The organism is uncultured Dietzia sp. (assembly GCF_937873725.1).
GTDB lineage: Bacteria > Actinomycetota > Actinomycetes > Mycobacteriales > Mycobacteriaceae > Dietzia.
Genome location: NZ_CALMYY010000072.1, coordinates 1 through 52,894, shown reverse-complemented (window position 1 = coordinate 52,894; position 52,894 = coordinate 1). Strand labels below are relative to the sequence as shown.

Below are 52,894 nucleotides of genomic sequence, written 5' to 3'. Positions count from 1 at the left end.
GAACAAGAAATCCGCCACCTCCTCGACGAACTCCTCGACCCCCCACCCTTCTGAGAAGCGCAGCCGGGCCGATGCAGAACATATTGACGATTGTCGATGCAATCAATAGGGTTGTGCCCATGAGTACACAGGCCTCGGCCCCCGCCGGTCCCGGCGCCACCACCGATCCCGGCGCGCCCGTGGCCGCCCAGATGTCCTTCCTCGACCGCTACCTCGCCGTGTGGATTCTCGTCGCCATGGCGACGGGGCTCCTGCTGGGTCGCTTCGTCCCCGGCATCGCCGACGCCCTCGACACCGTGAAGGTGGCCGACGTCTCCCTGCCGATCGCCTTCGGCCTGCTGGTCATGATGTACCCGGTCCTGGCCAAGGTCCGCTACGACGAGACCCACCGCGTCACGAGCGATCGCAGGCTCCTCGCGCTGTCGCTGCTCCTCAACTGGATCATCGGGCCGGCCCTGATGTTCACGCTGGCCTGGCTCATGCTTCCCGACCTGCCCGAATACCGGACCGGCCTCGTCGTGGTGGGGCTCGCCCGCTGCATCGCCATGGTCTTCATCTGGAACGACCTCGCCTGCGGGGACCGCGAGGCCGCGGCGGTGCTCGTCGCGATCAACTCGGTCTTCCAGGTGATCGCCTTCGCCGGCCTCGGATGGTTCTACCTCCAGGTCCTGCCGGGGTGGCTGGGGTTGGAGACCACGAGCGCTGACTTCTCCGTGTGGGCGATCGCGCTGAGCGTCCTGGTGTTCCTCGGCATCCCCCTGCTGGCGGGGTTCCTCACCCGGCACTTCGGCGAGAAGGCCAAGGGGCGCGAGTGGTACGAGGAGACGTTCCTGCCGAAGATCGGGCCGTGGGCCCTCTACGGACTGCTGTTCACGATCGTCGTGCTCTTCGCGTTCCAGGGCGACGCGATCATCGAGCGCCCCCTCGATGTGGCCCGGATCGCGCTTCCCCTGCTGGCCTACTTCGTCATCATGTTCGGCGGGAGCCTGCTCGCCGCGCGGGCGAGCGGTCTGAACTACGCCAAGTCCACCGCGGTCGCGTTCACCGCCGCGGGCAACAACTTCGAGCTGGCCATCGCGGTGAGCATCGGCACCTGGGGCGTCGCGTCCGGACAGGCCCTCGCCGGGGTCGTCGGGCCGCTCATCGAGGTCCCGGTGCTCATCGCCCTCGTCTACGTCAGCCTGTGGGCGGGAAAGCGACTCTTCAGGGGTGACCCCACGGTCCCCGGCGCGATCCACCAGGACACGTCCGCCGCGGCCCGCGCGGCAGGAGCCGAGCACCGATGATGCCGGACCCCGAGGCGCCCCGCGCGACCGTCCTGTTCGTGTGCAAGTCCAATCGCGGGAAGTCCCAGATGGCGGATGCGCTGCTCCGGGCCGTGGCGGGAGACGGGGCCGTGGAAGTCCATTCCGCCGGCACGCAGCCGGCGCTGGGGAAGGGGCCGAACTCCGAGTCGGTGGCGTCGCTGGCCGAGATCGGGGTCGACATGGCCGGTGGCGTGGCCACTCCGGTCGACGACGACGTGATGCGGCGGGCCGACGTCGTCGTCGTCCTCGGTACGGCGGCCCGGCTCGAGCCCGTGGACGGGATGCGCGCACCCATCGAGGTGTGGGAGACCGTCGAGCCGAGTGAGCAGGGGATCGAGGGGCCCGAGCGGATGGCACTCATCCGCGACGACATCGCGGCCCGCGTGCGCGAACTGTGGGCCCGGCTGTCGGCGGAGCCGGGCGGTCGCGCTCAGTACCCCGTGTAGCGCTCGGGCTCCTCGCCGAAGGTGAAGCCCCGGCCGGAGATCCGCTCCGGGGTGATCTCGACGAAGTTGTACTTGAGGGTCGGGATCCACGGCTTGAGGTTCAGTTCCTCGGCCTGGTTGATCTCCTCGAAGCCGTCGAGGCGGCGGGCCTGCCCCCGGATGACGATCGACCAGGCGTCGCCGCCCCGGATGTGATCGACCTGGAACACGACGTCCGGGTGGACGGTGATCCCCGCCAGTTTGGTCCCCTCCGCGGTGCGGAAGTACAGCTTGCCCTCGGGGGACACGGCGTAGTTCACGGGGAAGATGTCGGCCCGCCCCCCGGTAACGGTGACGAGACGGCCGAGGGACTCGGTGGCGAGCAATTCCAGGGAGCGGGACTCGTCGAATTCGGTGATCGGGTTGGCGTCCATACACGGATTCTGCCACTTGCCGGCCGCCCCCGGGAGGGATGGCGGCGTCAGCCCCCCGACCGCGCCGGGTGATGCACCTCACTCGGGCGGAGCCACCTGCGGACTCGTCGCGGATCGAGCGCGGGATCGTCGAAGGCGGATGCATCAACGGTCCGTTCTCTCTACGGTGGAATCTGACTATGACCCCAGGAGAACGAGAAACACCCCGTACCCCTGATTCGTCCGACGCGGTTTTCCGCCGGCCCACGGCGGCTGATGGCACCCGCATGTGGGAGATCGCCCGCGACAGCGGCGTCCTCGATCTCAACTCCCCCTACGCCTACGTGCTGTGGGGGGCGGAGTTCTCGGAGAGTTCCGTGGTGGTGGAGGTCGGGGACCGGGTCGTCGGCTTTGTCACCGGCTTCCTCCGCCCCTCCGAGCCGGACACGATCTTCGTGTGGCAGGTGGGCGTCGACGCAGACCAGCGCGGCAAGGGACTCGCCGCCCGGTTGCTGCACAGCCTGATGGACCGTCTCGCCGCGCGCGGCGTGGTCCGGCTGCGGACCACCATCAGCCCCGACAACGAGGCGTCGCAGCGCACCTTCGGCGCCGTGGCCCGAGACCGAGGCATGGCGCTGTCGAGCGAGGACTACCTCGGATCCGAGTTGCTCGGAGAAGGACACGAGCCGGAACACCTGTACACGATTTCCTGAAGGGCCCGCGACCCGCCGCGCGTCGAGCGCCGCGCCCGATCCAATGGAGTGATCTCAAGAGATGACCGAATCCACACAAGCCGCCAACCTGGACACCTCGATCTTCGCCGATCGCGAGTCGGAGGTCCGGAGCTACTCGCGGAACTGGCCGGTGGTGTTCGACACCGCCAAGGGCACCACGCTCACCACCGTCGACGGCGACGAGTACCTCGACTTCTTCGGCGGTGCCGGCGCGCTGAACTACGGACACAACGACGACGACATGAAGGCCGCGCTGCTCGAGTACATCCAGCGCGACGGCGTCACCCACTCGTTGGACAAGTACACCGTGGCCAAGCGGGCGTTCCTGGAGACGTTCTCCTCGAACGTCCTCGAGCCACGGGGGCTGGACTACAAGGTGATGTTCCCCGGGCCGACGGGTACCAACGCGGTCGAATCGGCGCTCAAGCTGGCCCGCAAGGTCACCGGCCGCGAGGCGATCATCAACTTCACCAACTCGTTCCACGGCATGACCCTCGGCTCACTGTCGGTGACGGGCAACTCGATGAAGCGCGCCGGCGCCGGCATCCCGCTGGTCCACGCCACGCCGATGCCGTACGACAACTACTTCGGCGGCGTCACCGAGGACTTCCAGTGGATGGAGCGCGTGCTGGTCGACTCCGGCTCGGGCATGAACCGCCCGGCGGCCGTGATCGTCGAGTGCGTCCAGGGCGAGGGCGGCATCAACGCCGCCCGCGCCGAGTGGCTCCGGGCGCTCAACGACCTGTGCGTCCGCCACGACATCCTGCTCATCGTGGACGACGTGCAGATGGGCTGCGGCCGCACCGGCGAGTTCTTCTCGTTCGAGTTCGCCGGCATCAAGCCCGACATCGTCACGCTCTCCAAGTCGATCGGCGGCTACGGCCTGCCGTTGGCGCTGACGCTGTTCCGTCGCGACCTGGACGAATGGACCCCGGGCGAGCACAACGGCACGTTCCGCGGGAACAACATGGCGTTCGTCACCGCCGAGGTGGCGCTGCGCAAGTACTGGTCCGACGACACGCTGCAGAACCGCACCCTGGAGAACGGCCGAATCCTGCGCGAGCGCTTCTCGCCGCTGGTCTACAAGTACCAGGACAAGCTCGAGCTGCGCGGCCGCGGCATGGCGTTCGGCATCGCCTTCCTCGAGAAGCCGGAGCTGGCCGGAGAGGTCATGGCCCGCTGCTTCGACAACAAGATGCTGGTGGAGACCGCCGGCCCGAGCGACGAGGTGGTCAAGTTCCTGGCCCCGCTCACGCTGTCCGACGACGAGCGCGACCGCGGCATCGAGATCTGCTACGAGGCCGTGGACCACGTCATGGCCAAGCAGTACGCCTGACGCGCGCCCGATACCTGCAGAAGGAGCATCCATGATCGTTCGCACCACCGCCGAGATCACCGACACCGACCGCCACGTCAGGGGCAACAACGGCAACTGGGAGTCCAAGCGCATCGTCCTGGCGGGTGACCGCGTCGGCTTCTCGTTCCACGAGACCACCATCGCCGCCGGCACGGTCAACGACTTCCACTACGCCAACCACGTCGAGGCCGTCTGGCTCACCCGCGGCAAGGGCACGCTGCGCGACCTCACCAACGGCGAGGAGTACCCGCTCGCGGCGGGCTCGATGTACCTGCTCGACGGCCACGAGAAGCACCAGGTGGTCGTAGAGGAGGAGATGCAGATGCTCTGCGTCTTCAACCCGCCGGTCGTGGGTGACGAGAACCACGACGAGGACGGCATCTACCCGCTCCTGCGCCTGCAGGACGACGGCACGGTCATCCGCGAGAAGTAGCGGCGGCGCCCCCCTGGTGGCCTGAACCTGCCCCTCCCCCCGGCTTGCGCTGCCGCTCCCCCCGGCTTGCGCTGCCCCTCTGACCGCTTTTCCTGGGCTCACGCTGCGGGATCGGACCATTCTCGCAGCGCACCCCGCCCGGGTCGGCGGGGGACCGGCCGGGAAGGCAGACTGACCGGGTGTCCACGATCGTGTTTCTCCACGCACACCCAGACGACGAGACCTCCCAGACCGCCGGGATGATGGCGCTCGCCGCGCGGGGCGGTCACCGGGTCGTCACGGTCTTCGCGACCGACGGCGACCACGGCGAGCGCCCCGACGATCTGGGGCCCGAGGGTGACCTGGTCGAGCACCGCCGCGAGGAGGCCCGCGCGGCGGCGGCGGTGCTGGGCGTGGCCCGGATCGACTGGCTGGGCTACCGCGACTCCGGCATGACCGGGTGGGACCAGAACGACGACCCGCTGTGCCTGCATCGGGCGGACGTCGACGAGGCGGCGGGCAGGCTCGTCCGGATCCTGGATCGCGAGGACGCCGACGTTCTGGTGGGTTACGACCACCACGGCAACTACGGCCACCCCGACCACATAGCGGTGCACCGGATAGCCCGGCGCGCCGTGGAGACGGCGGCCCGGCGACCTCGGCTGGTGGAGGCCACGACCAACCGGGATGCTCAGCTGGAGATGCTCGACAGCCCCGAGGCCGCGGAGTTCCTGCGGTCGCTCGCGGCCGGCGGGATGGACCTGGACCTGGATCGGATTCGCCAGGCGATCCTCACCGGGGACGACGGCCTGCCGATCGGGGTCGCGGAATCCGAGATCACGTGGGCGATTGACCTTCCCCCGGATGTGGTCGAGCTCAAGCGCCGCGCGATGGCCTGCCATGCCAGCCAGACCAGCGACATCGGCATGATGTTGGCCTTCCCCCCGGACATCTACGCGGTGGCGTTCGGCACGGAGTACCTCATCGAACCGGGAGGGGACGGGCCGATGCGCCACGGGTGGCCGTTCGGCTGATCCGGCCCGCCGTCCTGCCCGCCCTGCAGGCCCGCCGCGCCGCCCGACCTGCCGCCCCGCCGCCCCGCCGCCCCGCCCGGGTGTGCTGGCGGACAGGACCGAACCCGCAGCGTGAGCCCCGCGAATCCGGGCACAGGGGCAGCGCAAGCCGGAGGGGCAGCGCAAGCCGGAGGGACAGCGCAAGCCGGAGGGACAGCGCAAGCCGGAGGGACAGCGCAAGCCGGAGGGGTCGGGGGCGCCGGGAGATCACTCGGGGTCGAGCGCGCGGACCCAGTCTCCGTGGCCGTGGGCCGTGGCCAGCGGCCGGCCGTTGACGGCGACGACGAAGATGCCCTTGTGGCGCCGGATCGACTCGGGGACCTGCTCGGCGACGTCCGGCAGGAGGGTCACCCCCTCCACCGAGATCCACACGCAGCCCAGCCGGGCGACCCGGCGGACGAACTCCGCGCGTGCCGGCGGCTCGAGGTAGCCGAGCACCGCCGTGTGGAACACTACTGGCGTAGAGCCCTGGGGGCACGCGGCCACGGCGTCCGAGACCCTCTCCACGAGGTCGCCGGCGAGGATCCGAGGAGGATCGGCGGCGGCGATGTCGAGCGCGGCGTCCAGGCGCGGCACGCGCTCGGCCTGCTGTCCGGGCCAGATCAGGCTGCGCAGCCAGGCCCGCGACTCGGCGTCCGCCGGGTCGATCGGGGACAGATCCACGCCACCGCGATGGACCACCTCCGGCAGGGTGCGCGGCGTCGGCACGCCGTCGCGGAGGGCGCAGTCCAGGACCGGGGTGCGGTCGTCGGCGCCGTCGGGTCGCAGTTCGCGGGTCACTCCTCCGTCGAGCGTGTACCGATAGGCGTACCTGTCCGGATAGAGACACAGACCGGCGGAGGCGCCCATCTCGACCAGCGAGAGCGGTTTGGGCAGCAGGGACAGGAACGGCAGGAGCACCGCGCACCGCTTGGCCTCGTTGGTCTGCGTGGCGTGGGAGAGCGCGATGCGCTCGATCTCGGGCCAGTGGGCGTGGACGAAGTCGCGGAACCGGGCGTAGTCCTCCGTCTCGGGTGCGCCGGCGTGCCGGGCGGAGGCGAAGACCAGTGCGGGTTGCCGCTTGATCCGGGGCAGGCTCCCGATGAGCGCGCACGTCTCCGGGTCCAGGGAGACGCCGCGGGCCCAGGCCAGGTAGACGGGGGTCCGGCCGCGGACCTCGAACTCGGCGAAGTCGGCGTAGCGGGTGGGGACGTCGTCGACATGCGCGGAGTCCATGAGCCAAGGGTGGCACATCGAAAGGACGCGATACGGCGGAAGTGGTGGCGGGAGTCCCGGGGACCGGGTATGTTTGGTGATATATCAACCAAGTGGCGCGCCGACGACCCCAGGAGACACCCATGGCAGACACCGATTTCATCGCGGCCAAGAACGCGTCGACGGACGGCGAGTTCGTCCGGGACGCCACCTACATCAACGACCGTGTGGTGGCGGAGCTCCCGGCGGGCTCGGACCCGGTGGGCGGGACGATCGGCGAGATGCGCTGGCCCGTCGAGGCCGGCCGCTACCGTCTCATGGCCGCCCGCGCCTGCCCGTGGGCCAGCCGCACGATCATCGTCCGCCGCCTCATGGGCCTTGAGGACGCCATCTCGATGGGCCTGGCCGGCCCGACCCACGACATCAACTCCTGGACCTTCGACCTCGATCCGGACGGCCGCGACCCGGTCACCGGCCTGCAGCGCCTCCAGGAGGCCTACTTCAACCGGATCCCCGACTACCCGAGGGGCATCACGGTCCCCGCGCTCGTGGACCTGCCCACGAGGTCGGTCGTGACCAACGCCTACCAGAAGCTCAACTTCGACCTGCTGACCGAGTGGTCCGCCTTCCACCGCGACGGCGCGCCGGACCTGTACCCGGACGAGCACCGCGCCGAGATCGACGAGCTGGACTCGTGGATCTACCCCACGGTCAACAACGGGGTGTACCGCTGTGGGTTCGCCGCCGACCAGGGCGCCTACGAGAAGGCCTACGACGAGCTGTGGGCGTCGCTGGACAGGCTGGAGGAGCGGCTGACCACCCGTCGCTACCTCGTCGGCGACACGATCACCGCCGCGGACATCCGCCTGTTCACCACGCTCGTGCGGTTCGACCCCGTGTACCACGGCCACTTCAAGGCCAACCGCAGCAAGATCACCGAGATGCCCGCGCTGTGGGGTTACCTGCGCGACCTGTTCCAGACGCCCGGCTTCGGGGACACCTGCGACTTCCCGCAGATCAAGGAGCACTACTACGCCGTCCACCGGGACGTCAACCCGACCGGGGTCGTGCCCAAGGGCCCGGCGATGGGCAACCTCCTCTCCCCGCATCACCGCGAGGAACTGGGAGGCAGGCCGTTCGGTGACGGCACCGCGCCGGGCCCCATCGCCAACCCCGCCGAGCGCGTCCCTGCGGGTCACGGAGCGGACTAGCCCTAGACTGGTTCGTTGTGAACCCGGCCCCCAGCGAACCCGGTCGCTACCGCAACAGCGCCCGACAGTTCGTCATGTTCGGCATCGTCGGCGGTTCCGGGATGATCGTCAACATGATCGTCACGGTCCTGATGAACAAGGCCAACGGCGGCACCCAGAACGGGCAGGACATCCTGTTCCCGATCGGCGGGACTCAGTTCAACTTCCGCTTCACCACCCTGGTCTGGATCGTCGCGTTCCTGGTGGCCAACGTCTACAACTTCATGCTCAACCGGCACTGGACGTTCGGCAAGGGGCACAAGGCACCGTTCTGGCACGAGTTCTGGCCGTTCCTCGTGGTGGGCTCGGTGGCCGCGGCGGCGGGCATCTTCATCAAGCTGGCCTTCACCAACCCCACCTCCCCGCTCTACCTGCCGGAGCCGTGGTGGCACGAGGACGCGGGGGTCCACTCCCGCGAGTACTGGAGTCAGCTTCTGACGATCGTGCTGACGATGCCGATCAACTTCGTCATCAACAAGCTCTGGACGTTCCGCGCGGTCCGGCGCCGCCACCACGCGCGCTCCACCGCGGGCGCGGCGGTCTAGGGGGCCGGGCGTGGAGTCGACGCCGACCCTGCTGCTGGTCCTCGACCTCATCGGCGTGTTCTTCTTCGCCGTGTCGGGGAACCTGCTGGCCGCCCGCAAGGACATCGACATCACCGGCGGTCTCGTGCTGGGGCTGCTCGCGGGCCTGGGCGGGGGGATCATCCGGGACGTCCTGCTCGGGGTGACGCCGCTCGCGCTGTCCGAGCCGATCTACCTGGTCCCGCCGTTCCTCGCCGCCGCCGCGGTCTACCTGCTCGGCAGCCTGGTCCACCGGGTGCGGCTCTTCATCGTCGTCTTCGACGCCGCCGGCCTCGGCCTGTTCTGCACCTTCGGTACCGTCCGCGCGCTCAACCACGGGATGCCGATCGTGTCCGCGCTGCTGCTCGGGGTGACGACGGCCGTCGGCGGCGGCCTGCTGCGCGACGTGGTGGCCAACGAGATCCCGGCGGTGTTCAACGGCTCCGATCTATACGTCATCCCGGCCACCACCGGGGCGGCCCTCACCGCACTGGCGGTGGGCACGGGGCTGTGGGGCCCGGCGGCGTCGATCCTCATCCCCACGTTCGTGTTCGCGTTCAGGATGCTCGCCTGGCGGATGCAGTGGCGGGTCCCGGCTCCCATGCGGGGGTGGACCGTGCGCGGTATCGACGTGCGCCGGCGACGGGAGGACTCCGTCTTCGGCCGACCGGGTAGGGGAGACGACGACGACGAGGGCGGCGGCGGCGACGGCGGCGCCCCGGGTTCGCGCCGGTAGGGTTGGCCGACGTGCAGTATTACCTGAGCCTGCTGGGATTCGCGGCGATCGATTCGGTGAACCTCCTGGCGTTCGCCGTGATCGCGGGGCTGTGGCTCACCTCCGCAGGCCGCGGGGGAGGGTTCACCCCCCGCTCCGCCCGCTTCACCGGCGGTGCGTTCTGCGGGATCATCCTGCTGTCCCTGGTGTCGGTGTGGGTGATCGGCAACAACCAGGAGTTCATCCGAGGCCTGTTCCACAGCCTCTGGGCGATGGTCGTCCTCGGGGCGGTCGGCGCGGTCATCACGGTGATGGGACTGCGCACCCCGGCCGAGGCCAGGGAGGAGAACGTCGAGGCGCCCCTGACGCAGAGCGTGCTGCAGAAGTTCGGCATCGCGGCCACCGGCGTCTCGATGGGCGTGATCCAGTCGGCAACCTCGGCGCCGTTCGCCGCGGGCATGGTGCTCATCTCGTTCGCACAGACGCCCTGGTGGTCGAAGCTGCTGCAGATCCTGTTCTTCGCGATCATCGCCATCCTGCCCAGTGTCGGACTGATCGTCGCGCTGACCCGGGTCGACTCCTCCGGGATCGTCGCCGCGACCCGCAGGATCGACCGGTTCCTCGCCTACGGGAAGGTGGCCGGGCGGGTGCTCACCCTCGTGGTGGGGGTGGCGCTCGTCGTCCTGGCGGCCGTGCGGATCGCGCAGCTCACCGGGGTGATGTCGTAGCGCGCACCTAGGGTGACGGCGTCCACCGGGGACCGGGTGGACGGACGGACTCGAGGGGGAGAGATGGCGGAGAACCAGCCGGATCGGCTCGGCGGCGCGGTGCTGTGCGAGGACGGGGTGAGGCGACCGCCCTGGGCGGCGCGGGACCCGCTGCTGAGGGAGTACTACGACACGGAATGGGGGATGCCGGTCCGCGAGGAGTCCGGGATCTTCGAGAGGCTGGCGCTGGAGGGTTTCCAGTCGGGCCTGAGCTGGCTGACGATCCTGCGGAAGCGCCCGGCGTTCCGCGAGGCGTTCTCCGGCTTCTCCCCGGACGCGGTCGCGGGTTTCGGCGACACGGACGTCGACCGGCTCATGGCCGACGCCCGCATCGTGCGCAACCGGCGCAAGATCGACGCGACCATCGCCAACGCCCGCGCGACCGTGGCGCTGCGGGACGAGGGCGGGCTCGCGGAGTTGGTCTGGTCCTATCGGCCCGAGCGGACCCCGGAGCCGCGGACCATGGACGAGGTGCCGAGCCGTTCCCCGGAGTCGGAGGCGCTGGCCGCGGACCTCAAGCGTCGAGGTTTCGGCTTTGTCGGGCCCGTGACCGTGTTCGCCCTGATGGAGGCCATCGGGGTGGTGGACACGCACCTGATGGACTCGCATCGACGCGGGAGTTCGGGGTTGGGGGGGGGGGGGGGGGGGCGCGGCCCCCCCCCCCCCGGCCCCACCCCCGCCCCCGCCCCGACTCAGGCCGGCGGGCGGGGCAGCGGGGGGAGCCCGGGGCGCGGCGGGAGGGCGGGGGACGGAGCGGCCAGCGCCCCCGCCCCCGGGACCTGCCCGGGGGACGGCACGCTCAGGCACCCCGGGATCCCGCGCAGGGTCGCCACCCGGGCGAGCGACCGGTCCAGGTCCGCCCTGCTCAGAGCGCCGTCGGCGAGGGCGCGCTCGACGGCGTCGAGGGCCTGGGGGATGCCGGCGGTGGTGATCCACAGCGGCGAGTCCGCCCCGGCGATGAGCGACTCCGCCACCGCCTGCGGCAGGGGGAAGTTGTCGGTCACCGCGCGCATCCCGGACAGGTCGTCGGTGAAGATCACCCCGGTGAACGGAGGGGCGCCGTATCCGCGTCCCTCACGCAGCAGGCGGTACGCGGCGGGGGACAGGGACGCGGGCCGGTCGACCCCGGTGAGGCCGGGCACCTGCTGGTGCCCCAGCATCATCCCGGCGCCGGGGGTCAGGGCGAGTTCGGCGAACGGCCTCAGGTCGTGCGGAACCAGTTGGTCGAGCGGGGGAACCGTCACCGACTGGTGGTGGCTGTCACCGGACGAGCGGCCGTGGCCGGGGAAGTGCTTGAAGACGGGGGTCACCCCGGCGTCCAGCAGCCCGGAGGCGAACGCGCGGGCGTAGCTGGCGACGCGGACGGGGTCGGGGGAGAAGGAGCGGTCGCCGATCACCGCCCCGTCGGGCTGGTCGGACACGTCGACGGACGGGGCGAAGTCCACGGTCACGCCCATCCCGCGGAGGAACTCCCCGCGGGTTCGTGCGGCCGAGCGGACCTCGTCGGGGCTCATGGTGGCGGCCATGACGCGGGCGGACGGGAGGGGCCCCGCGAAGGGCGAGATGCGGGACACGCGCCCGCCCTCCTCGTCGATCGCCACGAGCAAGGGCAGGGGGGAGTCCTCCTTCAGGCGCGACAGTCCGTCGCCGGAGACCGCCTCGCCCACCACGGCGCCGCCGAGGAAGATCCCGCCGATCCTGAACTCCTCGACCGCACGTCGGGCGTCGGCCATCGAGGCCACCCCGACGGTGAACAACTGCGCGATCCGCTCTCGCTGGGTGAGGGAGTCCAGCGGCGACTCGCACGGTAGCGCCGGGGCGGCCGGGGCCTCGGGGGCCGCGGGGGCGGCGGCCTCCGTGGCGTCTCCCCCGTCGTCGACACCGCACCCCGCCAGCACGAGCACGGCGGCCAGGACGGAGACCGTCAGGCGGCGCCGGAGGGGAGGGGACACGGGGTCAAATGTAGCCCGGCGCATCGCGGAGACCGCGGACGGAGTTCGCCGACCGTTCACCCGCTCGGGGCGATCCCACCCGGGAGTACCGTCTCAGCCATGATCGACCGTGTGCTCCCGTCTCGCCTGCGCCGACCCGTGATCGGGGCACCGATGGCCGGCGGACCCACGACCCCGGCGCTCATCGCCGCGGTCGGCGAGGCGGGCGGAATGGGGATGATCGGCTCGGGGTACCTCGACGCCGACGCCACCCGCGAGGAGATCGCCCGGGTCCGCGCGGTCACCGGGGCGCCCTTCGGGGTGAACGTCTTCCTCCTGGATCCCGCGGATTCCGCGGCGGCGCTCGCCGCGGCGGGCGGGGTGGCCGCCCTCGATCGCTACTCCGCCGCGATCGCCCCGGTCGCCGACAGGCTCGGGATCGCGTTGGCAGAGGCTCCGGCGTTCACGGACTTCGACCAGGCCGCGACCCTCGCCGCGCTGGTCCAGGACCCGGTCCCGGTGGTGTCGTTCACCTTCGGGATCCCCGGGGCAGGGGTGGTCCGGGCGCTGCAGGAGGTGGGGTCGGCGGTGGTCGTCACCGTGGCCGGGGTGGGGGATGCCCGCCGGGCGATGGAGGCGGGGGCCGACTGGCTCTCGGTGCAGAGCGCCGAGGCCGGCGGGCACCGCTCGACCACCACGGTCGCCGAGCGGCCCGACGAGATCGGCACCGTGGAGCTCGTCCGGGCGGTCCGGGCGGCGCTGCCGGACGCGCAGTTCGTGGCCGCCGGCGGGATCAGCACCCCGGCCGATGTCGCCGCGGTCCTCGCCGCGGGGGCGGACGGGATCCAGCTCGGCACGGTCCTGCTCCGGACCCCCGAGGCCGGAACGAGCGCCCTGCACCGGGCGGCGCTCGCCGATCCCCGCTTCACCGAGTCGCGGCCGACGAGGTGCTACACCGGCCGCTACGCGCGCGCCCTGGTCAACGGGTTCGTCGCGGAGTTCGACCCTCTCGCGCCGCCGGCCTACCCCCACCTGCACATTCTCACCGGGCCGATGCGTGGGGCCGCCTCGCGGGCGGGTGACGTGGAGGTCCCGCCGCTGTGGGCCGGATCGGGGTGGCGCGAGTCGGACGCGTACGCGGGGCGCCCGGCAGGGGAGATCGTGGCCGAGCTGTGGGACCGCGGCAGCCGATCCGCTACCCGGGCGCGCCCGTCGCTACCCGGATCCGGGTAGCGGAGTCCCGGACGCGGTAGCGGATTCGGGCGGGGTCGGGCGGTCGGGCGGGGTCGGGCGGACGGGCGGGGTCAGGCGGGGTCAGGCGGGGTCAGGCGGACGCGCGGCGCTCGGCCTCCGCCGCGATGTCCGCCAGGTCCCGCTCCATGGTCTTGCGGGTCGACCTCTCGGCCACGCCACCCATCAGCGCCATGACGACGCGCGAGATCGCCGGCGCGTGGGCGGTCTCGGCGCCGAAGTGCATCCGTAGCGTCGACCCGGGGCCGTCGGCGTCCGGGGTCACGGTGAAGACGGTCCGGTACTCGGTCCCGCCGTTCTCGGCGACGATCGTGGTGGAGTGCGGCGGCTCGGCGGCCAGCACCATCATCTCCTCGGTCGCCTTCATCCCGAACATCTTCCGCGTCTCGCGCCAGCGCAGTCCGGGCAGGTAAGGGCCGGGAGTGAGGATCTCGACCGCGAGGACGCCGCCCAGGGTGAGGGGCGCGGCGGGGATGTCGGTCAGGACCGACCACACGGTGTCCGGGTCGGCGCCGACGTGCCGGGAGAGCTCGAGCTGCATGACACGAGGGTACCGGCACGCGGCGCGGGTCACGCGCGTCCGTGGACCCGCCCGCAGACGCGGACACCGGCCCCCGCGAAGGCGGAGGCCGGTGTCGATGCGCACCCGGGTCGACCGGAGTCGAGACCGGGCGGTGCGCCGTGAGGCGCGTCGGCTCAGACGTTGGAGCTGATGCCGCTGATCAGGCTGGAGAGGATGCTGATGATCTGGGCCGGCAGGGCCTGGAACACGTCGCCCGCAGCCGAGCCCGCGCCGAGCGCGGCGGTGCCGGCGGTCGAGCCGAGGTCGATGAGGGCGTTGGTGGCGTTGACGGAGCCAAGAGCGATGTCGGTGATGGAACCCATGAGGGGACCCCTTTCGTTGCGGGCGGCGCCGGGGTGCGCCGCCTCTCGTATGGCAGTCCGTGATGGACTCGTGATGTACATCCCGGACTGGACACCCGACGTTACGGCGGGGATCCGACACGGGCACCCCCGAGCGGGCAGGACCGGGGGCGGATCACCGGGGGGCGGGCTTATCTCCCCAGGTGGGCGGCGCGGGCACTTCTCAGCTGTGAAGACGCTCACCCTCGGGTGCCGGGTGCGCTCCACCGCGCCCCGGCGCTCGGGGACAATGGACGCCATGAGCGCCCTCCGTGACCGTGCAGCCGAACCGACCCCCCTGCCCGCGGGCTTCCGGGCCCACGCGGGGGCCGCGGGCCTCCGGGACTCGGGCGACGACCTCTTTGTCGTCGTCAACGACGGTCCCTCCCCGGCCTCGTCCGCGGTGTTCACCCGGTCCCTCTTCGCCGGGCCGTCGGTCGTGCTCAGCCGCGCCAACGCGGCGTCCGGGCGGGCGCGCGGCGTGGTGGTGGTGGCGAAGAACGCCAACGTCGCCACCGGCGAGCAGGGACTGGCCGACGCCCGCGAGGTGCTCGAGCGCGCGGCCGGGGCCGTGGGCGCGGCGCCGCAGGACATGCTCATCGCGTCCACCGGCGTGATCGGTCGGCGCTACCCCATGCCGGTGCTGCGCGCGCACCTCGACGGGTTGGCGGGCGCCCGGTTCGACGCCGACGCGGTCGCGCTGGCGGCGGCGATGATGACCACGGACACCCACCCCAAGACCGCCCAGGTGGAGGTGACGACGACGACGGGGGGCACCGCCCGGGTCGTGGGCATGGCCAAGGGGGTCGGGATGATCGAACCGGACATGGCCACGATGATCGCCGTGCTGCTCACCGACGCCGCCGTGGAGCCGGAGGTGCTGGACGCGGCGTTCAGGGCCGCGGTGGACCGGACCTTCAACTGCCTCTCCGTCGACACGGACACCTCGACCTCGGACACCGCGATCGCGCTGGCCAGCGGGTCGGGCGACCCGGTCGGTGAGGTCGAACTCCGCGAGGCGTTGGAGGCGGTCTGCCTGGACCTGACCCGCCAGCTCGCGCGCGACGGCGAGGGCGCGACCAAGCTCCTCAGCGTCGAGGTGACCGGGGCGCGCGACCGGGCGCAGGCCAAGCGGGTGGCCAAGGCGATCCTCAACTCCCCACTGGTCAAGACCGCCGTGCACGGCGCCGATCCCAACTGGGGCCGGGTGGCCATGGCGATCGGCAAGTGCCACGAGGACACCGACATCGACCCGGAGCGGGTGCGGATCGTCTTCGGCGACCTCGAGACCTACCCCGCGTTCCCGGGCGAGGCCGAGCTCGAGCGGCTCACCGAGATCATGCGGGCGGAGGAGGTCACCATCGCGGTGGACCTCGGCGTGGAGGGCGGTGCCGCCGACGGGGCCTGCACGGTCTACGGCTGCGACCTCTCGCGCGAGTACATCTCGATCAACGCGGATTACACGACGTGAGCGCGGCCGACCCGGCGGCCGATCTCGAGGCGATCCGCGCGGTCTTCGCCCGCCGCCTGCACGTGATGGACACCAGGCGGTGGGACGCCTACGGGCCGTGCCACACCGAGGACGTGGTCAGCGAGTCCTGGGCGGGCGTCGGCGGCCCGGCCGAGGTGCGTGGCCGGGAGGCGCTCACCGCCGCGATCCGCGAGACGCTCGACGGCGCGAACCCGGTGACGAGCGTCCACCACGGACACACCCCGTTGCTGGAGCTGACGGGCCCGGACCCGACCACCGGCGAGCCCACCGCCACCGGGATCTGGGCGATGGAGGACCGACTGTGGTGGACGGTCGACGGCCGCGAGAGGTGGCTCCACGGCTGGGGGCACTACCACGAGCGCTACCGCCGGGTGGACGGTCGGTGGCTGATCTCGTACCGGCGCCTCGAGCGCATCCGGGTGGACACCGGCCGGACCTAGCCCGCCGGGTTGGGGCTGCGGCGGGCCATGGTCAGGAGGGTGTCGCGGGTCCGGTGCCACACCTGCCCGGAGATATCGCCCCACGGGTCGTGGCCGCCGGGGACCAGGGAGACGCGCGCCGGGTCGCCGGCCCGGCGCGCGGCGCGGACGTAGGCCTCGGACTGCTCGGGAAGCACCACCGTGTCGTCGCGGCCGTGGATGCACACCACCGGGACGCCGGTGGGCAGGTGCGAGACGGGGGAGGCGTCGAGGTAGCGCTGGCGGCGCGTGTCGGGGCGTCCGCCGAGGAGGTCCGCCACGTAGCGGTCCCCCGCGCGCTCGGCCATGATCAGGTCGGCGACCCCGGCCAGGGACACGCACCCGGACACGGGGACCACCGGGCGGGCGCCCGGCTGCGAGGACGGTAGCCGCGCGCGGCCGGCGACCCACAGGGCCAGGTGGCCGCCGGCGGAGTGCCCGGCCACCACCACCCGCCGCAGGTCGAGTCGACCCCCGAGCTGTGCGGAGACCTCGGCGAGGTGGTCGACGGCCGCGCAGACGTCCGCGACGGTGGTGGGCCAGCCGCCGCCGGAGTCGACCCTGCGGTACTCGACGTTCCACACCGCCACGTCGAACGAGGCGAGGTCGCGCGCCTGGTTCTCCATGTAGGTCAGGCCGAGCGAGTCCCTCCACCCGCCGCCGTGGATCAGCACCACCACCGGCAGGGCCGGGTTGGCGGAGTCGGGCACGTACAGGTCGCCGAAGGTCTGCCCGTCGGTGTCGCCCGGCTCGTCGTAGAAGAGCCGGCGGGGTTCACGCACCCGGACCGCGCCCTCCGGCGGGACGTACGGTCGCGGTGCGACCGACTCCTCGTCCTGGCCCGCGTGGGGGGTGGTCCCGTCGTGGCCGCGACCCAGTACCGAGGTCAGCGCCCAGCCGGCCGCGCCACCGACTCCCGCGGAGAGCCCGACGAGGACCGAGCGGCGGGTGAGGTCGGAACGGGGACGGGCCGCGCGACGGCTGGGCATGCGGCGGCTCACCTCCTCCGGGGGCTGCCGACTGCGGGCTCAGGCCTTCCCGGCCACGACGTCGGTCTCGGCGCCATCGTAGAACGGGATGTAGCCCTTCTCCGAGGACAACACGTAGAGCGGGTCGTCGAACGTCGACGTGTCGAACGCCTGCTCCCTCAGTTCGGTCTTGCGACTCTTGTAGGTGGAGGTCTGCTCGAGCTCCTTGGACAGCCGGATGAACAGCGGGACCGCGTAGGACGGCAGCGACCGCCGGAGGTGCTCCGCGAGCGCCTGCCCGTCGAAGTCGGAGCGGTCGTGCAGCCGCACGGCGGCCATGCCGGCCTTGCCGTCGGCCCCCGGCACCGGGACGCCGTAGACCACGGCCTGGTCGACCTCGGGGCGCGCGGCGACCGCGGACTCGACCTCGGTGGTGGCGACGTTCTCCCCCTTCCACCGGAAGGTGTCGCCGAGCCGGTCGACAAAGGAGGCGTGCTTGAGGCCCTGGTCCAGCATGAGGTCGCCCGAGACGAACCAGGCGTCGCCGTCGGTGAAGGCGTCGCGGATGATCTTCTTCTCCGTGGCCTCGGGGTCGGTGTAGCCGTCGAACGGCTGGGAGTCGGAGATGCCGCTGATGAGCAGGCCGATCTTGCCCTTGCCCACCTTGGTCAGCCGCCCGTTCCGGCCGCGTCGGGGCTCGCCGGTGTCGGGGTCGTAGTCGACGATCGCGAAGTCCATGGGGCAGTACCCGGTGGTCTTGGGGACGTTGAAGGCGTTGACGAACGCGATGTTGCATTCGCTGGCGGCGTAGAACTCGCAGATCCGGTCGAGGCCGAAGCGCTGCTGGAACTCGGTCCAGATCTCCGGGCGGAGTCCGTTGCCCGTCATCACGCGGACGGAGTGGTCGCGGTCGCCCGGGGTGGGATCCTGGTTGAGCAGGTAGCGGCAGATCTCGCCGATGTAGACGGCGGCGGTCGCGCCCGCCGCGCGGGCCTGGTCCCAGAACCTCGAGGCCGAGAAGTGCTCCTCGATCGCCAGGCACGCGCCGGAGGCCAGCACGCAGCCGAGGCCGACCGTGAGCGCGTTGTTGTGGTACATCGGCAGCGGGCAGAGCAGGACGTCGTCCTTCTTCAGCCGCACCCCGGACAGCCCGAACCCGGCCAGCGCCCGGTTCCAGCGGTAGTGGGTCATGGTCGAGGCCTTGGGCAGTCCCGTGGTGCCCGAGGTGAACACGTAGTAGGCGGTCTCGCTGCCGAGGGTCTGCTCGGCCTCCGGCGGGTTGGTGGCGCCGGCGTCCTCCCCGAGGGCGGCCAACTCGTCCTCGAGCCACGTCAGGTCCGACAGCTCGTCGGGGCGGTGGCCGGCGGTGAAGTCGCGGAACGGCAGGTCGAGGTCGGACCCCACGGCGATCAGCTCGCCGACCCAGTTCTCGCGGGGGATCGTTCCGGCGGCCTCGGCGCACTCGGCGCCGATGAGGACGACCGTGGAGCCGAGGATCTTCTGGGAGTGATCCAGCACCTCGCCGCGCTGGTGGTGGTTGAGCAGGCCCACCGAGGCGCCGACCTTGACCGCCCCCAGGATCGCCAGCATGACCTCGGTGCGGTTGACCATGCAGATGCCCACGGTGTCCCCGCGCTGCACCCCGCGTGCTTTGAGGATCTCGGCGACGCGGTTGGCGCGGCGGTTGGCCTCCCCGTAGGTGACCTCCGTGCCGAGGAAGCGCAGGAACGGGGCGTCGGGCTGCGCGGCCGCCAGTTCCTGGAACTTGCTGCCGATGGACACCGGGTCGCTGCTGCGGGAGGTCCGGACGATCCGCAGGCCGTTGAGGACCGTGGGCAGGTCGGCCACCAGGGAGGGCAGCCCCCTGGCCAGGTCGAGCGGGCCGAGCGTGCGGGCGCCCTGCGATGCGGGGCGGGTCGAGACTGGGGTCTTCGCGGTCACGGCTTCTCCTCGTTCGGGGTGGGGAGTGACTTGGCGGGATCGCCTGCGAGGCCGCGCCAGGCGAGGTCGACGACGACGCCGGCGGCCACCGACTTGGGGATGGACCGGTGCGCGACGCGGTCGGCGACGGCCTCACCGGCCCCGACGAGGGCGGTGGCGACCACCTCGAGCACGTCCCGGCTGCGCCCGTCCACCGAGTTCTGCGCGAGCAGGTCGGTGGTGAGGTCCACGAGGACCGTGCGGGTCCTCTCCACCTCCTCGCTGAACGCGGGTTCGGCGACGGCCTGGCGGTACACCACGTTCCATGAGTCGGCGTGGGAGTCCACGTAGTCGAGGAACGCCTCCACCACGCTCTCCAGCCTGTTCCGCGCGCCGGTGCTGGCCGCGGTGGCGGAGGTGAGGTGGTCGATGAGGCGGCCGGACTCCCGGACCACGCACGCGGAGAACAGTTCCTCCTTGGAGCCGTAGTAGAGGTACAGCATCGGCTTGGAGATGTTGGCGTGGCGGGCGATGGTGTCCATCGAGGCCGACCGGTAGCCGAGGTCGGAGAACACGGCGATCGCGGAGTCCAGCATCTGCTGTTCGCGGATGGCGCGTGGGATGCGCTTGGTCCCCGTCGACACAGGGCCTCCTCCCGGCGGGGTCGTGGTGCGGTGACGTGTGGTGTGGTGTGCCACACCAACTTACCCGCCGGTAAGGACTTGTGGGAGACACTCCGCACGAACCGGGCGGTGCCGGTGCTACTCTTCTCGCGTCGGTGTGCCCCACGGCACTGCCGGATCGCCCCCATACTCGTTAACCCGCAGGGAGAACTCGATGAGCTTCGGTACCGGAGCGCTCGCCAGCGCAGTCGGCGGAATCGTCCTCGGCGGCATCGTCGCGTTCGGCGCGAACACCGCGATGGCGGAGAACACGATCCCCGAGGTCGCGCAGCCGCCCGCCGACCAGGCCCTCCTCGGCCAGGTCGAGTACGGCGCCCGCTAGTCCTGCTGCTCCTCCGTCGGCAGAGGTGACCCGCGGGATCCGCCTCGGTGCCGGCGCGCGCGACGCGCTCGTCGCGTTTCTCTCGTTCCTGCTCCTGGCCTGCCTGCAGTCCCCGGGGCTCATCGCGCCCGACACCAAGTACGACCTCGTGGTGGACCCCGGCCGGTTCCTCTCGCAGGCCACCCACCTGTGGACCGGCCTGTCCTTCGGCGGTCAAGTCCAGAACCAGGCCTACGGCTACCTGTTCCCGCAGGGGCCGTTCTTCGCCCTGTTCGACCTGGTGGGAACGCCCGCCTGGCTGACCCAACGCCTGTGGTGGGCGGTGGTGCTCACCGTCGCCTACGTCGGTGTGGTCCGGGTCGCGGCCGCGCTGCGGATCGGCACCCGGCAGACGAGGGCCGTCGCCGGGGTCCTCTACGCGCTCGCGCCGCGCATGCTCGGCGACCTGGGCTCCATCTCCTCCGAGGCCTGGCCCGTGGCGCTGGCGCCGTGGGTGCTGCTCCCGGTGATCCGGGTCCTCCAGGGGCGCATGTCGCCGCGGCGGGGCGGGGCCGGGGCGGCGCTCGCGCTGGCGCTGATGGGCGCGGTCAACGCGGTGGCCACGGCCGCCGCGTGCCTGCCCGCGATCCTCTGGTGGCTCATGCACCGCCCGGGCCGCACCTGGGGCCGGCTCGCCGCGTGGTGGCTGCCCCTGTCACTGGCCGTGAGCCTGTGGTGGGCGGTGCCGCTGGTGTTGCTCGGCCGGGTCTCGCCCCCGTTTCTCGACCACATCGAATCGGCCGAGGTCACCACGCGCTGGTCCTCGGCGACGGAGGTCCTGAGGGGGGCGTCCACGTGGGTGCCGTTCGTGTCCACGGACCGGGTGGCCGGGGCGGCGATCACCAGCGAGCCGGTGTTCGTGCTGGCCACCGGCCTGCTGGCGGCGGTGGGCGTGCTGGGCCTGCTGCGCCGGGGGATGCCCGCGCGGGGTCGCCTCGTGGTGATCGCCGCCGTCGGCCTGGTGGCGATGGCGGCGCCGTGGGTCGGGCCGGCCGGCGGGGGGCTGGCGGAGACCCTGCGCGCGTTCCTCGACGGCCCGGGTGCGCCGCTGCGCAACGTCCACAAATTCGAGCCGCTGCTGCGCCTGCCGCTCGCCCTGGGGACCGCCCACCTGCTGGCGCACCTGCTCGCCGGGCTGGGCCGGGGCACCGCCCGGTCCGCCTTCGCGCATCCCGAGCGACACCGCTCCGTGGCCGTGGCGATGGCGGTGGTGCTCGCGGGCGCCGTGGCGGTGGCGCCGGCGTGGCTCGGCAGGCTCGCCCCCGTCGGCACCCACGAGGCGCTGCCCGATCATTGGCGCGAGGCCGCGGACTGGCTGTCGGAGAACGCGCCGGTCGGCGTGCCGGGGGGTGCGGGGGCCGACCCCGCCGGCACGACCCGCGCGCTCGTGGTGCCCGGCGCGTCGTTCGGCCGCCAGGTCTGGGGCGTGACCCGCGACGAGCCCCTCCAGCCGTTGGCGGAGACGCCGTGGGCGGTCCGCGACTCCGTGCCGCTCCAGCCGGCGCCCGCGATCCGCGCCCTCGACGCCGTGCAGCGCCGGCTCGCCGACGGCAGCCCCGCCCCGGGCCTGGCGGCCACTCTCGCCTCGCTCGGCATCGGTTACCTGGTGGTGCGCAACGACCTCTCCGACGACTCGGGCGCCCCGCGTCCGGTGCTGGTCCACCAGTCGCTCGACGGCTCGCCCGGCCTGGTCAGGGTGGCGGAGTTCGGGGATCCGGTCGGCGGAGCCGTCGGGAGCGACGACGACGAGGTGACGGTCGTCCCCGACTCCGGTCTCCGGCCGGCCTATCCGGCGGTCGAGATCTACCGGGTCGACTCACGCCTGGGGTCGGATGCCGGGTCCCCGGGTCCGCCCCGGTCGGCGACCGCCCCGTACACGGTGGAGGTCCGCGACCTGCCGGTGGTCGCGGGTGGCCCGGAGTCGCTCTCGCGGCTCGACGACCTGCTGGCCGTCCGGGACTCCATCGGCTCGCCGGCCCGGGTGACCCGGCTGCTGGAGGCGGACGCGCTGGCCGCGGCGGTCGACCCGGCCTCCGACCCGCTGCCCCGGCCACGGCCGGTGAACTCGACCGGACCCGTCCTCACCGACTCCCCGACCGACAGGGAGACCGACTTCGGGCGGCTCGACCACCACTCGTCCGCGGTCCGGGCGGAGGACGATCCCCGGCGCAGTCGGGGAACGGTCCCGGACTACGCGGCGACCGTCGGGGACACCCCGCCGCCCCTCGCGCGGGCCCGCTGGTGGGACGCGCGGGTGGCGGTGTCGTCGTCGGCGTCGGACTCCGCGCAGACCGGACCGGTGCTCCCGGCCCGGTCCGTCGCGGCGGCGGTCGACGGCGACCCGGACACCGCCTGGCGCTCCGGCGGTTTCGGCTCCGCGTTCGGGCAGTGGATGGAGATCGACCTGGCCGAGCCCGTGGACCGCGGCCTGCTCAGGATCACGCTGCCCGTGCCGGAGGCCGGCCCGGAGGTCACCTCCCTGCAGGTCCGCACGGACGCCGGCACCACCACGGCGTACCCCTCCGGCGGCACCGAGCTGGTCGTGGCCCTTCCCCCGGGGCCCACGGAGACGGTGCGCGTGACGGCGACGGGGTTCGCCGACGGGGGCCGCGGCACGTACGTCGAGGTGTCGGAGATCGGCCTGAGCTCGGGCGGCCAGGACATCCCGCTGTTGCGGGTCGTGGCCCTGCCGGACCGGCCGGAGGGCGCCCCGGCGCCGTCGGGGTGGCTGCTCCGGCAGGAACTCGGCGGGAGATCCGATTGCGTCCACGGCGGGAGCCCGGTCGAGGGGCTGGCCGGCGCGGAGGAGGAGACCGGCGCGGTCCGGTGCGCGCCCGGACTGGCGATCGACGCCGAGGAGCCGAACCGCTTCGCCCGCCTGCTCGACGTCCCGGCCGACACCGCGGTCGTCCCCCAGGTGCTGATCCGGCCGAAGCCCGGCGCCGCCCTGGACGACGTCCTGCGCGGTGACCCCGCCACCCGCGCGCGGCAGGTCCGGGCCGTGGGCGAGTCCCTGGTCACCGACCCGGCGGGCGGCCCGTCGGCGGCCGTCGACGGCGACCGCTCGACCAGCTGGAACGCCCCCGACGGCCCCTCCCCGTCCCTGGAGCTCCGGCTGCCCGGCCGGCAGCTCGTCGGCTCCCTCCGCCTGTGGGTCCCGCGGTCGCAGGCACCGGCGGCGCCGCGGGTGATCACCGTCGACACCGGGGTCCAGCGCGAGCGGTTCGACCTGGCGGCGATCGAGCCGGAGGAGGACGGCTCCGTGGTGGTCCCGCTGTCCGCCGACCACACCGACCGGGTGACGATCCGGGTCGACGCCGCGGACGACGTGCGGAGTCCGGCCGGGGTGCAACTGCCCACCGGGATCGCCGAGGTGTGGGTGCAGGACGCGTCCGGGGCGAGGATTGGGGCGTTGCCCGCCGCCAACGACCGACCCGTCACCCTGACCTGCCAGGACGGGCCCCGGGTCCACCTCGGTGACCGGGTGGTCGGCACGCGGGTCGTCACCACCCGCCGGGATCTGCTCGAGGGCCGTGCGGTCCGGGCCGAACCCTGCGACCCCGCCCCCGTCCCCCTGGCGGCCGGCCCGGTGGAGGTGTCGGTGGACCCGGGGGAGGCGTTCTCCGTCGACACGGTGGGCCTCGTCGTCGTGGACCGGGGCGCCGGCGGCGACGGCCGCGACGCCGGTGCCGGCGTGCCCGTCCTGGGCGGCGCGTCCCAGGCCACCCGGGCCGTGGCCACGCTGGTCTGGGACGCCTCGCGCCGCGAGCTGCACGTGCCCGCCGCCCCCCGGGAACGGGTGCTGGTGGTGCCGGAATCGGTGAGCCCCGCGTGGGAGGCGCGGCTCGTGGCCGACGACGGCTCCGAGCTGCCCGACGCGCGCCCGGTGACCGTGGACGGCTGGAAACAGGGCTGGGTGTTGCCCGCCGCCGGCACCGGGGCCACGCTCGTCCTCACGGTCCCGCTCGACGGGCCCTACCGGGCGGCGCTGCTCACGGGGCCGTTCGCCCTGGCCCTGGTGCTGGCGCTCTTCCTGCTCCGGGGTCGCGACCGTGCGGGTGCCCGCGCCCGCGTGTGGCGGGCGGGCGGGGCGGTGACCGTGGGTGCCACGGCCGCGGTCGGCGTCCTCCTGGCGGGACCGGTCGGGCTCGGACTGACGGTGGTGCTCACCGCCGGTGCGCTGGTGGCGAGCCGTCGCCTCGGGGCGGGCCGGGCGCGGGAGCTGCTGGTCGCGGGGGCGGGCGTGGGGATCGTCGCGGGTGCCTCGCTCCTGGCCCGGGCGCCCTGGCCGACGCCCGCCGGGTACGCGGGCGACGGCTGGGCCCCTCAGGTCGCGACGGTCGCCGGACTGGTCTGCGCAGGGTTGGCCGTGGCCTGGCCGTCGGGCCGGTCCGCCCCGCGGGGCGAGAAGAACCGCCGCGCCGGCTCCTCGACCAGCGCGTAGCTGACCGCCGCGATCACCGTGGTGGCCGCGACGGTCACGAGCCACACCGTGAGCATCCGGCCGGAGAACATCGGGACGAACGCGATCTGGAACGCGAAGTGCAGGACCAGGACGTGCCAGAGGAACACGCCGTAGGACCAGCGGCCCAGCGTGCCGAACGGGGCGGAGCCGAGGATCGCGAAGCGCTGACCCTCCGGGGCCAGCGCGACCGGGGCGAGGAGGCAGAACGCCACCACCGCGCCGATCGCGGTGCGCGCGGCGAACTCCGGGCCGGAGGGGTGGACGAAGCCCTCGACGAACCACCGCGGGACGGTGCTGATGCCGAACGCCACCGCGGCGACGGCCCACCAGCCCCACCTGGCGTGGCGGGGCCGGGCCAGGGCGGCGACGCGGCCGGGTGGGGAGGTGGCGAGTTCGGCGAGGATCATCCCGGCGGCGAACCACGAGGCGAAGGCCGGCGGCAGGATCTGGTCGTTGAGGCGGTCGGGCAACCCGAGGTCGTACCACGGGACCAGCGCCCACCCCAGGCTCAGCATTCCCACAGCCGCGATCACCGGGATGCGCCAGCGCGCCGCGGGGCCGCGCAGGCCCGCGAGCGCCCACCACAGGAGCGGCAGGGTGAGGTAGAAGATCATCTCCACCGACAGCGACCACGCGTGGGTGAGACCCTCGACGAGGGAGTCGGGGACCAGGACCTGCGTCAGCGTCAGGTTGGCCGTCCAGGTCCACGCGGAGCTGCTCGCGTTCTGCGGGATGACGAGGAACGCCACGGCCACCAGGGTGAGGTAGGCGGGCATGATCCGCACGAGGCGAGAGCGCAGGTAGGCGGGGGCCGACCGCGCCGTCCCCGGCCCCCCGCGCCGGGCGTGGGAGGCGTGGGTGCGCCACAGGAGAAAGCCCGAGAGCGCGAAGAACACCGCCACCGACAGGTCCATCCGGCCCCAGACCCGGTGGATCACCGAGCCCGTGGACGAGCCGGTCTGGAACGCGACGTGGGTGGTGAGAACGGCGAAGGCGGCCACCGCGCGGAGGCCCTCGAGGGCCGGGACGAAGCCCCTCGCGGACGGAAGAATTCCGCTTCCTTGGTCGGGGGTGCCGAATGCGTTCTTCATCACTGTTAATCTTCTCCTGATGATGGTCCGGCCGGGCACTCGAACCGGAAGGCTACCGGGGAGTAACCGGCGGACCGAGGGCGCGACTCCAGGAGGACAACCGATGGCACGTCAGAGCAGTTCAGCGGGACGGAGGTCGTCAGTGCCCGCTTTGGTCCTCGTCGGGCTCGGCACCTTCCTCATCACTATCGCACTAGCACTCGTCTTCTTCGTGGTGCCGGCGCAGAAGAAGACCCCACTGGACATCAATTCCACGACGGTCACGGAAACCTACCCGGGTGCGGTCCTGGTGGGTAAGGCCCTGGCGAGCAACACGCCGACGGACCTCAACTCCGACCGGCCCGAGTGTCGGGCCCCCGCCGCGTCCCGCGGCGGGGACGCCGAGACCGTCGCCGGCGACGAGGCCCAGGACACCGAGGTCAAGTTCCCCGTCTCCTGCTTCATCGACAACGACATCCCCATGTACTCGCAGCGGCGTGTCCAGGCCGTCGAGCCCTCGGATGCCGACGTGATCACGCTGCAGGCCGCCCAGTCGCTGTTCCGCGAGGACATCACCGGCCCGACCGGGGTCGAGGGCCTGATCAACGCCTCCATCGACCGCGTGACCGTGGACCGCGTCGACGCCATGCCGATCGACGAGGCCGTCAGCAGCCTGCAGGTCGTCGCCTCCTCCGGCGACAACTCCGCTCCCACCGGCTTCGTGCGCGAGGGCCTGCAGTACAAGTTCCCGTTCGACACCGAGCAGCGGGACTACGACTACTTCGACGCCAACACCTTCACCACCAACCCGATCTCCTTCGTCGGTGAGACCGAGATCGCGGGCATCCCGGCCTACGAGTTCACGCAGGTGCTCGGACCGATCGACATGTGGTCCTCGATCCGCGACCACTTCGCCAAGATCAGCGACGGTTACGACCCGGCCGTCGAGTCGGTCCTCGCGAGCTACCGTCGCGAGGGCATGACCGCCGGCCAGTGGGGCCTGGGCGGCGACCCGAAGCGCGAGGTCGACATGCGCCGCTTCTACACCAACACCCGCACGATCTGGGTGAACCCGGCGACCGGTCAGATCGTCAACGGCACGGAGAACGTGTACCAGTTCTTCGCCGAGGACCAGGCCGAGGCCGAGGCCTTCTTCAACGACAAGGCGGCCATGGAGGCCGAGAAGGCCGAGCCCACCCGCACGGCGGTCCGCTTCGGGTCCGGCTGGAACGAGGAGACCAAGGAGATGACGCTGTCCGGTGCGCAGGAGACCGCGGACACGCTCAACACCTTCGGTCGCATCGCGCCGGCGGTCCTCGGCGTGCTCGGCCTGCTCGCGCTGATCGGCGGCATCCTGCTGGGTGTCCGTGCCGGCGGTCGCAAGTCCGAGGCCCGCGCCTGAGCGCCTGAGTCCGTAAGCGACCCCAGGAGCGTCCCGCACACTCCGCCCTCGTGGCGGGTGTGCGGGACGCTCCTCTTTGTGGCCCCCGGCCCCCGGCTCGCGGGACGGGTCAGGCCGGTCGGGGCCGGAGCGCGCGCCACCCGGCCACGAGGGTGGTGAGGACCACCACGACGAGGGTCGCACCCAGCACGGCCGCCAGTTCCCGGGGTGCGGCCCACACGGCGACACCGGTGAGCGCGAGCCCGCACCAGGCGATCGCGGCCTCCGCCGTCCGGCCCGAGGCGATGGCCGCGAGCAGGAGCGCCTGCAGGACGCTGAGGGTGACGCCGAGGGCGGCAAAGGCCCACAGCACCCCGGCGACCGGGCGGTAGTCCTCGCCCACCACGGCCGGGACGAGCGGGCCGGCGACCGCGGCGGCCACCACGACCAGCGCGCCGATGCCCAGCAACACCCGGACGGCAAACCGGACGGCGCCGCGGTGCCCGGCGGGATCGGCCATCCGCGGGTAGAGCACCGTGCCCACGGCCTGCGGGAGCCAGAAGGCCGCCTTGGCGGCGACGGCGCCGAGCGCGTACCGGCCGGCATCCTCGGGGGACAGCAGCGCCCGGGCCAGGAGCAGGTCCACCGAGGTCAGGGCCATCATCACCAGCTGGACCTGCCCGGCCGCGAGGACGGCCGCCACGCCCGGCGAGGCCCCCCCCCCCGGCCGGGCCGCGGCGGGGGGGCCCCCCCCCCCCCCCCCCCCCCCCCTCCCCCCCCCCCCCCCCCCCCCCGCCGGGCCCCCGCCGCCCCCCCCCGCCGCGAGCGCGGGCCCGACCCCGCCGCCGGCGGCGAGCACGGCCCCCGCCGGGACGACCTTTCCCGCCCCGGCCAGCGCGAGCACCGCGCCGAGGGCGCGGAACCGTTCGGCGCCCTGGAGCAGCCCCTGTTCGGTGGCGAGCAGGCAGAGCACCGGGCCCGGGGCCAGCGCCGCAGCGGTGGCGAGGACGGGCGTGTCGAGCGCCAGCGACACCGGGACCACGGCGAGGGCGGCGATCACCGCGACGAGCGCCGCGACGCGGGCACCGAGCGAGCGCAGCGCCCCGGACGGGGTGCCGCGGACGAGCTCGCGGGCCACCACGGCCTGCAGGGCCAACGACGGCACGGCGACCAGCAGCTGCGCGGAGAGCAGTGCGGCGAAGGCTCCGTAGCCCTCGGGGCCGAGCCAGCGTGAGGCGGGCAGGTGCAGCAGGTAGGCGGCGACGTTGGCCAGCAGGGAACCCAGGGTCACCGCCCCGGCGCCGGTCACCAAACGCCTGGTGGCGGAGTCCGGTGCCGCCTCGCGCGCCTGATGATCCACACCGGTGATCGTAGGGTGTCGCCCGGCGCCGGGCGGCGGCGGACGCCGTGGTGGAATGTCCGCATGTCAGCCACCGTCGACGGGTCGACCCCGGCCGTGGGGATCGGGGCGGACGCCGCCGTCGGCGTGGCGGTCACGGGGCTGCTCCTGGCGGGGCTGGCGCGCCCTGGCTTCCCGTTGCTGCGGGACTGGGTCTCGACGCCGACGCCGCCGCTGTCGGACGCCGCCCTCGGTCTGGGCGAGTCGGCCGCGAGGGCGGTGCCGCAGGACGTGGCGGTCGTGTGGGCGACGCGGGCGCTCGACGCCGTGGGCCTGCCGGTGTGGCCCCTGACGGGCCTGCTCACGGCCGTGTTCTGCGTGTGGCTCGCGGTGGCGGCGGGGGCCCTGGTCCGGCGTGTGGTGCCCGGCGCCGACGCCCCCGGTGCGGCGGGGTTCCTGCTGAGGCTGCCGGTCGTGGTGGGCGCGGTGTGGAACCCGTTGGTGGTGGAGCGGCTCCTGCAGGGCCACTGGTCGCTCCTGGCCGGGGTGGCGGCGGTGGTGTCGATGCCGGTGCTCCTGGCTCGGACCGGGCCCCGCGTGGCGGCGGCGTGCGCGGCGCTGGCCGCGGCGGGGCTGACGCCGACGGGGTGGCTGCTGGCCGTGGTCGCCGCCGCCGTGGCGCTGGGCTGCGCGGGTCGGGGCGGCCGTCGGCGCGCGGCGCTCTGGCTGGGGGCGACCGCCGTGGTGACCGCGCTGCCGTGGGTGTTGGCCACCGCGCTGGCGGCGGGGAGTTCGGGCATGGCGGGCACGGCTGCCGGGGGCTCCGGCGTGGCGGCGTTCGCCGCGCGCGCCGAGCCCGGCATCGGCACGCTCGGATCGGTCGTCGCCCTGGGCGGGATCTGGAACTCCGCGGCCGTGCCCCCGTCGCGCGCCACCTGGTGGGCGGCCGCCGCGCTGGGCCTGCTGCTGGCCGCGTGGGCGCTCGCGGCGCGGGGACTGTGGCGGGCGCGCCGCGACCCGGTGGTCCGGGCGACGCTGCCGGTCGCGATCGCGACGTGGCTGCTGGTGGCGCTCGCGGCCACGGGTCCCGGCATCGCCGCGGTGGACGCGCTCGTCGAGGCGGTCCCCGCGGCCGGCCTGCTCCGCGACACCCAGAAGTTCGTGGCACTCGCCCTGCCCGCCACCCTGCTCGCCCTCGGCTCGGCCACCCGGGCCCTGTCCCCGCGCCTCACGCCCGCCGGGGCCGCCGCGGTGATCACGGCGGTCGCGCTCGCGGCGGTGCCGGATGCCCCGCGCGCGGTGTGGGACTCGCTGCGGCCGGTCACCTACGGCGGGGGCTGGGCGACGGTGGCCGCGATCGTCGGTGGGCAGGAGGCCGGACGCGGGGTGGCGGGAGGGCCGCCCGGGGACGTCCTGGTCCTGCCGGCGGGGTCCTTCCGCTCGACGCCCCTCTGGGCCGGCGGCGCCGCGGTGCTCGACCCGGCGCCCCGCATGCTCGACGCCCGCGTGGTGGTGCCCGGCGACCTGGTGGTGGGGACCGGGGGCGACGCGGCGATCGTGGCCGGCGAGGGTGACCGCGCCCGCCGGGCCACCGGGGCGCTGCTGCGCGGCGAGGACCCCCGCGTGCTGGCCGGGCTGGGCGTGCGGTGGGTGCTGGACGAGCGCACCTCCGCCGGTCCGCGCGGCCAGGCGGCGCGAACCCTCCAGGCCACGACGACGAGATTCGCCGACACCGAGCTGGTTCTCTACGAGCTGGTGGTGCCTAACGGTCCGGGTGCGGCGATCGACCGGGCTGGCCCGCCGGCCGCGTCGCCGGCCGCACGGGCGGCGGTTCTCGCGGCCCACGCCGTGTGGCTGCTCACCCTGGTGCTCAGCGCGGCGCTCGCGGTCGGGGCTGCGCGCCGCCGATCACGCCGCTCGTCCGCCGCCCCTCGGTGACCGCGACGAGGACCTCCGCCATCGCCGACCCGGTGGCGGGCCACGACAGCCCCGCGGCCTTCCGGCGCGCCGCCTCGCCCATGCGGTCGCGGAGCCCGGGGTCGGCCAGCAGGCGCTCCGTGGCGGCCGTCATGCCCGCGACGCCGTCGGTGAGGATGCCCGTCTCGCCGTCGTCTATCGAGTCCCGCAGCCCCGCCGCGTGGTGGTAGCCGACGGTGGGGACGCCGTGCTGGGCCGCCTCGGAGACGGCGAGCCCCCACCCCTCCTTTCGCGAGGGCATGAGGTGCACCGACGCGGCGGCGAGGATCCGGTGCTTGGTGGCCTCGTCGACGTGCCCGTGGAACACCACCGCGCCGGCGTCGAGCCCGAGCCCGGCGGCGTACTCGCGCAGCCGGTCGGACCACCAGCCGCTGCCGATCACGTCGAGCACCAGCCCGGGGTGGCGCGCCCGCAACACGGTCAGGACGTCGAGGGCGTCCTCGACGTGCTTGTGCGGCACCAGCCGGGACAGCACCACCAGGCGCGGGCCGCCGGCGCGGGTCGCGGGTCCGCCGGGCGACACCCCGGCGGGCAGCGGGTCGAGCCCGTTGCGCACCACCGCGATCCGGGCGGGGTCGACTCCGAGCCCGGCCAGCTCGTCCGCCGACGGCAGGGACACCGTGACGTACTGGCTGTGCGAGTGCACGCGCGGGGCCAGCCACGACTCGATCCACCAACCCACCCGGGCGACCAGCCACCCCGCGACCGGCCACTGCTCGCGGTGGATGTGGTGGACCAGCACCACGACCGGAGCCCGGGTGGCGAGCCGGGCGAAGAAGGGGATGCCGTTCTGGGTGTCCACCACGACGTCGGGCCGCCGCAGGGTCCCGAGCGGCCCCAGCCCGACCCGCCCGGCGAGGATCGCGCCCAGGGCCCGGGGATAGACGGTGAAGCGACCGCCGGCGCGGCTGACGGTGACCCCGGACCCGGTGCCCACGGCCGCTCTCGCCTCGGAGCGTGCGGCACCGCGCGCGCGGGAGGTCCGGTAGACCACGGTGTGCCCCGCCGCCGCCAGGCCGTCGGCGACGTGCTCGAGGTAGCGTTCGCTCCCGCCGCCCTGGGGATGGGTGCTGTCACGCCAGCACAGCAGCAGGATACGAGCCACGGCGCACACTGTACGCAGGCGCCGGTATCGTCTCCGCCGTGACCCCACCTGCAGATCATCGGTCGAGTGCGCTGCGTTCGGTCGCCCGCCGCGCGACCCTCGGGCGGTCCCTCGGGCTGCTCCGCTCGTTCCCGCTGGAGCAGTCGGATCCGGACGCCTTCTACTCCGGCCTCGCCCGCGACACCGTCGAGTTGGTGGCGGACCTGTGGGAAGGGGTGTCGGGAGTGCAGCCGGCGGACCGGCCGCGCGGTCGGCTCCCGGGGCTGACCGTCCTGGACGTGGGCGGCGGGCCCGGGTACTTCTCGGACGCCTACGCCGCCGAGGGCGCGCGGTACGTCTCCGTGGAACCGGACGTGGGGGAGATGTCCGCCGCCGGGCTCGATCAGTCGGGCTCGGTCCGGGGCAGTGGCATGTCCCTTCCGATCCGCACGGACGCGGTGGACGTGTGCATCTCCAGCAACGTGGCCGAGCACGTTCCCGAGCCCTGGACGATGGCCGAGGAGATGTGCCGGGTGACGCGCCCCGGCGGCCTCGTCGTGGTCTCCTACACCCTCTGGTACGGGCCCTTCGGCGGCCACGAGATGGGCCTGACCCACTACCTCGGCGGCGAGCGCGCCCGGCGGATGTACGAACGCCGTCACGGCCGGTCGCCCAAGAACTACTACGGCGAGTCGCTGTTCGAGGTGGGCTGCGCCGAGGGGCTCGAGTGGGCGCGGACCACGTCGTCGGGCGAGCTGGTGGCGGCGTTTCCCCGCTACCACCCGAGGTGGGCGTGGTGGCTGGTTCGGGCGCCGCTGATCCGCGAGGTCCTGGTCTCGAACCTGGTGCTGGTGCTGCGGGCGCGGTAGAGGCGAGTCCCCGGCACCTCGGGTGGCACTCGTCTACAGTGGGTGGAACACGTTCCTGTTTCCCACCTCGCGGAGGTCCCCGTGGTCGTCGTCCATGACAAGCTCTTCTCCGGCACACGCTGGACCGATCCGATCACCACGGGGGTTCTCGAGGTAACGTCACCGGCCACCAACGCGGTCGTGGGGCGGGTCGCCGAGACCACCATCGAGGACGTGGACGAGATGATCAGCCAGGCCCGCGACTCCTTCGAGTCCGGGATCTGGCGCACGACCCCTCCCGTCGAGCGGGGCGCGGTGATCGGCCGCGTCGCCGACCTGATCGAGGAGCGCCAGGCGGAGATCTGCCAGATCCTCTCCGACGAGATGGGCACCCCGCCCGGGACCGCCGCGATGATCCAGGTGACGCCGACGCTCGGGGTCCTGCGCTACTACGCCGGGCTCGGCGCCGGCTTCCCGTGGACGGAGGTGCGCCACGGTGACTTCGGGCCGTCCGTCGTCAGCCGCCAGCCGGTCGGCGTGGTCGCCGCCGTCACCGCCTGGAACGTCCCGCTGTACCTCAACGCCGCCAAGCTCGGCCCCGCGCTGCTCTCGGGTAGCTCGGTGGTCCTCAAGCCGTCGTCGGCCACGCCGCTGTCCGCGCTGTGGCTCGCCGACCTCTTCCGCGAGGCGGGACTGCCCGAGGGTGTCCTGTCCGTGGTGACCGGCCCCAGCGCCGTGGGCGACCATCTGGTCTCGCACCCGGAGATCGACAAGATCTCCTTCACCGGCTCCACCGAAGTCGGCAAGCACATCGCCGGGATCGCCGCCCAGAACCTCAAACGGTGTTCGCTCGAGCTGGGCGGCAAGAGCGCGGCCATCATCCTTGAGGACGCCGACGTGGCCGGGAACGCCGGGAGCATCGTGTTCTCCGCGCTCATGAACTCGGGCCAGGCCTGCGTCTCGCAGAACCGGATCCTGGCGCCGCGCTCGCGCTACGACGAGGTGGTCAAGGCGCTGGTCGAGACCGTCCAGCTGATGCCGGTCGGCGACCCCGCCGCCGAGGGGACCGTGTTCGGCCCGCTCGCCAACCACAAGCAGAAGGCCTCCGTCGAGGGGTACATCCGCAAGGGCGTGGAGGAGGGGGCGACGATCGCCTACGGCGGCGGCCAGGTCGAGGGTCTCCCCGACGCCGTGGCCGGAGGCGCCTTCGTCCAGCCGACCGTGTTCACCGACGTCGACAACTCCATGACCATCGCCCAGGAGGAGATCTTCGGGCCGGTCATGCAGGTGATCGCCTACGACACGGTCGACGAGGCCGTGCAGATCGCCAACGACTCGGAGTTCGGGCTCGCCGGTGCGATCTACTCCGCCGACCCCGACGCCGCGCTCGCCGTGGCCCAGCGGGTCCGGACCGGCACCATGGGCATCAACTGGTACGCCTTCGACCCGACCGCCCCGTTCGGCGGGTTCAAGAACTCGGGCCTCGGCCGCGAGAACGGCACCGAGGGGCTGGAGGCGTATTGCGAGCTGCAGAGCGTGCTCATGCCGTTCGGCTGGGAGCCGTCATCGGACTGAGCCGCTGCTCACGACGGCGCCGGACCCGGGATCGGGTCCGGCGCCGCGGTCGTGCGGTGCTCGCTCACTCCACCCGGTAGCCCACGCCCCGGACGGTCTGGACCTTGTTCTCGCCGATCTTGCGGCGCAGCGACCTGATGTAGACGTTGACGATGTTCGAGCCGGGGTCGAAGTCCATGCCCCAGACGCTCTCGAGGAGCTGTTCGCGGCTGATGGTCTCGCCCTTGTGGCGCAGCAACATCTCCAGCAGCGAGTACTCCCGGTTGGTCAGCTCCTGGATGCGACCGTCCACCTCGACCCGGCGGGTGCGGATGTCCAGCCGCATCCCCCCGTGCTCGAGCAGTTCGGGGACGCGAAACGGCTTGACCATGTAGTCGTTGGCGCCGGAGTCCAGGCCCTCGACGGTGTTGGCCACGCTGTCGCGGGCCGTCAGGATGATGACCGGGGCGGCGAAGCCGTGGCTGCGGGCCTCGCGGAGCAGGGTGAGACCGTCTGTGTCCGGCAGCCCGATGTCGAGCAGCATGAGGTCGACATCGGAGATGGTTGACAGGATCGCATGCGCGCTCTCCCCGTCCACCGCCTCGAGCGCGGTGTACCCCGCCCCGCCGAGTGCTTTGACCAGTACCGACCGGATGAGGTCGTCATCTTCGACGACGAGAACATTCGTCATACAACCCTCCTTCTCAGACTTCGGAGTATCCCACGCGGAAGGCCGGCGGGGACGGTGACGTCGTCCCGTGTCTCCCGGTCCGTCCGATCGTGGCCGGCCTCACGGCCCCGGCTCGGCCGAGGGGGACACCCGGCCCCGGCCCCGCTCCGTGTCGCTGGCCGCGGGGACGAAGGGGACGACGATGCAGAACGCGGCCCCGCCGCCCTCGGCGTTGAACGCGAACGCGCGACCCCCGTGCGCCCGGGCGATGGTGGAGACGATCGCCAACCCGAGGCCGGTCCCCCCGCGCCCGTCACGGAGCTGCCCTCGCGCGGTGTGGAAGCGCTCGAAGATGCTCTCCTCCTCGCCTTCCGGTATCCCCGCTCCGTGATCGCGGACCCACCAGAGCAGTCGACGGCGGTACGTCTCCCCCCTGGGGCCGGGGGGCAGGGGGGTGGTGGCCGCAGAGTCGGGGACGGTGGGCTCGCCGGGGGCGATCTCCCGGCACCCGATCTCGATCCGATCGCCCTCCCCGGTGAACCGGACGGCGTTGGAGCAGAACTGGATCAGAGCCTGGGTGATCCGGTGCTGGTCCAACTGGGCCACGCCCTCGGCGTACGGCAGGACCGCCCAGTCGCGGTCGGCGATCACGTCGATCTTCGCCTCGACGTCCAGGACCAGGTCGGAGACATCGGTCGGGGTCGTGCGGAGGAAATCGGGGCGGTCGGCGCGGGCCAGGGTGAGCAGGTCCTCGACGATCCGGGTCATCCGGGACAGTTCGTCCTGGATGATGCGGGTGATCTCGGCGCGCTCGACCGGGTCCTCGGGCAGGAGGTCCAGATTGCCCTGGACCACGGTGAGGGGCGTGCGGAGCTCGTGGCCCGCGTCGTCGAGGAACTCCCGCTGCGTCCGATAGGCGTCCTCCACGCGCTCGAGCATCGCGTTGACCGTGTCGGCGAGCGAGACGATCTCGTCCGGCCCGTCCGCCGGGACGCGGCGTGACAGGTCGGCTGCCGAGATGGTGTCCGCGGCCTCACGGATCCGTCGGACGGGCACGAGCATCCGTCCGGCGACCAACCACGCGAGGAGCGAGCTGAGGACGATGCCGCCCGCACCGGTGATGAGGAGGAGATCGGCGACCCGTGACGACTCCTCGTCGGTGCCGGCATCGCTGATCGCCACCACGATGTTGGAGGGACCCGCGGGGCTGGAGACGGTGGCCTTGCGCCAGCGGACCGTGTTGTCGAGCACCCCGGAGTCCTTCTCCGGGACGAGCCCGATCCGCTGGATCCGTGCGCGGGTGTCGGGTGGGAACAGCGCATCGTCCTCCGGCCCGTACCGCGAGAGGGTGAACTGCGTGCCGGACTCCTCCGCGGTGCCGACCAGCAACAGCTCGGCCGAGGGGTACTGCTGGGCCAGATAGGCGCGGATCAGCTGCTCGGCGGTCGGGTCCTCGGACTCGAAGGACGGCAGGATCCCTGCGGTCATGAACGAGGAGAAGTCGGCCGCCTCCCGGTTGAGCTGGAGGTCGATCGTGCGCTGGTGGGTGAGGTCGAGCAACTGCAGGGTGAAGAGCACCATCGTCGCGAACACCGCGGCGGAGATGAGCGTGATGCCCAGGGTGATGCGCAGGCGCGCCGAGTACCACCAGCGGATCGAGCGCGCCCTTCTGTGCCGCGTGCTCACCTCGGTGGTGGTCGGTCGTCCGAACCGCGGCCCTGATCGTGCGTTCGGGCGGAGGCGTGCGGCGGGGGTCCGGTGGTGTCCGCGTGGTCGGGACGGCCCCTGTCCGCCGCGTGGGGCGGCGGTGCGTCACCCCCGGAGCGGTCCGCGTCGACGCGCATCGGCGACGCGGTGTCCGACTCCGGTTGTGTGGACTCGGGATGCTCGGCCGTGGGCGGCCGGGAGGGGAACAGCTTGACCATGGCGGTGGGTGCGGAGGGCGCGGTGGGCCCCGGTGTGGCCGTCTCGTCGGGCAGGGGTGCCACGTCGGGCTCATCGGAAGGGGTCGACGGGGGGAGACCGGGTGCGGGGATCCCGGAGAGCGGGGCGTCGACGGGCGGGAAGTCGCCCGACCTCCGGCCGGGCTCCCCGGTCTGCCGGGGCACGTCCGCCAGGGGCGTGAGAGGCGGGAGTTCCGGCGTCGGAGGCGGCAGGAGGGAGAGGAACCCGGAAATCGACCCGGGGAGATAGACCGTGGAGGCGCCGTCGCGGACCGTCAGGTGCGGCCGCGTGCCCTCGATCTCGGTGCCGCCGTCGCCCCCGTCGCCGTCCGGTCCGGTTCTCGTGGGCCCGTCGACGGTGCCGCCCGGGGAGGGGGCGGGGGACTCCGGGGGGCTGTTCACGACCACCGCGGCGGCGATGGCCAGGCCGCCGACCACCACGGGGAGGGTCATGATCCCGAGGGTGGTGAGCCTCATACCCGTTCTCCCCATTAGTCGATGACGCGCGGATGTCCCCACCCACTGTCGCATCAATCGACGACGTAGTGAAGAGCGTCCCTCCCGCGGTGGTGGCAGACGGGCCGCGCCCAGGGGGGCGCGGCCCGTCTGCGGGATCCCGCGGAGCCGAACGGAGTCAGCCCAGGCGCTCCTTGAGCGCGGCGAACTGCTCGTGGACCTCGGCCGGCACCTTGGGGCCGCAGAACTCGAGCCAGTCGGCGATGAGCGGGAGTTCGCGACGCCACTCCTCGGGATCCACGGCGAGGGCGGCTTCGACGTCCTGGAGCGCGGTGTCGAGGCCGGTCATGTCGATGTCGGCGGCGCGCGCGGTCAGCCCGGCAGCCGTCTCGTCGCCCTCGACGCGGCCCTCGATGCGGTCCACGATCCACTTGAGGACCCGGCTGTTGTCGCCGAAGCCCGGCCACAGGAAGCGTCCGTCGGCGCCCTTGCGGAACCAGTTCACCAGGAAGATCTTGGGCATCGAGTCGCCGCCACGGGCGCCCATGTCCACCCAGTGCTGGAAGTAGTCGCCGACGTTGTAGCCGATGAACGGCAGCATGGCCATCGGGTCGCGGCGGACCGCCCCGACCTTGCCCTCGGCGGCGGCGGTCTGGCCGGAGGAGAGGGTGGCGCCGATGTAGACGCCGTGGTTCCAGGAGTAGGCCTCGCTCACCAGCGGGACGGTGTCCGCCCGGCGGCCGCCGAACAGGATCGCCGAGATCGGCACACCCTCCGGCGAGTTGAACTCGGGGGCGGTGACCGGGCACTGGTCGATCGGCACGCAGTACCGCGAGTTGGGGTGCGCGGCGTTGCCGGCCCCGCCGTCGCCGGCCGGGGTCCAGTCGTTTCCGAGCCAGTCGATGAGGTGATCCGGCGTGCCCTCGAGTCCCTCCCACCACACGTCGCCGTCGTCGGTCAGCGCCACGTTGGTGTAGATGGCGTTGCCCGGCTCCAGCGTCTTCATGGCGTTGGGGTTGGACGAGTAGTTGGTGCCCGGGGCGACGCCGAAGAAGCCGAACTCGGGGTTGACCGCGTAGAGGCGGCCGTCCGCACCGAATCGCATCCACGCGATGTCGTCGCCGATGACCTCCGCGCGCCACCCCTCGATGGTGGGCTGCAGCATCGCGAGGTTGGTCTTTCCGCAGGCAGACGGGAAGGCGGCGGCGATGAAGTGCTCCTCGCCCGCCGGCGAGATGAGCTTGAGGATGAGCATGTGCTCGGCCATCCAGCCCTCGTCACGTGCCATGGCGGAGGCGATGCGGAGAGCGAAGCACTTCTTGCCCAGGAGGGCATTGCCGCCGTACCCGGAACCGTAGGACCAGATCTCCCGGGTCTCGGGGAAGTGGGTGATGTACTTGTCCTCGTTGCACGGCCACGGGACGTCCTTCTGGCCCTCGGCCAGCGGGGCACCCACCGAGTGGAGGCCCTTGACGTACTCGCCCGCGCCGCCGATCTTCTCGAGCGCGGCGGCCCCCATCCGGGTCATGATCTTCATGGAGGTCACGACGTAGGCGGAGTCGGTGAGCTCGATCCCGAGCTTGGGGTCCTCGGCGTCGAGCGGGCCCATGCAGTACGGGACCACGTACATCGTGCGGCCGCGCATGCTGCCGCGGAACAGATCGGTCATCTCGCCGCGCATGACGTCGGGGTCCCGCCAGTTGTTGGTGGGGCCGGCGTCCTCCTCGTTCGCCGAGCAGATGAACGTCCGGGACTCGACCCGGGCCACGTCCTTCGGATCGGACTGGGCCAGGAACGAGTTGGGCTTCTTCGCCTCGTCGAGCTTGACGAAGGTCCCGGAGGCCACCATCTCGGCCGTGAGACGGTCCCACTCCGCGGCGGAGCCGTCCGCAAAGACGACCCGGTCCGGCTGGGTGAGTTCGGCGACCTCCGCGATCCACGCGAGCATCTCCGCGTGATCGGTTGGCGCCTGACCCTCGAGGCCGGGAATGGTGGTGGTGGTCATCACAGCTCCTCGCGCGTGGTGCATGGTGTCCCTCACACACTATCGTCAACCCGGTGGGTGCGCCGCGTTCACGCCCCCATTCGAGGCCCCGACGTGAGCGGGCCCTCAGGTTTCAGATGTGTCCGTGGTCGATGCGTTCCCACCGGGCCGGCGTCGGCACCGAGTCCGGGGACCCGGGACCGGGCTCGTTCGTGAAGCCGCCGAAGGGGACTCCCTCCGCCGGGTTGGCGAGGCGCCACGAGTCGTAGCTGCCGTCGAAGCGGACCGTCGAGACGTGGTCCACGGTCCCGTCGCCGTCGACATCCGTATAGACGGTCAGCCCCCTGACGTCCCCCCGGGTGACGGCCTCCATGAATCCGTCACCGTCGAGGTCCGCCTCCGGCGCGCCGAGGTCGAGCACGTCCTCGCCGACCGGCACGTGGAGGCCCAGGGAGGAGGGCTCGGCCAGAGGGGCGTCGTCGAGTCCGCAGACGTCCGGCGCCGCCGCGTGGTCCGAGGGGTCGGCGCCGAAGAAGGGGTCGGTCATGAGGAGGGGCTCCCGGTGGGTCTCGACTGACGGTTCCGGCGGATCCGACGTTCCAGATCGCCGACCCGGGGGCCCGGATCGTGGACGAATCCGTCGGTGATGGTGGACTCCGCCGCCAGGATCCGGGCACCGAGGGACTGTTCGACCTCGGCGCGCAGTGCACCGAGCCGCTCGGTCACCACGGCGACCGTGTGCGTCCGCAGCGTCTGCGTGCGGCGGACCGAGACGGTGGTCCACCCCAGGGCCAGGCCGCAGAGCAGCGCGAACGGGATCACGACGGCGGCCACCCCGGGGACCTCGGCGAGCGGGGACAGGAGCATGCGCCCCACCCCGGTTCCGCCGGCCGCGCCCATCACCAGGACGAGGGCCTCCTCGCCGAGGTTCCGCGGCGGGCGGCCCGGGATGATCCCGCCGGTGGGCGCCGGGATGGGCGGCGCGGCGGGCGCGGCCGCGCCCAGGTGACGGGCCACCAGCGACTCGGCGCGACGGTCGGCGCGGGAGACGGTCCCGGTGACGGCGGCGTCCGCGTCCGCGGCCAGGTCACGGACGATCCCGTCGACCCTGGAGCGGGGCGCCGCCGCCAACTCCTCGCGCGCCCTCGAGCCGAGATCCCGCACCGAACGGTGCAGATCCTGCACCACCTCCATGCGTAAGGCCTGCACGTCCTGGCGGAGTGCCTGCGAGCGGGAGGTGATGGCCTCCGTCCGCCGCGCGAGCAGCCAGTCGACGGTGGCGGTCGCGGGGTCGGGTGCCCGGTCGGCGGCGGGTGCCGGGTGCGCGCGCCCGGGACGACCCCCGAGGCCCGCGGTGCCGTCCAGGACCGTGAGCAGGTCGGATGCCGCACCGGGGTCACCGTCGAGCAGCCGGACCGGCCCCGACACCCCCGCATCGGCCAGTCGCCGGGTGGTCACGTCGAGGGTCTCGGCGAGTGCCTCCGGGCTGCACGACGCCGCCCGCCCGGCCAGCGCCACCGCGAGCGGGATGCGGGCGGCCACGCCGCGCGCGACCTCGAGGTCGTCGGGCCTGATGGGACAGACGGCGTCGACGACGAGGACCGCGGCGTCCGGGCGGTCGTCGGGCCCGGCGTCCACGAGAACGCGGAACCGGGGTCCGCGATCGGTGGCCTCGGCCCGCGCGGCCGCGGAGAGCGCCTCGGCCACGGCGGGGACCGCGGAGTCCCGCGGCCCGAGGACGGCGAGCGTGAGGCCTGTGCGGGTGGCGGTCATGGGCGTCCCGACGCACCGAGTGCACACAGCGCGACCTCCGCCAGATCCCCGACCTCGTCGTGGACCGAGAGTCGGTGCAACTCCGCCTCCAGCCGGCCGGCGCGGACGGCGCCGAGCCCGTCGAGCGCGCGGTCGAGGAAGGCGATCACGGGATCGAGTGACCCGTCGGACGGGTGGCGGGCGTCCACCCCGGGCAGGCCACCGGCCCAGCGCGGCCGGTCCTCGTCGTCGACCCCCGTCGCCACCACCAGGAGGGGATGGGCGCGCGGGCGACGAATCCACGCCTCCTCGTGCCGACAGGGCGCCGTGCGCAGGCAGACGATCTCGACGTCGGGTGGACACCCGGCCGGTCGGCCGGGCGCGGCCACAACATCGAGGTCGTCGACCGCCGGGTGCCACCCGCGCCTGGTCTGGAGCGCCGCGGCCAGGGTGCGTCGACCCGACCCGAGCCCGCCCCTGATGCGGAGATCGACCGGCGCGTCGAACCGGGCGAGCGCCCGGTCGAGGACCCGCCCGTCCCGGGACTCGAGGTCCCCGGCGGCGTGCTCGTGCGCGGAGCCGATGATCCGCCGGACCCGCGCGGCGGGATCGGCACCCGGGCCCGGCGCGGCCGCGCGGCGGAGGGGGGTGTCGCGGGTCACTGTCGGCACGGGGTCATCGTGGCCTGACGGGACCTCCGCGGCAAGACCTTCCCCTGTCGGCATCGCCTCGGATTCGGAGCAGGGCCGAGGACTGCGGGATGATGGGCGGGTGAACCAGAGTGAAGATCCCGGGACCACCGCCGGAGAGACCCCTGACCACGACGCACGTCTGTTCCCGCGGGTCACGGCCTACCGGTTCCGTCGGGGAACGATGCGTCCGGGGCAGCAGCGCAACTGGGAAGAGCACTGGCCGACGTACGGCCGCAACGTCACGGACGAGGTGGTCGACCAGCAGGCGCTGTTCGGCCGGACCGCGCCGCTGATCGTGGAGATCGGGTCCGGGACCGGGACGTCCACCGCGGCGATGGCCGCGGCGGAACCGGACATCGACGTGATCGCGGTGGAGGTCTACCAGCCGGGTCTGGCCCAGTTGCTGGGCATGATCGTGCGCGAGGGGCTGGGCAACGTCCGGATGATCCGCGGCGACGGCGTCGACGTCCTCACCAACATGATCGCCCCCGCGAGCCTGACCGGGGTCCGCGTGTTCTTCCCGGACCCGTGGCCCAAGGCGCGGCACCACAAGCGGCGGCTGCTCCAATCGGGCACCTTCCAACTCATCGCCTCCAGGCTCCGGCCCGGCGGCGTCCTGCACGTGGCCACCGATCACGCGGACTACGCGGAGTGGATCGGCCCGACGGGCGACGCCGAACCCGCGCTCGAGCGGCTCGACCCACTGACCGACGCCGGACACGTACCGTTCACCCTGGAGCGACCCGTGACCAAGTTCGAGGGCAAGGGTCTGGAGGAGGAGCGCGTGATCAACGAGTTCCTCTGGCGACGTAGAGACTGACCATCCTTATAGACCGAAGAGCCCTGTGGACGAAGAGCCCAGCGGGCGAAGAGCGAGGCGGCAGAAGATGACCCCAGCTGACGGACCGGGCGCGCACGTGACGTCGGACGAGGACACCCCGGACGCCCCGGGCATGGTACTGCTCGTCTGGGACGCACCGAACGTCGACATGGGACTCGGATCGATCCTCGGCGGCCGCCCGACGGCCGTCTACCGCCCCCGCTTCGACGCGCTGGGTCGGTGGCTGCTCGACCACACCGCCGACCTCTCGCTGCGGACCGACGACACCCTCGAGGCCGAGGCGACGGTCTTCACGAACATCGTCCCGGGCACCTCCGACAACGTCCGCCCGTGGGTCGAGACCCTGCGCAACGTCGGCTTCGCCGTGTTTGCCAAGCCCAAGAGCAGCGCGGATTCCGATGTCGACGACGACATGCTCGCGCACATCGACCTCCGGGCGGAGTCCGGGCGACTCGCCGGCGTCGTGGTGGCCTCGGCTGACGGCCAGGCGTTCCGCGAACCGCTGGAGGAACTGGCCGACGAGATCCCGGTCACCGTCATCGGTTTCCGTGAGCACGCCACCTGGGCGGTCCAGCACGACACGATCTCGTTCCTCGACCTGGAGGACATCCCCGGGGTGTTCCGGGAGCCCCTGCCCCGGGTCAGCCTCGACAACCTGCCCGTCGAGGGTGCCTGGCTGCAGCCGCTCCGCCCGCTCTCGGCCCTGCTCAACTCGCGTTAGGAGCGCACGCACCCGTGTTCAACTCACTCGGGCGGTTCGTCGCCCACCGCCGCGTCCTGGTCCTGGTGTTCCTGGTCCTGGTCATGGCGACGCTCAGCGTCGCCGGGAGCATGTTGGGCAAGCCGTTCGGACAGGGCGGCTTCGAGGACCCGAAGAGCGGGTGGGCGACCGCCGAGCGGCTCGAGCAGGAGGCGTACGGCCGGGACGCGCTGGGAGACGTCGTGGTGACCTACCACGCGCCCGCCGGCACCACGGTCGACGACCCGGCCTTCCAGGACCCGATCCGGGCCTCCCTCGAGACGCTCCGCGGCGAGTTCCCCGACCAGGTCACCGGGGTGACCAGCTTCGTGTTCAACCAGTCTCCGGCCCTGGTCAACAGGGACGTCGGCATCGCGGTGGCCTCCATCCAGATCGCCGGTGAGGACGAGGAGATCCTCGAGAACTTCCGGGAGGTCGAGGACCGTATCCCCGTCGCGGGCATCCAGACCGACATCGCCGGCCTGCAGCCGGTCGCGGGTGCCCTGCAGGACGGGATGGACGCCGACCTCGTGCGTGCCGAACTCATCGCGCTGCCGCTGGTGTTCATCCTGCTCATCGTGGTGTTCGGCGGAGTCGTGGCCGCGTCCCTGCCGGTGGCCGTGGGCATCCTCACGATCCTCGGGTCGCTCGGCGCGCTGCACCTGCTGTCGCTGCTCACCCCCGTCAACTCGTTCTCCCAGAACGTCGTCACCCTGATCGGGCTGGGGCTGGCGATCGACTACGGGCTGTTCGTGGTGAGCCGGTTCCGGGAGGAGATGGCGGAGGGGTACCCACCGGAGGCCGCCGTCCGCCGGACCGTGGCCACCGCCGGCCGCACCGTCGTGTTCTCGGCGGTGATGGTGGGCGTGACGCTCTCCGGTCTGCTGGTCTTCCCGCAGGCCTTCCTCAAGTCGGTCGCCTACGGCGCGATCGCCGCCGTCATCCTGGCCGCCCTGCTGTCGGTCACGCTGCTCCCGGCGGTGTTGGTCCTGCTGGGCCACCGCGTGGACATGCTCGGGATCTCGCGCCTGCAGCGTCATCGCACCCGCGAGGAGGTCGAGAACGGCCTGTTCGGCCGGGTGGCGGACTTCTCCATGAAGCATCCGGTCGCCGTCGCGGTCCCCATCGTGGTGGTCCTGGTGGCGCTCATCATCCCGTTCTCCGGGGTGAAGTTCGGCGGCATCAACGAGACCTACCTGCCCCCGGACGACACCACCCGGGTCGCGCAGGAGCAGTACGACCAGAACTTCCCTGGCACCCGGACGGACCCGGTCAAGCTGGTGGTGATCGGCTCGGACGGCACCTCCCTCTCGCAGATCCGGGCCGAGGCCAACAACGCGCCCGGACTCACCGGCCCGTTCCAGTTCGCCCGATCCGGCCAGCAGGACGAGCAGGGGCGCGACGTGGTGGTGCTCCAGTCCGGCCTGCTCGACCGCAACGCCCCGGCCGACACGGTCGAGTACCTGCAGAAGTTCCCGATCCCGGCCGGCACCGAGGTGTACGTGGGCGGCAACCCGGCCATGGAATCGGACTCGGTGGACGCGCTCGTCGGCGGCCTGCCGTGGTTCGTGCTCTACGTGTTGATCGCCACCACGATCCTCATGTTCCTGGCGTTCGGTTCACTCGTCCTGCCGATCAAGGCCGCCATCATGAACATGCTGGGCCTGGGCGCGACGCTGGGGATCCTCACGTGGATCTTCGTCGACGGCCACGGCGCGGACCTGCTCGGCTTCACCCCGGGGCCGCTCACCTCGCCCGTGGTGGTGTTGCTCATGGCGATCATCTACGGGCTGTCCACCGACTACGAGGTGTTCCTGATCTCCAGGATGGTCGAGGCCCGCGCCCGCGGTGCGCGGACCGCCGACGCCATCCGCAGCGGCGTCGCCACCACGGGCGGGATCATCACCTCGGCCGCGCTCATCCTCATCGTGGTGACGGGGGCGTTCGCGTTCTCCGAGATCGTCATGATGAAGTACATCGCGTTCGGCATGATCGCGGCGCTGATCATCGACGCGACCGTGATCCGCATGCTTCTCGTGCCGGCGGTCATGCAGCTGCTCGGACCCGACTGCTGGTGGGCGCCCGGGTGGATGAAGCGGATCCAGGAGCGGATCGGACTGGGTGAGGCCGAGCTCGGCGACGAGCCCGAACTCCGTGTCGGCGGCCCCGCGGATCCCGGACAGGTCGACCCCGCGTCCCCCGCCGAGGAGGAAGCCCCCGGCGCGGCGCCGGAGCGGTCCGTGTCGCCGGTCCGGGTGCTCGAACGGGAGCCCGAGCCCGAGCCCGAGGCTGAACCGGAGCCCGAGGCTGAGCCCGAGCCCGAGCCCGAGGCTGAACCGGAGCCCGAACCGGTTCCGCGCGAGCGTGTCTCCGGGGAGAAGATCCCGGCGGCGGAGCTGATCGCCCGGCTCCGGCAGGCGCGGGAGCAGGAGCGCGGCGAGTGACGCCCGGCCCGGACTCCGGAGTGGGAGCCTGGGCCGGGGCGGGTGCACTGGTTATGGTGACGGGATGACGGGGACGCGGGGTGCCGACGTGCGGCGCCGCATGCGGTTGATCCTGGGCAACCCGTGGTTCAAGGCGATCGCCACGTTGACCGTCCTGTTCTTCATCCTCTACTGGCTCCGCGGCCAGATGCCGTTCTTCGCCGAGGGGTTCGAGGCCGTCGCCCGCCCGCACTGGGGCTGGATCGCCCTGGCGCTCGTCTTCTCGTACCTGTCGATGTCGAGTTACGGCTCGGTGCAGAAGGTCCTCCTGGAGTCGGCCGGGGTGAGGGTGAGCTACTGGGCCAGCGTCGGTCTGGTCTTTGCCGCCAACGCCTTCTCCACCTGCATACCCGGGGGGCAGGTGTTCGGCACCACCCTGACGTATCGCAAGACCCGGCAGTGGGGCGCCAGCCGGGTGGTGGCGTCGTGGCAGCTCGTGATCTCCGGCGTGCTGTCGACCGTCGGCATCGTGTTGTTGGCGCTGCTCGGCTTCTTCCTGGTCGGATCGGTCTCCAACCCGTTCCTGCTCGTGCTGTCGGCGTTCGGGCTCGTGTCGATCGTCGTGGTGGTGCAGTGGGCCGCCCGGCATCCGGACAGGATCGAGGGCGCGCTGCTCACGCTGCTGGCCTGGATCAACGCCCGCCGGCGCAAGCCCTCCGACCACGGCGCGTCCGGGGTGCGCAAGGTCGTGGAACAGGCGGAGGCGGTCGACATGACCAAGACCCAGCTGTCCACGGCGTTCGCGTTCTCGCTGCTCAACTGGGTGGCCGACGTGGGATGCCTGTGGGCCGCGGCGAATGCGGTCGGTGCAGAGCACAGCATCGGCGGGCTGTGTATCGCGTACGTCACCGGCAAGATCGTGGCCACCGCGCCGATCACCCCGGGCGGGCTCGGGACCGTCGAGTTCGCCCTCATCACCGCCCTCACCGCGGGGGGGCTCGGCGCGCATCAGGCGTTCGCGACCGTGTTCGTCTACCGCATCGTCAGCTTCGTGCTGATCGCCCTCGTCGGGTGGGTGATCTTCTTCCTCTTCTACCGCGGGGTCGCGGACGTCGATCCCGATGCGGCGCCCGGTGAGGGCGGCCCGACGGAGGAGTCCACCTCGTCGTCGTCGTCCGATGAGTACTCCCCGCCGACGACGTCGGCGGCCGTGCCGCCGGCCGACCTCGCGGAGATCTGGCCGCTGAGGGGTACGCCGTGGCGGGCGACCGTCCCGCACTTCTCCGGACCGATCCCCCTTCTGCCCGTCCGCGGGGACGATCGGCTGGTCGGCGAGGGTGGGGAGTCGTCCACCACGTCGGGTCGGGGCGAGTCGAACGAGAAGAAGGAAGGGTGAGGCGGTGGCACTGCCGTTGATCTTCGCGCTGGACGTCGTGCTGGTGGGGGTGTTCGCGACCTTCGGCCGCGGCGCCCACTCCGAGGGGCTCGGCGCGGCGCAGGTGTGGGGGGCGGCGTGGCCGTTCCTCATCGGACTCGCCGCGGGGTGGGTGGTGGTGCTGGCCACGCGGCGGGATCCCGCCACGGTCCGGTCGGGTGTCCTGCTGTGGGTGACGACCCTCGTCGGCGGGATGGCCATCCGCGGCCTCGGCGACGGACGCGTGCCGCACTGGAGCTTCATCATGGTGGCCGGAGTCGCCACCGCCGTGTTCCTGGTGGGGTGGCGGGCGGTGCGCGCCGCCGTGGTCCGGTCCCGTGCGGGCCGGGGTTGACCGCGTGGTCTAGCGGACCTCGGGCGGGAGCCGGTCGATCGGCTCCCCCGGTACGGGGATGTTCTCCGGCGGGTGCACGCCCTCCGGGGCGGGGGCCGGGGCGGGAGCGGGTTCCGGCAGCGCGCCTGGGGCCGGTAGCGCGTCTGGGGCCGGCAGCGCCTCGGGTACCGGGGCGGGAGGGGGCGCGGGGCTGACGGGACCGGTCCAGGCACCGAGGTCCTCGCGCGAGCCGGCGAAGATGTTGAGGTCGACGGGGCCCGCGAAGCCGGGGACCTCGCCCGTCTCCGATTTCTGCCAGAACAGCCACCGGTCCCAGCCGCCGATCACGGGCAGCGTCGGCTCGGGCACTCCGTACTCGGCCAGCCACAGCGGGTACTCGGCGAACTGCGTGGTGTTGGCCATCCGGTCGATCCAGAAGTACCGGTAGGTGTAGACGATCGGTGTCCGGCCGGTGAGATGCGTGAGCGTGTCGAGGAAGACGCGCGTCCACTCCATCAGTTCCCCGGGGTTCCTGCCCTCGTCCGTCTCGAGGTCGAGCACCGGCGGGAGCTGATCCCCGCCGACCGACTGCAGCCGCGCGGCGAACGCGTGCGCCTGCATCACGGGATCCATCGCGGGCCGCGCCATGTGGTAGCTGCCGACTGTCATGCCGGCCGCCCGGGCCGCGTGGACGTCCGCCTCGTAGTGCCTGTTGGCCGGACCGCTGCCCTCGGTGGCCTTGATGAACGCGTAGGTCTGGCCGGAGGCGGCGGCCGCGTGCCAGTCGACCGGGGCGCCGTGCGGGTGCTGCCAGCTGGAGGAATCGAGTCCCCGCGCCAAGCCGTCGAAGGCGGCCGAGGGCGGGACCACCGCGTCGGCCCGGGGGGAGAGGACGACGACGAGGAGGCCGATGGACAGGGTCGCCGCGGAGGCGAGGGCCACGAGAAGGCGCGGGATGGGGGCGCGGCGAACTGGCGGTTCGGCAGAGGGCATAGGGCGAGTATCGGGCAGTATCGCTAGTCACACAAGCAACTCGCGCAACATCGGGCCAGGTGGCATCCGGTGCCACAATGCGTGAACGGTCACCGTCCGGCGTCCGGCTTCCCGGGAAGCCGCCCGGTCGTTCGCGACGGGCAGATGAGGATTCCCTTAGGAGTGTGCGCGGCGACCTCGCCTGGTGGGCAAGTGATCTCACGGGCGGGATGGCGACGTCGCCGGAATGGGATGATCCGGGTCACGAAAATATCACAACCCGTAACACTCCGCCCCTCGCGTGCGATCGCCGAAATTCGGCACCTACTATTGGGGCCAACCCTCAGTTCCACTCGGGAGCGCCCTCATGACCGATGCGATCGACCTCTCCACCCCTCGATACCGACACGATCTCGTGGCCGAAGTCGACGGCCCGGGGGATGACCTTGTCCTCGAGGTGGTGGTCGCCGAGACCGTGGTGCTGGACGAGCACGGCGCAGGCCGCGGAATGCCGGAACTCTTCCTCAAGACCGGGGTGGACGGCATCTCCCTCACGGATCGCGATCAGGTCCTCCAGTTGCAGGCGGTGATCAACCGCGCCGTCAACCAGTGGCGCGAAGCCGCCTCGCACCTCGCCTGACCGGGGGTCGTCCGCCGAACCCGTCACTCCACCCGGATCCCCGCCTCGCCGATCAGTGCCAGCCCGACCGCCAGGACCTGCTCCGGCGAGATGATCGCCCCGCGTAGGGCCGAGGCTCCGCGGACGTCCTCGAGCACGGCGCCCCTCAGGTCCGAGGCGGCGAAGGTGGCCCGCTCGAAGGACGCCCCCCGAAGGTCCGCGCCGTCCGTCGACAGGTCCGCGACCCGGGCCTCGAGGAGGTCGGCCTGCCTGCAGCGGGTGGCAGACAGGAGCACCCGCTGCAGTCGGGCCATCCGTAGGTTGACCATGTCTGCGTGGCAGTCCTCGAAGCTCACGTCGGTCAGTCGCGCGTCCGACAGCACGATTCCGGTGAGCCGGCATCCGACGAACCTCACCCGGGTGAACGAGGCCCCGTCGGCGACCATCCCCGAGAGGTCACAGTCGCGGACCACCACGTCGGTCAGGCGGAGCGAATCGGCCCGGGCGCTACTCAGGCGGATGCCCTCCAGGACGGAGTCGCGGATCTCCGCACCGCCGATGCGCGCCGCGCCCTCGTCCGGTGAGGGGGCGTGCTCGGCGGTGGCCAGGACTCCGTCCCAGAGCGCGTCGGCGTGGAGGTCGGTGAGGGGTGGCGCGAGCTGTTCCCGCCGCGGCATGGTCGGGGCGGCGGGCGGGCGCGGGGAGCCGGATCGACGGCGCAGTGGGGGAGGCACGGCCGCCAGCCTAGGCGGGGGACCTCCCGGCGGCGGATGTGCTTTCCGCGGGAGGAGGCGTACTCTCGACGGGGAAGTAGACCGACCTGTCTGTATGTGATGTCGAGGGAGTTGCCAGATGAGCCTGCGCGAGGTGTTCGCTTTTCCGGAGGTCGTGAACGACTACGCGGCGCGATGCACCGCCGGGCTCGTCGTGACGCTCGCCGTGGCGACGATCCTCGCCCCGCCTCCGGTGCAGGTATGGCTCGCGGCGGCTCTCGTTGTGGGATTCGCGCTGCGGGTCGCCGGGGGTCCCCGGTACTCACCGTTCGGCCGACTCTCGGTGCACGTGATCGCGCCGCGGGTCAGCTCCACCCCGAAGCTGGTCGCGGGCGCACCCAAACGGTTCGCGCAGACGATCGGGCTCGTCATGTCCTCGGTCGCCCTCGGGCTGTTCCTTGCGGGGTTATCCACCGCGGGTGCCGTCGTCCTGGGTGTGCTGGTGGCGGCGGCCCTCGCCGAGGCGGCGCTCGGGTTCTGCCTCGGGTGCTGGTTGTACGCGCATCTCCAGCGGGTCGGTGTCGTGTCGGATGACTCGTGCGTCGAGTGCGCGGACATCTGGGCGCGGCCCGGGATGACCGCACGCAGCTGATCGAGTCCTTTCCGCGACCTCGGGTGTCGTGGTGGTGGGCTACCGTTGGCGCATGACGACACCGCCCGAGAATTCCCCCGAGAATGTCCCGGAGAATGCCCCGGAGAATCCCGATGCCAACGGCGACTCCTACACCGAACCGTACGGCGAGCAGCCCACGGTGTCCGGCGGATACGACGAGCGGTCCCTGGGCGGGACCGACACGCCCCCAGCCGGTTCGGCACACGAATCGTCGTGGAGCCCGGCGTCGGACGCATCGCAGCAGTACGGCGGCCAGCAGTTCGGGACGCCGGAGTACGGAACACCGCAATCGGGAACCCCGCAGTACGGCGATCAGCAGTATTACGGCGGCCAGCAGTTCGGGAACCAGCAGTTCTACGGCGACCAGCAGCAGTACGGAGCCCAGCCGTTCTACGGTGGCCAGCAGCAGCAGCAGTACGGCGGCCAGCAGCAGTACGGAGCCCAGCCGTTCTACGGCGGGTATCCGGACCAGGGTCAGGTGCAGCCCTACGGCCAGGGTGTCCGCAAGGATCCCGCGCTCATGCTGGTGGCGTCCATCTTCATCGCGGGCCTGGGCACGATCCTCAACGGTGAGACGGGCAAGGGCGTCGGGATCCTGGTCGGCTACATCATCGGCGCCGTGCTCTCCGTGGTCCTCATCGGGATCCCGATCATGTTCGGCTTCTGGGTCTGGGGGATGATCGACGCCTACCAGGGGGCCCAGAAGTACAACGCCGAGCACGGTTTCTCCTGACCGCGTCGGGGCGGGCGGGAAGGCGGGCGGGGCCGTAACCTGGTCGCATGACAGCGACCGAGATCCCCACCACCGACGCGCCCCGGCCCTCGGGCCTCGACCTGCAGTATGTCGACCGTGAGGTGCGTCCGCAGGACGACCTCTACAGCCACGTCAACGGCACCTGGATCCGTGACCATGTGATCCCCGCGGACCGACCGATCGACGGTGCGTTCCTCGCGCTCCGCGACCTGTCGGAGGAGCGGGTGCGCGACATCATCACCGACGCGCCCGTCGACTCGCGGATCGGCGCCTTCTACGCCTCCTTCATGGACACCGCCGCCGTCGAGGCCGCGGGTGTCGCGGCGCTCGGACCGGACCTGGCGGAGATCGACGCCGCCTCCGACCCCGACTCGCTCGCGCTGGCCATGGCGCGGCTGGAGAAGTCGGGCGTGGCCGGGCTGATCGGCGCCTATGTCAACAACGACGCCAAGAACTCCACCGAGTACATCCTGTACCTGGTGCAGTACGGCATCGGACTGCCGGACGAGTCGTTCTACCGCGAGGACCAGTACGCGGGGATCCGCGAGCAGTACACCGACCACATCGCGCGAATGCTGGAGTTGGCCGGGCTCGCCGGTGGCGGGGACGACGCCCGCGGCCGCGCCGAGCGGATCGTCGCGCTGGAGACCCACATCGCCGCCGCCCACTGGGACGTGGTGGCCCGTCGCGACGCCGACAAGACCTACAACCCCGTCACCTGGGACGAGCTCCCGGGACTCGCCCCGGGTTTCCCCTGGCACGACTGGGCCCGCGAGCTCGGCGGCAGTGAGCAGACGTTCGGTCGGCTGGTCGCGATGCAGCCGGACTTCCTCACCGCGGTGGCCGGACTGTGGGCCGGCGAGCCGCTGGAGACGTGGAAGGACTGGCTGCGGTGGCGGACCGTGTCGTCGAGGTCGCCCTACCTCCCCTCCGACCTGGTGGACGAGAACTTCCGCTTCTTCGGCACCGCACTGTCGGGGACCGAGGAGATCAAGGCGCGGTGGAAGCGCGGCGTCGCGGCCGTCGAGGGAGCGCTCGGCGAGGAGGTGGGCAAGGAGTACGTGGCCCGGCACTTCCCGCCCGGCGACAAGGCGCGGATGGTCGAGTTGGTCGCCAACCTCACCGCGGCCTACCGCCATTCGATCAGCCGCCTGCCGTGGATGACGCCCGCCACCCAGGAGCGTGCGCTGGCCAAGCTCGAAGCGTTCGTGCCCAAGATCGGCTACCCGGAGAAGTGGCGCGACTACGCGGCGCTCGAGGTGCGTCCCGACGACCTCCTGGGCAACGTGCGCCGCTCGTCGGAGTTCGAGCACGCGTACGAGCTGGGCAAGCTCGGCGGCCCGGTCGACCGCGGCGAGTGGCACATGACGCCGCAGACGGTCAACGCGTACTACAACCCGGTGATGAACGAGATCGTCTTCCCGGCCGCCATCCTTCAGCCGCCGTTCTTCGACGCAGACGCCGACGACGCCGCCAACTACGGCGCGATCGGCGCTGTGATCGGCCACGAGATCGGCCACGGCTTCGACGACCAGGGCTCCAAGTACGACGGCGAGGGAAACCTCGTGGACTGGTGGACCGACGAGGACCGCGAGTCGTTCGGCACCCGCGTCCGGGCGCTGATCGCGCAGTACCAGGGCCTGACCCCGGACGGACTGGACCCGGAGAAGGACCACGTCAACGGCGCCTTCACGGTGGGGGAGAACATCGGCGACCTCGGCGGGCTGACCATCGCCCTCCTGGCGTACCGGCTGGCGCAGGGTACGGACGGCAAACCCGCCGAGGGCCCGGACGTGGGCCCGGAGATCGACGGGATGACGGGCATCCAGCGCCTGATCACCTCGTGGGCGATCGTGTGGCGGACCAAGACCCGGGCGGAGGAGGCCGCCCGCCGGCTCGCGGTGGATCCGCACTCGCCGCCGGAGTTCCGCTGCAACCAGGTGGTGAAGAACCTCGACGACTTCCACGCCGCGTTCGGCGTCACCGAGGGCGACGGCCTGTGGCTCGCGCCGGAGGAGCG

General features: G+C 72.4%; 48 protein-coding genes and 1 pseudogene. 29 read left to right on the top strand and 20 right to left on the bottom strand.

Annotated elements, in window-relative coordinates:
• Positions 1–119: 119 nt before the first annotated feature.
• Both arsB and Q0444_RS07500 read left to right on the top strand, forming a co-directional pair.
• Positions 120–1,286: an ACR3 family arsenite efflux transporter gene (gene arsB / locus Q0444_RS07505; RefSeq protein WP_291083991.1), complete on the top strand. Its 1,167-nt coding sequence runs from the start codon at positions 120–122 to the stop codon at positions 1,284–1,286.
• Positions 1,286–1,753: a low molecular weight phosphatase family protein gene (locus tag Q0444_RS07500; protein ID WP_291084159.1), complete on the top strand. Its 468-nt coding sequence runs from the start codon at positions 1,286–1,288 to the stop codon at positions 1,751–1,753. The genes arsB and Q0444_RS07500 overlap by 1 nt, the downstream gene beginning before the upstream one ends.
• Here the strand turns inward: Q0444_RS07500 and Q0444_RS07495 are convergent.
• A complete protein-coding gene (locus Q0444_RS07495) occupies positions 1,738–2,166 on the bottom strand; it encodes a pyridoxamine 5'-phosphate oxidase family protein (RefSeq protein WP_291083993.1) in 429 nt (142 codons plus the stop codon). The genes Q0444_RS07500 and Q0444_RS07495 overlap by 16 nt on opposite strands.
• A 266-nt stretch (positions 2,167–2,432) precedes the next feature.
• Here Q0444_RS07495 and ectA point away from each other — a divergent pair, with 266 nt between their 5' ends.
• From ectA to Q0444_RS07475, 4 genes are all read left to right on the top strand, one after another.
• Complete coding sequence (gene ectA, locus Q0444_RS07490; protein ID WP_291083995.1) at positions 2,433–2,858, top strand: diaminobutyrate acetyltransferase; 426 nt, start codon at positions 2,433–2,435, stop codon at positions 2,856–2,858.
• 61 nt (positions 2,859–2,919) lie between these two features.
• Positions 2,920–4,215: a diaminobutyrate--2-oxoglutarate transaminase gene (gene ectB / locus Q0444_RS07485; protein WP_291083997.1), complete on the top strand. Its 1,296-nt coding sequence runs from the start codon at positions 2,920–2,922 to the stop codon at positions 4,213–4,215.
• Positions 4,216–4,246: 31 nt separating this feature from the next.
• Positions 4,247–4,669, top strand: a complete 423-nt coding sequence (locus Q0444_RS07480; protein WP_291083998.1) for an ectoine synthase — start codon at positions 4,247–4,249, stop codon at positions 4,667–4,669.
• 179 nt (positions 4,670–4,848) lie between these two features.
• Entirely contained in the window at positions 4,849–5,682 is an 834-nt protein-coding gene (locus Q0444_RS07475; RefSeq protein WP_299022620.1) for a PIG-L family deacetylase, read from the top strand.
• Between the two features lie 246 nt (positions 5,683–5,928).
• Here the strand turns inward: Q0444_RS07475 and Q0444_RS07470 are convergent, their stop codons facing one another.
• Positions 5,929–6,936: a DUF2332 domain-containing protein gene (locus Q0444_RS07470; RefSeq protein ID WP_291084004.1), complete on the bottom strand. Its 1,008-nt coding sequence runs from the start codon at positions 6,934–6,936 to the stop codon at positions 5,929–5,931.
• 122 nt (positions 6,937–7,058) lie between these two features.
• Here Q0444_RS07470 and Q0444_RS07465 point away from each other — a divergent pair, with 122 nt between their 5' ends.
• The 5 genes and pseudogenes from Q0444_RS07465 to Q0444_RS07445 form a co-directional block, all read left to right on the top strand.
• The gene (locus Q0444_RS07465) at positions 7,059–8,126 is read left to right on the top strand and encodes a glutathione S-transferase family protein (protein ID WP_291084007.1); all 1,068 of its coding nucleotides are present in this window, start codon (positions 7,059–7,061) and stop codon (positions 8,124–8,126) included.
• Between the two features lie 17 nt (positions 8,127–8,143).
• Entirely contained in the window at positions 8,144–8,710 is a 567-nt protein-coding gene (locus tag Q0444_RS07460) for a GtrA family protein (protein ID WP_299022616.1), read from the top strand.
• A 10-nt stretch (positions 8,711–8,720) separates the two neighbouring features.
• Positions 8,721–9,464 (top strand): trimeric intracellular cation channel family protein, encoded by a 744-nt coding sequence (locus Q0444_RS07455; protein WP_291084013.1) that lies wholly within the window; start codon positions 8,721–8,723, stop codon positions 9,462–9,464.
• Between the two features lie 11 nt (positions 9,465–9,475).
• Entirely contained in the window at positions 9,476–10,171 is a 696-nt protein-coding gene (locus tag Q0444_RS07450) for a hypothetical protein (protein WP_291084016.1), read from the top strand.
• 63 nt (positions 10,172–10,234) lie between these two features.
• Positions 10,235–10,840: pseudogene (locus tag Q0444_RS07445) on the top strand (DNA-3-methyladenine glycosylase I); the annotation flags it as partial.
• Positions 10,841–10,902: 62 nt separating this feature from the next.
• Here the strand turns inward: Q0444_RS07445 and Q0444_RS07440 are convergent.
• Positions 10,903–12,162, bottom strand: coding sequence for a glycoside hydrolase family 3 N-terminal domain-containing protein (locus Q0444_RS07440; RefSeq protein WP_299022611.1), 1,260 nt, complete (start codon positions 12,160–12,162; stop codon positions 10,903–10,905).
• Between the two features lie 99 nt (positions 12,163–12,261).
• Here Q0444_RS07440 and Q0444_RS07435 point away from each other — a divergent pair, with 99 nt between their 5' ends.
• On the top strand, positions 12,262–13,374 hold the full coding sequence (locus Q0444_RS07435; protein WP_291084025.1) for a nitronate monooxygenase family protein: 1,113 nt from the start codon (positions 12,262–12,264) through the stop codon (positions 13,372–13,374).
• A 91-nt stretch (positions 13,375–13,465) separates the two neighbouring features.
• On the opposite strand, the gene Q0444_RS07430 is transcribed toward Q0444_RS07435, so the two are convergent.
• Together Q0444_RS07430 and Q0444_RS07425 are read right to left on the bottom strand one after the other, a co-directional pair.
• Positions 13,466–13,933 carry an SRPBCC family protein gene (locus tag Q0444_RS07430; protein ID WP_291084028.1) on the bottom strand — a complete coding sequence of 156 codons (468 nt, stop codon included), beginning with the start codon at positions 13,931–13,933 and terminating at the stop codon, positions 13,466–13,468.
• Between the two features lie 155 nt (positions 13,934–14,088).
• Positions 14,089–14,277 carry a hypothetical protein gene (locus Q0444_RS07425; RefSeq protein ID WP_291084031.1) on the bottom strand — a complete coding sequence of 63 codons (189 nt, stop codon included), beginning with the start codon at positions 14,275–14,277 and terminating at the stop codon, positions 14,089–14,091.
• Positions 14,278–14,554: 277 nt separating this feature from the next.
• Between Q0444_RS07425 and argJ the strand changes: the two genes are divergently transcribed.
• Together argJ and Q0444_RS07415 are read left to right on the top strand one after the other, a co-directional pair.
• The gene (argJ, locus tag Q0444_RS07420; protein WP_291084034.1) at positions 14,555–15,766 is read left to right on the top strand and encodes a bifunctional glutamate N-acetyltransferase/amino-acid acetyltransferase ArgJ; all 1,212 of its coding nucleotides are present in this window, start codon (positions 14,555–14,557) and stop codon (positions 15,764–15,766) included.
• A complete protein-coding gene (locus Q0444_RS07415; protein ID WP_291084037.1) occupies positions 15,763–16,227 on the top strand; it encodes a nuclear transport factor 2 family protein in 465 nt (154 codons plus the stop codon). The genes argJ and Q0444_RS07415 overlap by 4 nt, the downstream gene beginning before the upstream one ends.
• Here Q0444_RS07415 and Q0444_RS07410 read toward each other — a convergent pair.
• From Q0444_RS07410 to Q0444_RS07400, 3 genes are read right to left on the bottom strand one after another with little or no spacing between them, the layout of a single operon-like run.
• Positions 16,224–17,234, bottom strand: a complete 1,011-nt coding sequence (locus Q0444_RS07410) for an alpha/beta hydrolase (protein WP_291084040.1) — start codon at positions 17,232–17,234, stop codon at positions 16,224–16,226. The genes Q0444_RS07415 and Q0444_RS07410 overlap by 4 nt on opposite strands.
• Positions 17,235–17,273: 39 nt before the next feature.
• Positions 17,274–19,154, bottom strand: a complete 1,881-nt coding sequence (locus Q0444_RS07405) for a long-chain-acyl-CoA synthetase (protein WP_291084042.1) — start codon at positions 19,152–19,154, stop codon at positions 17,274–17,276.
• Positions 19,151–19,777 carry a TetR/AcrR family transcriptional regulator gene (locus Q0444_RS07400; protein WP_291084044.1) on the bottom strand — a complete coding sequence of 209 codons (627 nt, stop codon included), beginning with the start codon at positions 19,775–19,777 and terminating at the stop codon, positions 19,151–19,153. Before Q0444_RS07400 ends, Q0444_RS07405 begins: the two co-directional genes overlap by 4 nt.
• A gap of 193 nt (positions 19,778–19,970) precedes the next feature.
• On the opposite strand from Q0444_RS07400, the gene Q0444_RS07395 reads away from it, so the two are divergent.
• Both Q0444_RS07395 and Q0444_RS07390 read left to right on the top strand, forming a co-directional pair.
• Positions 19,971–20,138 (top strand): DUF2613 domain-containing protein, encoded by a 168-nt coding sequence (locus Q0444_RS07395; protein ID WP_291084046.1) that lies wholly within the window; start codon positions 19,971–19,973, stop codon positions 20,136–20,138.
• A 25-nt stretch (positions 20,139–20,163) separates the two neighbouring features.
• Positions 20,164–24,621: an alpha-(1->3)-arabinofuranosyltransferase gene (locus Q0444_RS07390; protein ID WP_299022602.1), complete on the top strand. Its 4,458-nt coding sequence runs from the start codon at positions 20,164–20,166 to the stop codon at positions 24,619–24,621.
• Here Q0444_RS07390 and Q0444_RS07385 read toward each other — a convergent pair.
• Complete coding sequence (locus Q0444_RS07385) at positions 24,504–25,772, bottom strand: acyltransferase (RefSeq protein WP_291084053.1); 1,269 nt, start codon at positions 25,770–25,772, stop codon at positions 24,504–24,506. The genes Q0444_RS07390 and Q0444_RS07385 overlap by 118 nt on opposite strands.
• Before the next feature lie 103 nt (positions 25,773–25,875).
• Between Q0444_RS07385 and Q0444_RS07380 the strand changes: the two genes are divergently transcribed.
• Positions 25,876–27,114 carry a DUF3068 domain-containing protein gene (locus Q0444_RS07380; RefSeq protein ID WP_291084056.1) on the top strand — a complete coding sequence of 413 codons (1,239 nt, stop codon included), beginning with the start codon at positions 25,876–25,878 and terminating at the stop codon, positions 27,112–27,114.
• 109 nt (positions 27,115–27,223) lie between these two features.
• On the opposite strand, the gene Q0444_RS07375 is transcribed toward Q0444_RS07380, so the two are convergent.
• Positions 27,224–28,453 carry a polysaccharide biosynthesis protein gene (locus tag Q0444_RS07375; RefSeq protein WP_299022597.1) on the bottom strand — a complete coding sequence of 410 codons (1,230 nt, stop codon included), beginning with the start codon at positions 28,451–28,453 and terminating at the stop codon, positions 27,224–27,226.
• Between the two features lie 63 nt (positions 28,454–28,516).
• Between Q0444_RS07375 and Q0444_RS07370 the strand changes: the two genes are divergently transcribed.
• A complete protein-coding gene (locus Q0444_RS07370) occupies positions 28,517–30,370 on the top strand; it encodes a hypothetical protein (RefSeq protein ID WP_291084063.1) in 1,854 nt (617 codons plus the stop codon).
• Here Q0444_RS07370 and Q0444_RS07365 read toward each other — a convergent pair.
• Positions 30,303–31,514 (bottom strand): glycosyltransferase family 4 protein, encoded by a 1,212-nt coding sequence (locus Q0444_RS07365; protein WP_291084066.1) that lies wholly within the window; start codon positions 31,512–31,514, stop codon positions 30,303–30,305. The genes Q0444_RS07370 and Q0444_RS07365 overlap by 68 nt on opposite strands.
• A 38-nt stretch (positions 31,515–31,552) precedes the next feature.
• On the opposite strand from Q0444_RS07365, the gene Q0444_RS07360 reads away from it, so the two are divergent.
• Together Q0444_RS07360 and Q0444_RS07355 are read left to right on the top strand one after the other, a co-directional pair.
• Positions 31,553–32,362, top strand: a complete 810-nt coding sequence (locus tag Q0444_RS07360) for a bifunctional 2-polyprenyl-6-hydroxyphenol methylase/3-demethylubiquinol 3-O-methyltransferase UbiG (RefSeq protein ID WP_291084069.1) — start codon at positions 31,553–31,555, stop codon at positions 32,360–32,362.
• Positions 32,363–32,443: 81 nt separating this feature from the next.
• Positions 32,444–33,916, top strand: a complete 1,473-nt coding sequence (locus tag Q0444_RS07355; protein WP_299022591.1) for an aldehyde dehydrogenase — start codon at positions 32,444–32,446, stop codon at positions 33,914–33,916.
• A gap of 64 nt (positions 33,917–33,980) precedes the next feature.
• Here Q0444_RS07355 and Q0444_RS07350 read toward each other — a convergent pair whose 3' ends face one another.
• The 7 genes from Q0444_RS07350 to Q0444_RS07320 all read right to left on the bottom strand — a co-directional run bounded on the left by Q0444_RS07350 (position 33,981) and on the right by Q0444_RS07320 (position 41,371).
• Complete coding sequence (locus Q0444_RS07350) at positions 33,981–34,586, bottom strand: response regulator transcription factor (RefSeq protein ID WP_291084075.1); 606 nt, start codon at positions 34,584–34,586, stop codon at positions 33,981–33,983.
• A gap of 99 nt (positions 34,587–34,685) precedes the next feature.
• Positions 34,686–36,251 carry a HAMP domain-containing sensor histidine kinase gene (locus Q0444_RS07345; protein WP_291084078.1) on the bottom strand — a complete coding sequence of 522 codons (1,566 nt, stop codon included), beginning with the start codon at positions 36,249–36,251 and terminating at the stop codon, positions 34,686–34,688.
• On the bottom strand, positions 36,248–36,985 hold the full coding sequence (locus Q0444_RS07340; protein ID WP_291084081.1) for a hypothetical protein: 738 nt from the start codon (positions 36,983–36,985) through the stop codon (positions 36,248–36,250). The genes Q0444_RS07345 and Q0444_RS07340 overlap by 4 nt, the downstream gene beginning before the upstream one ends.
• 157 nt (positions 36,986–37,142) lie before the next feature.
• Entirely contained in the window at positions 37,143–38,969 is a 1,827-nt protein-coding gene (locus Q0444_RS07335) for a phosphoenolpyruvate carboxykinase (GTP) (protein ID WP_291084084.1), read from the bottom strand.
• A 112-nt stretch (positions 38,970–39,081) separates the two neighbouring features.
• On the bottom strand, positions 39,082–39,495 hold the full coding sequence (locus Q0444_RS07330; RefSeq protein WP_291084087.1) for a DUF6802 family protein: 414 nt from the start codon (positions 39,493–39,495) through the stop codon (positions 39,082–39,084).
• Positions 39,492–40,721, bottom strand: coding sequence for a hypothetical protein (locus Q0444_RS07325; protein ID WP_291084090.1), 1,230 nt, complete (start codon positions 40,719–40,721; stop codon positions 39,492–39,494). The genes Q0444_RS07330 and Q0444_RS07325 overlap by 4 nt, the downstream gene beginning before the upstream one ends.
• Positions 40,718–41,371, bottom strand: a complete 654-nt coding sequence (locus tag Q0444_RS07320) for a hypothetical protein (RefSeq protein ID WP_291084093.1) — start codon at positions 41,369–41,371, stop codon at positions 40,718–40,720. The genes Q0444_RS07325 and Q0444_RS07320 overlap by 4 nt, the downstream gene beginning before the upstream one ends.
• Before the next feature lie 100 nt (positions 41,372–41,471).
• Between Q0444_RS07320 and trmB the strand changes: the two genes are divergently transcribed.
• The 5 genes from trmB to Q0444_RS07295 all read left to right on the top strand — a co-directional run bounded on the left by trmB (position 41,472) and on the right by Q0444_RS07295 (position 47,164).
• Positions 41,472–42,212 carry a tRNA (guanosine(46)-N7)-methyltransferase TrmB gene (trmB, locus tag Q0444_RS07315; RefSeq protein ID WP_291084096.1) on the top strand — a complete coding sequence of 247 codons (741 nt, stop codon included), beginning with the start codon at positions 41,472–41,474 and terminating at the stop codon, positions 42,210–42,212.
• Positions 42,213–42,345: 133 nt separating this feature from the next.
• Positions 42,346–42,954, top strand: a complete 609-nt coding sequence (locus Q0444_RS07310; protein WP_291084162.1) for an NYN domain-containing protein — start codon at positions 42,346–42,348, stop codon at positions 42,952–42,954.
• A 14-nt stretch (positions 42,955–42,968) separates the two neighbouring features.
• Positions 42,969–45,416: an MMPL family transporter gene (locus tag Q0444_RS07305; RefSeq protein WP_291084098.1), complete on the top strand. Its 2,448-nt coding sequence runs from the start codon at positions 42,969–42,971 to the stop codon at positions 45,414–45,416.
• A 64-nt stretch (positions 45,417–45,480) separates the two neighbouring features.
• Entirely contained in the window at positions 45,481–46,791 is a 1,311-nt protein-coding gene (locus tag Q0444_RS07300) for a YbhN family protein (protein WP_291084100.1), read from the top strand.
• A gap of 4 nt (positions 46,792–46,795) precedes the next feature.
• On the top strand, positions 46,796–47,164 hold the full coding sequence (locus Q0444_RS07295) for a DUF3054 domain-containing protein (protein WP_291084103.1): 369 nt from the start codon (positions 46,796–46,798) through the stop codon (positions 47,162–47,164).
• Positions 47,165–47,173: 9 nt separating this feature from the next.
• On the opposite strand, the gene Q0444_RS07290 is transcribed toward Q0444_RS07295, so the two are convergent.
• Positions 47,174–48,136, bottom strand: a complete 963-nt coding sequence (locus Q0444_RS07290; protein WP_291084107.1) for a glycoside hydrolase family 25 protein — start codon at positions 48,134–48,136, stop codon at positions 47,174–47,176.
• Between the two features lie 346 nt (positions 48,137–48,482).
• Between Q0444_RS07290 and Q0444_RS07285 the strand changes: the two genes are divergently transcribed.
• Positions 48,483–48,755 carry a hypothetical protein gene (locus tag Q0444_RS07285; RefSeq protein ID WP_291084110.1) on the top strand — a complete coding sequence of 91 codons (273 nt, stop codon included), beginning with the start codon at positions 48,483–48,485 and terminating at the stop codon, positions 48,753–48,755.
• A 23-nt stretch (positions 48,756–48,778) separates the two neighbouring features.
• Here Q0444_RS07285 and Q0444_RS07280 read toward each other — a convergent pair whose 3' ends face one another.
• The gene (locus Q0444_RS07280) at positions 48,779–49,468 is read right to left on the bottom strand and encodes a pentapeptide repeat-containing protein (RefSeq protein WP_291084113.1); all 690 of its coding nucleotides are present in this window, start codon (positions 49,466–49,468) and stop codon (positions 48,779–48,781) included.
• Positions 49,469–49,586: 118 nt separating this feature from the next.
• Between Q0444_RS07280 and Q0444_RS07275 the strand changes: the two genes are divergently transcribed.
• The 3 genes from Q0444_RS07275 to Q0444_RS07265 form a co-directional block, all read left to right on the top strand.
• Entirely contained in the window at positions 49,587–50,099 is a 513-nt protein-coding gene (locus Q0444_RS07275) for a DUF4395 domain-containing protein (RefSeq protein ID WP_291084116.1), read from the top strand.
• Between the two features lie 52 nt (positions 50,100–50,151).
• Entirely contained in the window at positions 50,152–50,853 is a 702-nt protein-coding gene (locus tag Q0444_RS07270; protein ID WP_299022576.1) for a hypothetical protein, read from the top strand.
• A 47-nt stretch (positions 50,854–50,900) separates the two neighbouring features.
• Positions 50,901–52,894, top strand: a 1,994-nt coding sequence (locus Q0444_RS07265; RefSeq protein WP_299022574.1) for a M13 family metallopeptidase, incomplete at its 3' end; no start/stop codon positions are given.

Bases quoted from the DNA above. Each gene is read 5' to 3' on its own strand.
- Q0444_RS07410 (WP_291084040.1), bottom strand. From the start codon at position 17,234: ATGCCCAGCCGTCGCGCGGCCCGTCCCCGTTCCGACCTCACCCGCCGC.
- arsB (WP_291083991.1), top strand. From the start codon at position 120: ATGAGTACACAGGCCTCGGCCCCCGCCGGTCCCGGCGCCACCACCGAT.
- Q0444_RS07395 (WP_291084046.1), top strand. From the start codon at position 19,971: ATGAGCTTCGGTACCGGAGCGCTCGCCAGCGCAGTCGGCGGAATCGTC.
- Q0444_RS07290 (WP_291084107.1), bottom strand. From the start codon at position 48,136: ATGCCCTCTGCCGAACCGCCAGTTCGCCGCGCCCCCATCCCGCGCCTT.
- argJ (WP_291084034.1), top strand. From the start codon at position 14,555: ATGAGCGCCCTCCGTGACCGTGCAGCCGAACCGACCCCCCTGCCCGCG.
- Q0444_RS07340 (WP_291084081.1), bottom strand. From the start codon at position 36,985: ATGAGGCTCACCACCCTCGGGATCATGACCCTCCCCGTGGTGGTCGGC.
- Q0444_RS07480 (WP_291083998.1), top strand. From the start codon at position 4,247: ATGATCGTTCGCACCACCGCCGAGATCACCGACACCGACCGCCACGTC.
- Q0444_RS07425 (WP_291084031.1), bottom strand. From the start codon at position 14,277: ATGGGTTCCATCACCGACATCGCTCTTGGCTCCGTCAACGCCACCAAC.
- Q0444_RS07430 (WP_291084028.1), bottom strand. From the start codon at position 13,933: ATGCAGCTCGAGCTCTCCCGGCACGTCGGCGCCGACCCGGACACCGTG.
- Q0444_RS07350 (WP_291084075.1), bottom strand. From the start codon at position 34,586: ATGACGAATGTTCTCGTCGTCGAAGATGACGACCTCATCCGGTCGGTA.
- Q0444_RS07370 (WP_291084063.1), top strand. From the start codon at position 28,517: ATGTCAGCCACCGTCGACGGGTCGACCCCGGCCGTGGGGATCGGGGCG.
- Q0444_RS07325 (WP_291084090.1), bottom strand. From the start codon at position 40,721: ATGACCGCCACCCGCACAGGCCTCACGCTCGCCGTCCTCGGGCCGCGG.
- Q0444_RS07285 (WP_291084110.1), top strand. From the start codon at position 48,483: ATGACCGATGCGATCGACCTCTCCACCCCTCGATACCGACACGATCTC.
- Q0444_RS07310 (WP_291084162.1), top strand. From the start codon at position 42,346: ATGGTACTGCTCGTCTGGGACGCACCGAACGTCGACATGGGACTCGGA.
- Q0444_RS07275 (WP_291084116.1), top strand. From the start codon at position 49,587: ATGAGCCTGCGCGAGGTGTTCGCTTTTCCGGAGGTCGTGAACGACTAC.
- Q0444_RS07495 (WP_291083993.1), bottom strand. From the start codon at position 2,166: ATGGACGCCAACCCGATCACCGAATTCGACGAGTCCCGCTCCCTGGAA.
- Q0444_RS07270 (WP_299022576.1), top strand. From the start codon at position 50,152: ATGACGACACCGCCCGAGAATTCCCCCGAGAATGTCCCGGAGAATGCC.
- Q0444_RS07435 (WP_291084025.1), top strand. From the start codon at position 12,262: ATGATCGACCGTGTGCTCCCGTCTCGCCTGCGCCGACCCGTGATCGGG.
- Q0444_RS07465 (WP_291084007.1), top strand. From the start codon at position 7,059: ATGGCAGACACCGATTTCATCGCGGCCAAGAACGCGTCGACGGACGGC.
- Q0444_RS07500 (WP_291084159.1), top strand. From the start codon at position 1,286: ATGCCGGACCCCGAGGCGCCCCGCGCGACCGTCCTGTTCGTGTGCAAG.
- Q0444_RS07300 (WP_291084100.1), top strand. From the start codon at position 45,481: ATGACGGGGACGCGGGGTGCCGACGTGCGGCGCCGCATGCGGTTGATC.
- ectA (WP_291083995.1), top strand. From the start codon at position 2,433: ATGTGGGAGATCGCCCGCGACAGCGGCGTCCTCGATCTCAACTCCCCC.
- Q0444_RS07335 (WP_291084084.1), bottom strand. From the start codon at position 38,969: ATGACCACCACCACCATTCCCGGCCTCGAGGGTCAGGCGCCAACCGAT.
- Q0444_RS07470 (WP_291084004.1), bottom strand. From the start codon at position 6,936: ATGGACTCCGCGCATGTCGACGACGTCCCCACCCGCTACGCCGACTTC.
- ectB (WP_291083997.1), top strand. From the start codon at position 2,920: ATGACCGAATCCACACAAGCCGCCAACCTGGACACCTCGATCTTCGCC.
- Q0444_RS07330 (WP_291084087.1), bottom strand. From the start codon at position 39,495: ATGACCGACCCCTTCTTCGGCGCCGACCCCTCGGACCACGCGGCGGCG.